The following is a 57,671-nucleotide window of genomic DNA, read 5'->3' as shown; positions in this document are numbered from 1 at the left end:
TTCTAAAAAGCCTTAATTTAGATGAGAAGCAGTATCCTCCGCGTCAAGCTCAGGGTTATATCAATGGTAAGAAAGATCAAGGTCTTCGCCCTAAGCATATCGATGCAGGCGGGTTTCCGATTGAGCAAAACTTACTGAATATTTATAAAATCTACCAAGAATCTTGTGATCGTGCAGGTTTGGTCGATTTTGCTGAAATCCTATTACGTGCGCATGAGTTATGGTTGAATAAACCGCATTTATTGGCACATTATCAAGAGCGTTTTCGTCATATTTTAGTAGACGAGTTTCAAGATACTAACGCGATACAATATGCGTGGATCCGTGTGTTAGCGGGCAAAACGGCTAATGTGATGATTGTCGGTGATGACGATCAATCCATTTATGGCTGGCGTGGTGCGCAAATTGAAAACCTCCATCGTTTCTTAAAAGATTTTGACGGTGCAACAACGATTCGTTTAGAACAAAATTACCGTTCAACGGCGAATATTTTGAATGCCTCTAACGCTGTGATTTCTAATAACCCAGATCGCTTGGGCAAAGAGTTATGGACTGAAGACAAAGATGGCGAGCCCATTTCTGTTTATTGCGCCTTTAATGAGACGGACGAAGCCAAGTTCATTGTGGGTCGCATTAGCGATTGGCAGGAAAAAGGCGGTAGTTTGAGCGAGTGCGCGATTTTATATCGTTCAAATGCGCAATCGCGAGTATTAGAAGAAGCCTTTTTACACAAAGGGTTAGCTTACCGTATTTACGGTGGTCTGCGCTTCTTCGAGCGTCAAGAAATTAAAGATGCAATGGGCTATATGCGTCTTATCAATAATAAAGATGATGATGCCGCATTCGAACGTGTGGTGAATACCCCAGCTCGTGGTATTGGTGATCGCACTTTAGATATTGTGCGCTCAACAGCCAGACAGCAACAGCTAACACTTTGGCAAGCCTGTGTGCATTTAGTTGAAGAAAAAGTACTAGCTGGGCGTGCAGCTAATGCCATCAATGGCTTTATGGAACTGATTATCTCGATGCGTACTGATACTGCAGATATGTTGTTGTATCGGATGGCTGATGATGTGATTGACCGTTCAGGTTTGCGTACCATGTACGAGGCTGAAAAGGGCGAAAAAGCCCAAGCGCGAATTGAAAACTTAAATGAGTTAGTCACTGCAGCGCGCAGTTTCGAAATGCCTGAAGAACTTGAAGACATGGGCGAGCTTAATGCCTTTTTATCTCATGCAGCATTAGAAGCTGGCGAAGGTCAGGCTGATGCCTTTACCGATGCTGTGCAATTGATGACGTTACATTCGGCCAAAGGACTTGAGTTTCCAATGGTGTTTATGGCGGGTGTTGAGGAAGGATTATTCCCGAGCAAGATGGCACTAGATGAAGGCGATCGTTTAGATGAAGAGCGTCGTTTATGTTATGTCGGAATGACCCGTGCAATGCAGAAACTGTACATCAGTTATGCTGAGTCCCGTCGTATTTATGGCCGTGAAGATTATGCTAGCCCATCACGATTTATTAACGAAATTCCTGAAAAATTCGTTGAACAAATTCGCATACGTGCTCAGGTGAAGCCATCGATCAGCAAACGCTTTGCTGCTCGTCCTGCGACGGTCACTACCAAGCCGAATGGTTTTAATGATACTGGTTATAGAGTTGGCTCTAAAGTGAAGCATTTTAAGTTTGGTGAAGGCAAGGTGATTAACTTTGAAGGCTCTGGTGAAAAAGGCCGTGTGCAGGTTGATTTTGTCGATTTTGGCTGCAAATGGTTGTTGGTGTCGTTAGCAAAATTAGAGCACTGTTAATCTGTATAACTTGCTAAATCATGGAGATACGACACCAATGTCATTGCAAGATAAGTTGCGTGCATATGCACGATTAATGCGGATTGACAGACCCATTGGCACCTTACTTCTGTTATGGCCTTGTTTAATGGCATTGGTGTTAGCCGCTCATGGTATGCCTGATATCAAGGTGTTACTCATTTTCATCGTGGGAGTGATTATTATGCGGGCTAATGGCTGCATAATTAATGACTTTGCTGACCGTAAATTAGATGCTCATGTCGAGCGTACGAGTATGCGACCGTTGGTGTCGGGTGAAGTGTCTGTTAAAGAGGCACTGACTCTATTTACTCTTTTAGGGTTGGCTGCTTTTAGTTTAGTGTTATGGCTTAATCCTCTCGTGGTGCAGTTATCTGTAGTCGGGATAGTATTAACTGTGATGTACCCGTTTATGAAACGGGTGACCAACATGCCACAAATGTTTTTGGGTATTGTGTGGAGTTGGTCAATTCCGATGGCCTATGCTGCTCAACTTGGTGAAGTGCCAGTTGAAGCTTGGTGGTTATTTATGGCTAATTGGTGTTGGACGGTAGCGTACGACACCATGTATGCCATAGTCGATCGTGACGATGACTTAAAAGTTGGCATTAAATCAACCGCTATCTTATTTGGCCGCTTTGACCGACAGATTATCGGCCTATTTCAACTTGCTGCGTTAGGGTGTTTTGTGATGGCTGGGCTGCTGGCCGATCGAGGGGTTATTTATGGCTTGGGTATTATCAGCTTTATCGGGTTTGCGATGTATCAGCAACGATTAATTTTCCATCATGAACGTGCCCCATGCTTTAAAGCCTTTTTAAATAATAACTGGGCAGGGATGATACTGTTTATCGCACTCGCACTGGATTATATGATTTAACGTTTGTGGTTTATTACCATAGGGCAGGGATGCATGAAAACAACTTATTGGTTGTGCTGCGCGATAATATGTTGTTGGTTCCCCATAACCAATGTGTCAGCTAACCATGATGCTGTAATAGCTAGTTTACCAAGCAGCACTGTCGATGTGTATTCTACAGCTGCGGTTGTCAACATTCCTCGTACCCGTCAATTTATACTCAAAGATGGCGATCGTGACTATCAAGTGATGATCAAACTCCCCAAAAAATACCAGCAAAGTAGTTCACATCAATATCCAGTGATATACATGACTGATAGCATGTACAGTTTGCAAGTGGTGTCTGGTGCAACGCGATTTCTGATGAACAGCAACATAATGCAACAAGCTATTTTAGTCGCTATTGGCTATCAAAAGCCAAGTAAAGGCTCTGCGAGTCGGATTAGAGATTTCACTCCAAGTCACGATCCGAGTTGGACATTACCGACGGGTGAGGCTAAACGACATGTTAGCTTTATCAGTAATATTGTTATGCCCTTTGTTGAAACGAATTTTCGGGTAAATAAGCAATATGATACTTTTATGGGAAATTCGTTAGGCGGCTTGCTGGGTGCATATATATTGTTAGAACGACCAAGGCTATTTGATTATTATGTATTGGGTAGCCCATCTCTGTGGTTCGATAATAAGCAATTGTTGCAGCAGTTTTCTCAGCGTTTTAGTCACACACCAGCAATATCTGCCAAGGTTTTTATTGGTATTGGCGAATTAGAAAAGCCACCTCATACTAATGATAATCATCATATGGTGGCAGACGCTCAAGCTTTTTATCAAATACTTCAATCTCATCCATCTGCTAAAACCGGCGCTTTACAACTCAAGCTGCTGGTGATCCCAGAGGCCGATCATTCGATGGCTTTCCCAACTACTGCAATTCATGGTTTAACTTGGTTGTTTAAACGCAGTATTTAACTCAAATCACCTATTAGCCCTATAAAGTCGCTTAATTATAGTGCAACTCTTTGTCGTGTTGCGTGATAAAGCTATATCAATCATTTCCTGTAACAACTTTTGAGCTAATCAATTTCCATAAGACGTATTTTTGCTGATATGTTAATAACTTGTTTTATTTTTATCTGCCCCCACATCCATTTCTACAGCGCGTCAATAATTGAATAGAGATTACCCAAGGAAGAGTATTGAATGAGAGCAACAGTTAAATATCGGTTAGTCTTTTTAGTCTTAATGATATTCAGTTTTGTTATCGGTGTTCAGTGTACGCCTGAGTCGTTAACGAGCGATGCTGATAAGTGGTCGTTATACCTTATTTGTGTAGTGTATTTTTTGTTACTGCCTCTGAGCTACTGGTATTGTATTATCAAAATGGGCGCCCAGAAACTGTGGAAATTGATTATCGTTTTCAGTTTAAGCAGCCTGGTTGCTCGGTTAAGTTTCCCTGCCGAAGTCGCGCACTATTTTGAGTTTGTTGCATGGTTACGATATCCGATTATTGCAGTGTTGCTGGTTATTGAATTGTACTTGGTGGTGAGTGTTGTTCGTGGCTTGATTAAGGTGCGAAAGCTTAAGGGCGATCCTAGAGTTGGTGCGGTAGAAACGTATCGGGATGGCGATGAAAAAAGTTTAACTATCGCACTTATTCTGGCCAGTGAAGCGACCAACTGGTTTTATTCAATCCCTTGGTTTTCACGTCATCATCCGGCGGCCATCGCTAATATCAATCTCAATAGTGCAACGCGCTGGCATGTATGGCTAATGCTAATAGGTTGTATCACCGCATCTTGTAGCAGTTATTTATTATTGGTCTCATGGAGCGAGTGGTTGGCAATTATTGTCTCGAGCATTATTGCCTATACCTTGATGTCTATTGTGGCTAATCATCGGTTATCACGTTATTACTCTTTGTATTTAATCAGAGATAACTTAGTGATCAATAATTCATTGTGGGGATTTATGGTCGTGAACATTGCGGATATTGCCAGTGTTGATAATCAAGAATCAGCTGAATTAAATAAAGATGAACCAGAAACCATTATTATTGGTCGTGGGCAGAGTAATGTCACTATTACGCTAAATCGTCCGGTCATTTATCATGGTGGTATGGGCCAGTTACCGGAACCCATGAAAGTGATTCATTTGAGTGTGGATGAACCGCAGCGGTTAATTCAGGCGCTGAACAATAGCAAAATTTCGGTGGTTGAATAACTGAAAGCAGTCATAAAAAAATGCGCTAATGAAAGCGCATTTTTTTATGAGTAAACCAGTACTACTAAGTAAAAATCGAGTAGCTGATTTACTGATTAATCTCGCACTAACGTGGTTAAGTCTGCAGGGCGATAGTAAACGGATTTTAAGACTTTGCCTTGGCGTACCACTTTACCTGCCATATCAACATCTTTAGCGCACTTGGCAATAATAAACTCACCTTTAGTGCTACCGACTATTTCAACACCTTGTTTAGCGTAAAAGGCGATGGTTTCATCTAACTCTTGTTGATTTCGGCACACTTTACTCATGTTGCTTGAGTGCACCTCATCCCAGCATTGGATAAAGTCTATTTCGCGGTTTTTAGCCACGTTTAGCAATAAATCGATAAGGTAGCTGATCTCTAGACTATCACTTATCTGGGCTGCACCTAAGTGCACTAAGCGGCCCATTAACACATAAACTGAGTCAACAATGGCATCAGCTTGTTCAATACGCGAGTCGGCTTCTGCAAGCTCGGTCATTTCTTCAATAATTAATGATGTATGCAAAGTGTCTGCTTTATCGTCTAGGCTAGCACTATCGTTAACGGGCAGGTCAAAGGTGTTGCGAAACTCAAAAATGTCGCGGTATAAATGATCGTAAATGGATTGGGTTAATTGACTGAGTTTCATTGGAATACCTTAATAATAAATGTGGGTTAATTTTAAAGAAATGAGCCATGGAATACAAAGCAATCAATCGATTTACCTATAAAAAAACCGGCAAGATAGCCGGTTTTAATCGTTTTTATTGAGAGAGCTTATTTAATAAATGCGAAGGCATCACCATATAGGTGGTCCTCTTCTACTCCAAGTTCACGGAACAACTCTCGTGCAGCTCCAACCATGTCAAAACGACCAGCTATATAGATGTCGTAACCATTTAAGCTGACAAAATCCTGCTTAATTTGCTCTAGTAAATTAGCTTGTTTACCTTTCCAAGTGCTATCTGCAAGTTCAACGACAGGAATAAACTCTAACCACGAATGATCGTTATGCCATTGCTTGGCGATGTCTTGGTAGTACATTGCGTCTTCATTGCGACAACCCCAATACAGTTTAGTGTGGATGGTTTCACCATTAGCAATTTGTGCTTCAACGATACTTTTTATGTATGAGAAACCTGTGCCACCCGCAATCAAAATACGGGGTCTGTGGCTATCGCTACGCAAAAAGGCATCACCTGCGGGCGCTTCTATATCGATATGCTTTGAGGTTTGTAGACGTTCCACAACCTGCATAGGGTAGCTTTCGCTGACCGCTGCACCAATGTGTAACTCAATCAATGCTGCATTAGGAGCTGAAGCGATAGAGAAAGGACGTTTGTCTTTTTCACCCATGACCACAGATAAGTATTGGCCGGCTTTAAAATCGAAAGCTGCTTCGGGTTTAAGAAACACTTGATACACAGCGTCATTAAACGGGGTGATTTTTTCAATCTGGCAACGAATGGTTTTCATCTAACGTCCTTTAAGGCCTTTTTATTTTTATCAATGAGCTAATTATAGTGACTTGCGTCCTAATTTGATCATCGTGGTTATAATGTTGGAATATCGTCTATGCCGAGATCATCCCAAATTTGATCAATTTTTTGTTTAACTTCGGGATCCATCACAATAGGTGTTCCCCATTCGCGAGTGGTTTCGCCTGGCCATTTGTTAGTGGCATCTAAACCCATCTTAGAGCCTAAACCGGCAACAGGTGAGGCAAAATCAAGATAATCAATCGGAGTATTATCTACCATCATGGTATCGCGAATAGGATCCATGCGGGTGGTAATTGCCCAAATAACATCTTGCCAATCACGGCAATTAACATCGTCATCAACAACAACGATAAATTTGGTATACATAAATTGGCGTAAGAATGACCATGCTCCCATCATTACGCGCTTAGCATGACCGGGATATTGCTTACGAATTGAAATCACTGCCATGCGATAAGAACAACCTTCAGGCGGCAGATAAAAATCAATAATTTCTGGATACTGCTTACGTAAAATGGGAACAAATACTTCGTTTAACGCCACGCCTAACATAGCTGGCTCATCGGGTGGACGGCCTGTGTAGGTGCTATGATAAATGGCATCTTTACGGTGAGTAATATGAGTCACAGTGAAAACTGGAAATGAGTCGGTTTCGTTATAGTAACCAGTATGATCGCCGTATGGGCCTTCTACTGCTGTTTCATCAGGGTCTATATAGCCTTCAAGAATAATTTCGCTGGTAGCTGGTACTTCAAGATCGCAGCTAATTGCTTTGCAGACTTCAGTGCGCTCACCACGCAATAAGCCAGCAAAAGCGTATTCACTCATTGAATCAGGTACGGGGGTCACAGCACCTAAAATGGTCACTGGATCGCTACCTAATGCTACCACGACTGGATAACGCTCACCTGGGTGAAGCTGTTTAAAATCTTTAAAATCTAAGGCTCCACCGCGATGATCAAGCCAGCGCATAATAAGCTTATTTTTGCCTAATAATTGTTGGCGATAAATGCCTAAGTTTTGTCTTTTCTGGCGAGGTCCTTTGGTGATGGTGAGTCCCCAAGTGACTAAAGGAGCAATATCTCCAGGCCAACAATGTTGGATAGGCAATGATGTTAAGTCAACTTCATCGCCCGTTTTAACCACTTGCTGACAAGGTGGATTACGCACTGTCTTTGGTGGCATATTTAATGCCTGCTTAAACATGGGTATTTTAGCAATGGCATCTTTAAAGCCACTCGGCGGCTCAGGTTCTTTCAAGAATGCCAACAACTCACCAACCTCACGCAGCGCTAGTGGGTCGTCTTTACCCAAGGCCATTGCCACACGCTTAGGTGTGCCAAACAGGTTAACCAGTACTGGCATAGTATTATTAGTAGGATTTTCAAATAGCAGAGCAGGGCCACCCGATCGTAAAACACGATCAGCGATCTCCGTCATTTCTAAGTGAGGATCAACAGGGTGCTTAATGCGCTTTAATTCGCCATTTACTTCTAAATGATCGATGAAGCTGCGTAAATCTTTAAAACTCATGCTTACCGCCTGTAAATCAAATCCAAACCCTTATGAGGCGCACTATAGCATTTTTCTAATATAGGGTTAAGCCATTTGATAGACCTATATTGTTGATATCGACTTTGACCTTGCTTAGCGTAAACTGATGGTTGAATACCATGTTGTGGAGGTAACTTATGCGAATAAATAAACACTGTGCTTTATTGCCAATTCTAGGGCTTAGCGGGGTTGTGGGTTTAACAATGGCGAGTTTTGTCAATGCTCAGCCGCCATTATCTAATGAGTATTCACATCGTGACTCACACTCTGTTGGCTCTCAACATAATAATCATCGTCAACATAATACTCATTATCGAAATATAGATCCTTGGCGTTGGGGGTTTGGCTGGGATCAAGGTTGGGGAGTTAATCAGCGTTGGGGGCCAAGCATTGGGTTTAGTTGGAGCAATAGTAACAACTGGCGATATGGCTTGGCATGGGGAAATAATGATTATAATAGAAGTCGTTATGGTTTTTATCCTTATCAAAATCAGTTGAGTACAGAATACCGGTCACGACAAGTTGAGCGTGTTGACACTGTTGTAGTTACACCGCCACAGCGTACTACAACCAGTATTCAATATGCTTCGGGTTTACGTCATTTACCTGAAAATGCCAAAGTTATTCAACGCGACAACGGTACTGTTTATGAATGGCAAGGTGTCGAATATTATTTTGATTGGAACACTCAAACCTATAAAGTGGTTAAAGCAGATTAGCCATGATAATAGCAAAACTCAATGCTATTATTGGCTTTAGCTTGATACATTGCTGTATCTGCAGCGCTGATAAGCTCCCGGCTAGTTAGACCATTTTTAGGTAATATACTAATGCCGATACTCGCTCCAACGTGCAAGGTGTGTTGATCGATAATAATGGGGTGTTTAATTGTTGCTAATAGTTGATGTATTTTTTGTTCAATATCGATTGGCTCACTGAGCATATCAAGCCAAATAATAAACTCATCTCCACCCAATCGACCTACAATATCGGTCGATCGTAAATTTTTCACCAAACGCTTCGCTATGACAATTATCACTTCATCACCAATGCTGTGACCTAAGGTATCGTTAATATCTTTAAATTTATTAAGGTCAATGAATAATAATGCGGCTTGATTGGTTCCGCGTAAATCCCTGGCAATGGCAGAATCAATTTGTTTTATAAATGCTCGACGATTGTAAATACCTGTTAGATCGTCATGTTCGGCTAGGAAGATAAGCTTGTCTTGTTGTTCAAATAGCTTACGGGTTTGGCTATCGACTTCTTGTTTTAGTTGTTCTTTTTTAATGGTTATTTGAGCTAGTGACTGTTTCATCTTATTAAAATTTTCAGCCAGTGCCGATAATTCATCAGTGTCTTGGATATTAATTTGACTGATTAAATCTCCTGCAGCCAAAGCCTTCATCCCCTGATTCAGTGAGGTAAGTCCTTTCTTAAAGCGAATGAGTGTCATAAAAGACCAAACTGTTACCAGAGTTGCTAACAGTAGTAACACCAAGCCTATCATGGCTAATAATCGTTGTTGTGTTTGGTTTGCTTGCTTAATTGATAATTGATGAAGATGAAACATTTCTTCGGTCATTTCTTCAATAATCATACTATATTTGGCTTTAAATAATCGTTCTGCAGTGAGTGTTGATGAAATATTGACTTGCTTATTGTGGAAATTATTTTGGGTATTAATTAATGTTCTAACATTAGTATTAAGCCTATTTAGGTTTTCAATAACCAATTTTTGCTGTGCGTCCCAGTTGATTTGTTGAGAAAGATCTTTGGCCAGTTCTGCTTGGCGATTATTGAGTTCAGATAACCCTTGGTCGTCGGTATATTCCTGATAGAGCCACAGCTGACTTCGTAAGCTATCGATGCTAATTTGCAATTTCATTGAATAATTAAGTTGGTGATATATTTTTTGTTGATAATAGTGAGCTTGTATTAAGGAGAAACCAACAATGAGCGTAAGCAGTGAACAAAGTGTAGCAGTGAGTTTAAGGCGCTTTGATAACATCATAAATTACCATCCAGCCTCTAAATTCATGAATTTTTCAAGTAATTGTCTATCGAAAACCTGTCGAAAATCTAAGCTATTTTGTTCAGCAACTAATTGGTTGTCGATAGCCCACTGACTCTGGGTTTGAATGTTAGAAAAGAGTGCATTACTGAGTGATAACCGAAAAGTATAATCATCCCAAGAATAATGCAGCTGAGAAGGCTCGATAAGTAAAGTGTTACTGATGATCCCTTGAGCAAGTTTTGAGTGGCTGTGAATATAATCTGTCGCATCGTTAATGGCTTTTAGTATCGCTAATTTTTCAGTTGTTGTTAAAGATGTGTCTTTTAGTTCGAGTAAATTAAAGGATAAATGATGTAAGCCTCGGCTATTAATCACTTGTGGATTTGAGGATATTTGTTGTGTTAATAAATAACCGAAAGGTTCCCATGCCGAAATCATATCCACTTGATGATTTAATAGTGCTGGAATGAGTTGTTCTGCAGGTAAATATACTCGTTCAATAGGTTGCTGAGTTTTATTATACATAATCAATAAACTATCAAAAAAGAACTCACTGGCGCTACTTTTGACTATACCTACGCGGGCGTGGGCTAGATTATCCAGTTGATGATATTTTTGCGGGGTTAAGCTTAGTAATTTGAGATCATTATCTGATTCGACAAAACTGGCTAATACGGTAAAATTTGCTTGTTTAAAGCTATTAAACATCACAACTGTTTCTGATGCAGTAGCCAAATCGACTTGTTTATTCTTAAGAGCGTCAAAGCATTTTACCCCGCTGTCAAATCTCACTAGTTCAACATTTAAACCATTTTTTTCAAAGTAACCTTGCTGCTGAGCAATAAAAAAGGGTGATGAAAGCGGGGTGCCAGATACCGCTATTTTTATGAGATCCTTTTGAGCGGAAGTGGTAAATGATTGGCTTGCGCCAAGATCACAACTGGTAACCCCAATTAACATAAAAGCCAAGAGAAAAATGTTCAACACTTTGATCATAAAATACTTCAATAAAGATATTTAGTAATATCAATTGTAGTGAATGTATATTTTTTTGGATAAAAATTTAGAAAAAAACGCATGTTTTAATCGTATTAATTAATGAAATCAGTACTAAGGTATGACATTAGAGTGTAATTAACCTATTAAAGTGATGAACGTTAACCGAAACCAAACGTGATTTAATAGGCTCTTATTGATTTAGATGGTTTTCTGACTCTAGCGATTGTAACTGAATTAATAAGGGCAATCTCTGTCAATAATTTTTCTTCTTATGGGAGTTTTCATTGGTTTAATTAAAGTGATAATAACGTTATATGAAGTGGGGCAATGAGGTCGAAATTTTTGACTGTTTTCATAAAGATTTTGTGGCATTCATATTGTTTTTATTACTACGCAGAGTGTGTTTGTTAGTTATACCCGTACCCAGATAATACTAGCGGATCATCGTGGCCCATATTCTGATACATTGTAATGTTTTGGGGATCCTCGCTGCAGCTAGGGCATCACCTATTATCTAGAGAGTTCTCTTTCTTCTATAGAGATATTGCTAAATGACTATGGCGATGAATAATTATCATAGTGAGTTAGTTGTCTGGATTGTTATTTTTTTAAGAGTAATTTCGTTGATCTATTAACATAATTATTCATATTTATAGCAACTAATTTGGTATAAAGTCTTTATATTAGGTATTATTTTATTTAATAGCATCGCGAATGTCGATGATGCGCCTCGTTATCCAGACATGTAAATATTAACAAAGCGATTATAAAACGGATATCAGTTACATAAGCTCAAATTAAATGGATGTTATGTATTTAAAAGTAAAGGAGTTATTTTGCTATGTTGTTATCAGGCTTAACCAATACCGTTTATAAAATTCTCATTATTGATGATAATATCCAAAATATTTTTGTACTAGAAGATATTTTGTCTCCTCTTGGCAATGTTTATTTTTCCGAGTCTGGCAGTAATGCATTAGCGTTAATCGATAAAATTAAGCCGGACGTGATTTTACTCGATATTGAAATGCCTGATATGGATGGTTGGGAGGTGTGTCGTACACTTAAGGCTAATCCGTTATTTAGTGATATTCCTATTATTTTTATTACTGGTCACACTGACCCAGAATTTGAAAAGCTTGCTCTCGAAAGTGGCGGGGTTGATTTTATTACCAAGCCTTTTAATGCCTCTATTTGCTGCTTACGAGTTCATACGCAGCTAAAATTTAGACAGCAAAATCAATTAATTATTAAAGCCAAGGAAGAGCTACAACAATTAGTCAATCAAGTTCCTATGCTAGTGACTTATTGGGATGATCAAGGTCAAAACTTATTCAGTAATGATAACTCTGGTTTGTGGTTTGATAGTTTACTCGGGGATGTTAAAGGCAAACATATTTCTACTATTTTCCCCAATGAACTCAGTAATGCAATTTTAAATCATCACCGTCATATTACTTCTGATGCATTGAAATATATTGTCACCGTACCTCAAGGTATTGGTGCGAGCTTCTATGAAGTCTTTCAATCTAAAATGAAATCAAGCGCTGGAGTCGATGGGTACTTGGTTACTGTCGTTGACGTTTCTGAGGTAAAACATGCAAGACAAGCGTTGTACTCCGAGAAAGAACGTTTGCGGGTGACGCTTAATTCAATTGGTGATGCTGTTATTGCAACCGATACTAAAGGAATGATTACCTTTATGAATCCGATTGCTGAGCGTATGACTGGCTGGCGTTTGAAAGAGGCATTACATCAGAAAATTGAAAATGTGATGTTTTTGACAGATTCAAATACCCAGCAGAAATTATTAAATCCGTTATATTTAGCATTACGAGAGCATCGAATCGTCGCGATGGCACTTAATAGTCAGTTAACATCACGTGGCGGCCATGTTTTTTTTGTTGAAGATTCTGCTGCCCCGATCCGTAATGAAAATGGTGAAGTCATTGGTGCCATTATGGTGTTTCATGATGTGAGTGAAGCGATGGCAATGGCGATGAAAATGAGTCATTTAGCCAACCATGATCAGTTGACTGATTTACCTAATCGAATTTTACTTCAAGATAGACTTACCGTAGCGTGTTCGGCAGCCAAGGCCTACGACACTAAAGCGGCGGCGTTGTTAATTGATATTGACCACTTTAAATACCTTAATGATTCATTAGGCCATCAATATGGTGATGAATTGATTTGTTTGATGGCGAAACGAATACGTTCATTAATACCCACATCGTATACATTAGCCCGACTAGGCGGTGATGAATTTGTCATTTTAATGAGCGAGACTCGCTCTGTTGAAGCTTCGTCAAAATTAGCCTCTAAATTAGTTGATGCAATGCACGAACCTTTTGCTCTAGATGGTCAAAAGTATAATGTATCCGTTAGCATTGGCATTAGTGTGTTCCCCAACGATGCCACAGATGCTGAAGAGTTAATGAGACATGCCGATGTAGCTATGTATCGTGCCAAGCAGGAAGGTCGTAATCGTTTTTGCTTTTTTTCGCATGATTTAGAACATTCTATTATGGAGCGCCATCATTTAGAAACACGCTTAAGAAAAGCGTTAATCAATGATGAGCTATTTGTTCATTACCAACCTAAATTTGATTTACGGACTAACGAGATTGTGGGTGCTGAAGCACTTGTTAGACTCGTTAATGATGAGGGCGAGTTTATTTCTCCAGCAGAATTTATCCCATTATCGGAAGAGTCCGGTTTGATTATTATGTTGGGTAAGCAAGTGCTAAACAAAGCCTGCGCAGAAGCTAAACGTTGGTTGGATAAAGGACATATTATTCCTATTTCTGTAAATGTCGCCGCGGCACAGTTTGCTGACCCTGATTTAGCCTGTGTGATCAAAGAAGCATTATTGAATAACGACTTTCCTGCTCATTTACTTGAACTCGAAATTACTGAAACAGCATTAATGATTGATGCTGCTGATATGCAAAACAAATTGAGCGAATTAACCTCATTAGGTATTAAGATTGCGATTGACGATTTTGGTACTGGCTATTCCAGTTTGGCCTATTTAAAGAAATTTAATGTTGATGTAATGAAGATTGATATGTCTTTTGTAAAAGATATGCTCAATAATAAACACGATTATGAAATAGTTAAAACTATAATTTCATTGGGTAAATCGATGGGATTAGTATTAATTGCTGAGGGTGTTGAAACGGAAGCGCAACGCCACGCATTAATCGAACTGGAATGTTTTATGGGCCAAGGTTATTTATTTAGTCGTCCTTTAAATACTAGTGATTTTGAAACATTTGTCATACAAAAAAAATTACAAGGCTAAGGGCTGTCGAGCAACAATAGTTTATTGAATTATATTTTTACCAATTCATCTTGATAAAAAAGCCCCATTGCATCCTTTGCGTTGGGGCTTTTTGTTTATATTATTTATTGTTATTTTGAGTTTTTCAGCCAAAGGCTTTAATAAAAATGACGTTATTAGATAATAGATTTGGGGATCCAATAACGCCTTAACTTTGATGTTAGCGGCCTTCCTAATTGCTAACGGTGGAGCAATAAAGCAGCAAGGATGCAAGATATTTTGCGCTTATTATTAGAATGTTTGTTGCTGTGTGTTATCAATTTGCTGGGGAACGAGTCGATAACACGGTCAAACATCCTTGCCAAAACGGTTTTGATATTTAGCTCTGTAAATGGTGACAGTAGCGCCGTCAATGGCAAAAACTATAATACCTTAATAAAAATGACGGTATTGGATAATAGATCCTGGGGATCCAATAACGCCTTAACTGTAATGTTAGCGGCCTTCTTAACGGCTAACGGTGGAGCAATAAAGTGGCAAGGATGAAGATATTTTGCGCTTATTATTAGTATGTTTTGTTGTTTGCTGGTATTTATCTCATCACTGGGGAATGAATTAATAAAACGATCAAACATCCTTGCCAAAACGGTTTTGATACTTAGCTCTGCTAAGGGCGACAATCGCGCCGTCATTGTGAAGCTAAAATACCTTAATAAAAATGACGGTATTGGATAATAGATCCTGGGGATCCAATAACGCCTTAACTGTAATGTTAGCTGTCTTCCTTACGGCTAACGGTGGAGCAATAAAGTGGCAAGGATGAAGATATTTTGCGCTTATTATTAGTATGTTTTGTTGTTTGCTGGTGTTTATCTCATCACTGGGGAATGAATTAATAAAACGATCAAACATCCTTGCCAAAACGGTTTTGATATTTAGCTCTGCTAAGGGCGACAATCGCGCCGTCATTGTGAAGCTAAAATACCTTAATAAAAATGACGGTATTGGATAATAGAGCCTGGGGATCCAATAACGCCTTAACTGTAATGTTAGCTGTCTTCCTTACGGCTAACGGTGGAGCAATAAAGTGGCAAGGATGAAGATATTTTGCGCTTATTATTAGTATGTTTTGTTGTTTGCTGGTGTTTATCTCATCACTGGGGAATGAATTAATAAAACGATCAAACATCCTTGCCAAAACGGTTTTGATATTTAGCTCTGTTAAGGACGACAATAGCGCCGTCATTGCGAAGTTAAAATACCTTAATAAAAATGACGGTATTGGATAATAGATCCTGGGGATCCAATAACGCCTTAACTGTAATGTTAGCGGTCTTCTTAACAGCTAACGGTGGAGCAATAAAGCGGCAAGGATGCAAGATATTTTGCGCTTATTATTAGAATGTTTGTTGCTGTGTATTATCAACTTGCTGGGGGACGAGTTGTTAACACGGTCAAACATCCTTGCCAAAACGGTTTGATTCCCTAACTTGCCATTGTGTGTAACTGTTGGCTGAGTTGGGTGATTTTTTGTTGTAAATGCTCTATTTCTGACACGATAGCGCTTTTACTTTCAGTTTTGTGAGCATCATTATGTCTTACCCATTTGTAAACGGTTTTAGCTGATACACCGTATTGCTTTGCTACGTCAGACAACAGTCTATTATGATTTTTGACTTCATTAATCACTTGTTTTTGTAAGTCTATTGGATACTGTTTCGCATTTGATATATTCATTAGAAACACTCCCTATTGGTTATTGATGCTTACCTGAACGAGTTTCTACTTCATCCCATTGACTACAACCAAGATGTGCTAAGAAAAAAATATTTTGACGACACTGTTTAATGACATTTTTCGCCATGAAATGTATCGACTTAATGTTACTATTTAAGTTTATCTTATTCATCGCCATCTCCTACAACTACTCTGATTGCTCAAAAATTAAACTACTACTTAGTGGGTATATATTCTTATATGGAAAGCTTGTGCCAACTTTATGAATTAATTTTACTTGTTGTTTATCAGTGCTTTATAAAATCCTATGAATTCATGATTTTATTTTGTTTATCTTGTTTGGTGCAATTGCACTAATTTGGTGAAAAATATTATTTTAAGCATTACGATGTCAACACAATTATTGGCTTGGAGTATGGATGAGAAATATGGCAAAAATAGGTCATGTTAATGACAATATGGGGACAAGGGTTATTAGGTTAATAGGGTACCAATTATTAACGGTTCAAAAACAAGATTTACACTGGTTTATGCATGACATTAAGTGTTTAAGCTCAACTCAGCCTAATAAAAATGAGTTCAATAGCTGTTTACTTTGCTAACAGTTCAGGGGCTGTTGTTCTTTCAAGGTTGTTTTTGCGAGAATTGTTGGACTATGACTGAAACTGTGAATGACAAGGCAGAGGCTTTGTTGTGTGGTTATTCTACATAAAAAGTCGATAACACTGTCGAAATAGTCAGAAAATACTGCCCGATAGCCTCAACTAAAAGTGTTTTACTCTTTGTTGAGCGAGTATTTGTTAAGCGAGTGGTGCTTAGATTACTAGGGTGCAATGCACTAGCCTCGACTAAAACACTTTTATCTCGAACAAAATATAACCGGCTAAGATCAACAGATCCTAGTATCGGCTGACAATAGTCTCGTTATTAATGCGGCTTTTAATCGCTGAAGTAGCATTGTTAGCAAAATAAATGACAATCTTTACCCTGCTTACTTTCAAGGTTTTGTATTTATTTATCCTATCTCTTACCTCTAATTGAGCTTGATTCAGACTTCAATAGCAGCGATTGAAGTCTGAAATACCGCGACAGAGCATTTCATATATTGGACTATAAGCTCTAGTGTATTAAAAACAGTGTGGCTAGACCTAAAAATGCAAATAAGCCAACTACATCTGTTACCGTGGTGAGTACCATGCCACCCGCCAGTGCAGGATCGATGTTTAACTTTTTCAACATTATTGGGATCGTGGCACCAGCAAAGCCGGCTACCGTCATATTAATCAGCATTGCACTGCCGATTAACCCGCCTAACACTATGTCATCTTTCCACAACCATACCGCAATAAATACCAATATAGACCACATTAAGCCGTTTAATAATCCAATACTTAATTCTTTACCTATCAACCAACGGGAGTTACTTTGACCAATATGTCCCAGTGCAATACCACGGATCACCAGTGCTAAGGTTTGATTACCGGCAACCCCACCCATACTTGGTACTATGGTCATTAAAATCGCAATGGTGGCAAATTGCTCTAAGGTACCTTCAAACATGTTGCTAACTGATGAGGCAAGCAGTGCAGCGAATAAGTTAATCATTAACCATAGAGAGCGTCTCAGGGTACTTTTAAGCACTGGGCCAAAGGTATCTTCATCATCATCCATCCCCGCCATGCCCATCATTGAATGTTCGGCATCTTCACGGATTACATCAATAATGTCATCGATAGTGATCCGTCCAAGCAATTTTGCTTGTTTGTCGACCACAGGAGCAGATATCCAATCGAGTCGTTCAAATTTCTGCGCTACGTCTTTATCAGACATTTCAACGGGAATGCTTTCTAGTTCGGTATCCATAATACTGCGGACAGTTACACTGGGGTTACATGTTAATAAATCGACCAACCTTACTCCGCCTAATACATGATCTTGGCGGTCGACCACATATAAAGTATCGGTAGAGTCGGGGAGATTTCCTCGTTGACGTAAATAGCGTAATACCACTTCGATATTGACATCTGGTCGTAACGTGACGGTATCGGTATTCATGATACTGCCAGCGGTATCTTCAGGGTAACGCAGTGCTTGTTCAACTCGATCTCGGTCTTGGCTTTTCATCGACTTGAGTACTTTTTTGTAAACCGTGTCAGGTAAGCTACGAAGAATATAGGCGAGATCGTCGGTGTCCATGCCGATTGTGGCTTGAGCAAGCTTTTCTGGAGTCATGTTGCTAATAAGTGAATCTTTTAGCTCTTCACCTAATTCGTCAAGAATTTCGCCTGTATGTTGCTGGTCAATTAATTGCCATAGCACTTGTCTATTTTTTGGCGGAGATGATTCAAGAATAAGGGCGACATCATTAGGCGACATGGTATGTAACATGTTGCGAGCGTGGACAAACATACCGCTGTCGAGTGCTTGGGCAAGTTGATTGAGGCGTTGTTCGGTAATTTCATTGTCTAGGTACTCTTTACCCATATATCTACTTCCTATTCATCACACAGCAATCATTTATTTCTCAGATTTTTCTGGCTCAAGTTTATTAGTTACAAAGTTGAAACCTATGCAACGAAAAATGGAATGCCTGAAGGTTTCTGTTGGGCGGGTTTCTATATCGCCGTATTATTTAATTAAACAATAGAGGTGTGCTTTCCGGATATCAAGCAACACCGGAGGTTACTAAAACGGGTATATTTTCGTCATCTTAAGCGCTAAACATTCACAGAGTAAAACAATACTTAATGTGATGGTATTGACTACCTGAGGTAAACATAAAGGCTATTCTTGTGAGGTGAATATGTAAATAATATTGTTGTGGCTACTGCGTTAGTATGAGGCTGAGGAGTTCAGGGCGCAACATCTAATATAGGCATATGGTTTGTGAGCATTAGAGAATAGAAGCTAGTGTTACTGACATATTTAGCGCTAATCTTACATTTTGCGACTCTCTATTGCCGAGCTGCTAAGCGTACAAATTTAGCAACATTCATCAAATTTGGCATTAATGAGATCGCACACTGCGCTTAGGGCCGCTTCTGCATCTGGTCCTTCAGCTGTCACTGTGATCATTTTTCCAATTCCACTTTCGAGCATTAACAACCCTAGGACACTTGCTGCACTGGCACTTTTTTCATCTTGAATTAAGGTTATATTGGCATCAAAATCAGCGACTAGAATGGCTAACTTTGTCGCTGCGCGGGCGTGTAAACCTAATTTGTTTGAAATACTAACTTGGCGTTCAAGTTTGATCATTGATTCGATCCTATGTTCACTTAGCTGTTACTGCCATTTAAATCTAATTCTCTGTGGCGAACATTCACTGTATGTTTACTGCCTTGTCTAAATCGTTTTGCCAATTGATCGACAATATACACTGAGCGATGTTGACCACCAGTACAGCCAATGGCGATAGTAAGGTAGCTGCGATTGTTACGTTCTAGGTGAGGCATCCAAGTTTCGAATAGGTTTTCAATTTGCCAGATAAACTTATTAACTAATGGCTGGCGCCCTAAAAACTCTTGTACAGGTTCGTCTAAACCAGTAAATGGACGCAGCTCTATTTCCCAGTGTGGGTTGGGCAAAAAGCGTACATCAAACATAAAGTCCGCTTCTGTCGGCATTCCGTGTTTAAAGCCAAAAGATTCAAAGTTAATCACTAACTCTTTATCAACACTGCCTAGTAATATTTGCCTAACCTGGTCACTTAATTCGTAAATATTCAGTGCTGATGTATCAATATAATGGTCAACAATTTTTGCGATCGGTTCAAGTAAGCGTCCTTCTAGTTTGATCGCTTCTTGCAGTGAAATATGATTTTTAGATAGCGGATGTAATCGACGAGTTTCACTATAGCGTTTGAGTAGAACTTTATCATTGGAGTTTAAAAAGAAGCTGATAATTTCAGTGTCGTGCTCAAGCAGGGCTAATTGATTTTGAAGCACTTTACTTTGTTCATCAATGTTGCGTACATCAACACTGATTGCCACTAAATCATTACTACCTTTGAGCTGGGCTAATAATGTGCCAATAAGAGCTAAAGGCAAATTATCAACACAATAATATCCTAGGTCTTCCAATACTCTTAAGGCTACTGATTTTCCTGAGCCTGAACGTCCTGATACTATGACAAGTTTCATGCAGTGATAACCTGATAAAGTTCTGTTGAGTCGTGAGTTTTACGAAGCTGTTTCAATATTTGCTTGTCACTTAGTTTTTGGGCCATGTTCGATAACGTGCTTAAGTGTTCTTGGCACTGATCTGCCGGCACTAATAAAGCAAATAACAGATCAACTGGTTGGTTATCGATTGCATCAAAGGCAATGGGTTCTTCACACTTAATAAATATGGCAATGGGCTGATCGATAGACGTCAATCGACCATGAGGTATCGCGATGCCATTTCCTATACCTGTGCTACCCACTTTCTCTCTCGCTAAAAGGCTTTCAAAAACCTCTTGCGAAGATAGGGGTGGGTACTGGGCAGCGACTAAGTTGCTGATGAGTTCCAGTACTTTTTTCTTACTGCCCGGGGTGGCACAGGTAGTGCACTCCGGTCGCAGAATGGTACAAAGTTCCATCGTTAGTGTTGTGTATACTTCTGTTGGTGTTTAATTACCTGACGGTTGAGCTTATCGATCAGGGCGTCTATTGCAGTATACATATCAGTACATTCTGACATGGCAAACATCACTATGCCATCTGTGATTTTACTGGCTTTTGATCTTTGTTGTAACTTTTATACATTGAGCGCAACGTTTGCATTATGGCTCTGATCGGAGTGTCGTTCAAGCTTTGAAAATTTATCATGAATATATTCCGTTGCCTTGTAGGTTATAAACTCTTACGTTGGTTAGACGGTGGAATCATCATTGCTTCACGATATTTTGCAATGGTACGACGAGCAACGTTTATGCCCTGTTCAGCCAGAAGTTGGGCCATTTTACTGTCACTCAGCGGTTTTTGCTGGTTTTCTGCAGCAACTAATTTTTTGATAAAAGCACGAATTGCAGTAGATGAACATTCACCGCCATCGTCAGTGCTGACATGGCTAGAGAAGAAGTATTTTAGTTCAAACAGTCCTCGTGGGGTGTGCATGTATTTTTGGGTAGTCACCCGTGAAATGGTTGATTCATGCATTTCTACAGCTTCAGCGATATCATTTAATACCATTGGTTTCATGGCTTCTTCGCCATATTCAAAGAAACCTTGTTGAAATTGTACAATGCAATTGGCCACTTTGAGTAATGTGTCGTTACGGCTTTCAATACTTTTAATAAACCATTTAGCTTCTTGCAAGTGGCCTCGAATAAATTGACTATCCGACGGATTTTTACTGCTTCGCGCCATGGCGGCGTATTGTTGATTAACGCCAATTTTTGGCATGTTGTCAGGATTTAACTCTACAACCCATCGGCCATTTTTCTTTAGTACCGTAACATCGGGTATGACGTATTCGTCATCTACGGCAGTAATTAATAAACCTGGACGAGGATTAAGTGACTGGATTAGGGTGATAGCGTCACGCAACTCGTTTTCTTTTAGCTTTGTTTTACGCATTAACAATCTAAAATCACGCCCGGCAATTAAATCTAAATAGTCTTTAATCAGCAGACGAGCATTATCAATATGGGGGGTTGTGTTGGCATATTGCGCTAATTGGATGAATAAGCACTCGCTTAAATCTCTAGCCGCTACACCAACAGGATCAAAGTGTTGAATGCGCTTTAATACGGCTTCAACTTCATCTAGTTCAACGGTTTCATCGCCCATTGCTTCGAGAATATCTTCGGTACTTTGGGTTAAATAACCTTGTTCATCAATAGCATCAATGATAGCGGTGGCAATTGCTAAATCGGTCTCAGAAAAGGGAGTAAGATTTTTTTGCCATTCTAAATGCTCATACAGACCTTCAGTGGTTTCACCTTGGAATGGCATGTCATCGTCGCGCATGCTCGCACTGCCTGAACCTGACATTGGGGAGGCGGTATACACTTCGTCCCATGTCGTATCCATGGCTAGATCATCCATGGTTTCTTTGGTTATAGACTCTGCAGTGTCAACTGTAGAGGTGTCTTTTTCTTTATTAACGCTGCTGTTGTCACTAAAGTCGGTATCAGCTTGGTCTCGATTTTCTTTTGCGGAGTTTTTTGCTTCTGAAAACTCATCTTCTATTTCAAGCAATGGGTTTGAATCCAATGCTTGTTGGATTTCTTGCTGTAGCTCCAATGACGATAATTGCAGTAAGCGAATAGCCTGCTGCAATTGTGGGGTCATGGTTAAGTGTTGACCCATTTTGAGTTGGAGTGACGCTTTCATTTACCGCTTATCCCTAGATGATTTCCATAAAAATGACAATCTAAAATACTGTATTGATTGTTACATACATCAATGACATTTAACGTTATTTAGTTAACGTTCAACAAAACGAGTTAGATAGTTTAAAAGACCCGTAACTTAACTATAGCTTGAATTGTTCACCTAAGTACACAGCTCGAACTTGTTGATTGCTCAATACTTCATCAGGTGTACCTTCAGCAATTAAATTACCTTGGCTAACAATATAGGCCCGCTCGCAAACATCTAACGTTTCACGAACATTATGGTCGGTAATTAATACCCCTAAACCGCGACTTTTCAGTTGTTGGATAATTTTTTTAATATCAATAACTGAAATAGGATCAACACCAGCAAAGGGTTCATCGAGTAAAATAAATTTTGGATTAGCAGCTAATGCGCGTGCAATCTCAACGCGACGACGTTCTCCACCCGACAACGACATGCCTTGATTATCGCGAATGTGGGTAATGTGGAATTCTTCTAGCAAATGCTCAAGTTGTTCAATTCGTTGGTCGTTGTTGAGCTCTTTGCGAGTTTGCAACACGGCCATAATATTGTCGTGTACAGTGAGCTTACGAAAAATGCTGGCTTCTTGCGGTAAATAACCAATACCTTTACGGGCTCGAAGATGCATTGGATCGGCGGTGAGATCGTCATTATCAATTAAGATCCGACCTTTATCGCTTTTTACTAAGCCGACAACCATATAAAATGTGGTTGTTTTACCCGCCCCATTAGGGCCTAAAAGACCCACTATCTGGCCAGTTTTAACCGTTAAACTAACATCTTTAACAACTTGACGAGCTTTATAGCTTTTAGCTAAATTTTCAGCGGTTAAGGTTATTTGGGTCATTGTTTGTTCTGCTTGTTAACAGGGATTTCAGGGAGTTTTTGCTTCGGCGCGGTTTCATCTTGGAAGTTTTCAGGTTGAATAATCGTGATGACCCGATCTTGTCCCTTACCTGTACTTTCAGCTATCAACTCTTGTGCATTGATATTGTACTTAATTTTGTTACCAGTAACTTGGCTTCCTGATTGCTCAAGCTTGGCATTGCCTATTAATGTGAGCGTGGTGCTGGCAAGATCATAAGTAATTTCGTCGGCACTGGCGGTACCTATTTGGCCGTCATCTAATTCTTGTGAAAACGTTGCCGGCGAACCAGTGGCGATAAGTCTTTTACTGGTGCTGTTTTCGGGGGTAAATGCCCGCAGCTGATCAGCATTGATATTAATCGAGCCTTGAACAATGGTAACCGGGCCATTAAAGACAATTTGATTGTTTTTAATGTCGGCAGACTGGCTTACTGCGGCAATTTTTAACTCCTGCATAAGATCACCTTGTTTAGCCATGGCAGGCAAACTCAGTAGGCAAAGTATGCTACTTAATAACATAACATTGGCGCGAGTGTGGAGACGATTAATGTGGCTCATATTTCCCTTCTACCTGGCTGAGTAGCGATAATTTTTGCGAATTCAAGTCTGCATGTAGGCCTAAGCCTTGAATAATAAACCCTTTTCCTTTGATATACACCATCTCCTGCGAGGTACCTATCATAGTGGTTAAATCCACAGTAATGGCTTGGGTGCTCAGTGATTGTAGGGGTTCTTCTATATCAATAGCATCAATAATAACATTATTTTCTAATATGACTTTGCTGGTATTTTTATTTAATCGTCCTCGGTCTGCACTTAATTGCCACTGTGCTTTACCATTTTCAGGATAAATGAGGTAGATAGGTTTGGTAAAGTGAGTGACGTCAGTAGAAGCATAATGTTCCATGTGCTCGGCACTGACTCGACTTTCTACAAAACCGAGTTGATTAAATTCAGTGGTTTGAAGGTTATTTGCAATAAAATCTGGACGCTCAATTCCGCGAACTTTCACGGCCTCCATTTCACTGCGCTTTATTTGTGCTTGCCAGTATAGTATTAAAGCAAGGCCAAAAAAAACTACAATACCTAGCGTGACTCTATTCATATACTCATACCATGAGCAGTGGCAAATTTATCTTGGCTTAATAGTAATAAGTCGGTCAGTTCACGTAGTGCACCGTGTCCGCCATTTAGGGTCGTTGTCATATGGCATTGTTGTTTTACAAACGGATGGCCATCACCGACACATACTGCTAGTCCTACGGCTTTCATCACGGGAAGATCAACCATGTCATCACCAATGTAAGCGACTTCGTCGGCGCTCACATTATACAAAGACATAAGTTGCTCAAAAGGTTCGGATTTATTGTCAATCCCCTGGTAAATATGCGTAATACCTAATGCCGTCATGCGGTTTTCTACTATTTTGGATTTACGCCCAGTGATCACAGCTACATGAAATCCACTTGTGATGATAGAACGCACTCCGTAGCCATCGCGAGTATGAAAGGCTTTCAGTTCTTCGCCAGCATTACTGAGGTAAATACGGCCATCGGAAAATACACCGTCGACGTCACAGATTAATAGTTTAATTTTTTGAGCGCGTAACCACACATCATTACTGATGGGACCGTATAATCCTTGGCGAAACGAGGTTGATTCTGACATGATTAAATGACTCCAGCTTTAACCATATCGAGCATATTTAATGCCCCGATCGGTTGGTGTTTTTCATTGACGACAATCAATCCGTTGATGCTTTTTTCATCCATAATTTGCAGTGCTTGTGCAGCTAAAATACCAGCAGGACTGGTCACACAGTTTTTGGTCATTACGTGTGCTATCGGAGTGGTTCTCAGGTTCACTTCTGCATCGATGACACGACGTAAATCTCCATCGGTAAATATACCCACTAGCTTATTATCATTATCGACGACTGCGGTCATGCCAAGACCTTTTTTGGATATTTCGTAAAGTGCTTCAGTAATACAAATATCATTATGGACTATGGGTAAATCATCACCTTTATGCATGACATCATCTACTTTCAACAATAATTTTCTTCCCAAAGAACCGCCAGGATGTGACAAGGCAAAATCATCACGAGTAAATCCTTTTGCTTGCAATAATGCAATGGCTAATGCATCACCCATTGCTAACGTTGCAGTGGTACTTGAGGTTGGTGCTAATCCAAGTGGACAAGCTTCTTCTTGAACCTGAATACATAAATGGATTTTGGATAAACGTGCCATGTTGGAGTCTGGCTTGCCCGTTACCGCAATAACCGGAACCCCCATGCGCTGTATCACAGGCATCAAGGTGAGTATTTCACTTGATTCACCAGAATTGGAAATGGCGAGCACAATGTCATTTTTTGCTAATGCGCCCAAATCACCATGACTGGCTTCTCCTGGGTGTACAAAAAATGCCGGTGTACCAGTACTGGCAAAAGTTGCTGATATTTTATTACCGATATGACCCGATTTCCCCATCCCCATAACAATGACTTTGCCATTGCACTGTAGGATGAGTTCACACGCTTGGCCAAACTCAACTGAGTCCACGTATTGATATAAATTATCTAAGGCAGCTTTTTCAATATCAATGACTTTACGGCCCCATTGACGAAATTGAGTTTGATTTACCATGTGAATCTCTCTTTTAACTTAATACTTTACCTTAATGCTCCAATCTAATGAGATTGAAATACAACAATTTGGTACGCAATAAAGGTGATTAATAATAGTGCACCATGCCAACGGGTTAGTTGTTGTTTGGCACCACTAGATAATACTAAAACGGCTAATGCAGTACTGGTACCTAAGACCATATAGAAGTCTCTTCCACTGGCTGAGGCATCTATTTCACCAGGGGAAATTAACCCTGGCAGTGCCAACACTGCAAGAATATTAAATAAGTTGGATCCAACAATATTACCAATGACGAGGTCGTCTTCTTTTTTTAGCACCCCAGCAATACAGGCTGCTAATTCTGGAAGGCTTGTTCCCACTGCAATAATGGTTAGGCCGATGACCAGATCAGATAACCCATAAAACGTTGCAATACCCACAGCGCCATCTACCATCCAACTGGCTGAAACCGGAAGTAATATAATACCGACAGTTAGCCAAATGATAGCATGAAAGGTTGGAACATTTTTAGGGATCTCAGATTCAAGTTCTGTATCTAAGTTATCGGGTGTTTTATCTTTAATCGCTTGCCATATGAAATATCCCATTAGCAGAAAAAGTAACACGATGAGCATGCTACCTTCTGTACGCGTGAGCACGCCATCATGTAAGGTGTAACCAGCGAAAACTGTGGCCGCTAGCATAAGTGGTATTTCACGTTTTAAGGTTTTTGATCCTACGCCAATAGCCCCAAATAAGGCCGTTAATCCTAGAATTAAAGTAATGTTTGCAATGTTGGAGCCCAACACGTTACCAATAGCGGTATCACGCATGCCATCCATTGATGCGGTTGCGGCGACAAACATTTCGGGGGCAGAGCTGCCCATTGCAACAATAGTCAGTCCAATTAACATAGGCGGCAAGCCTAAATTGCGTGCAAAAGCGGCTGCGCCGTAAACAAATCTATCTGCACTCCAAACTAAAATAGCAAGGCCAACAATTAACATTAGGATATTAACTAGCATGTGATTCCGATTGTGGTCATTAATTGCTGAGTATTTTCGCTGGATTTTTATCAAATTGAAAGCATTGAGCAGTAATTGTTCTTGTAATGATATGTCGTTACATGGATATAGTTGTCGCTTAATCGACAATTACAGTACAATTTGCGCTTCAACTTAATTCAAGGAAGGCTGTTATCTCCTCAACGCCAATGTCTGATATGAGTAAATCAAATGAAAAACCTTTGGTAGAGGTTAACCATATGGCCTTTAGCCATGGTTCCCGTGTGATATTTAAAGATATTTCTTTATCGATCCCTAAAGGCAAAGTAACAGCAATCATGGGGCCAAGCGGTATAGGCAAAACTACGCTATTAAAATTGATTGGCGGACAGTTAACGCCTAGCAGTGGACAAGTATTGTTTGATGGTCATGATGTGCATAAGCTTAAGCGCAAAGACCTTTTTCAATTGCGTAAACGTATGAGTATGTTATTTCAAAGTGGTGCAATGTTTACCGACCTTAATGTATTCGACAATGTCGCATTTGCGTTGAGAGAACATTCTGGATTACCAGAAGAGATAATCCGCACCATTGTATTGATGAAGTTACAAGCCGTAGGACTTCGAGGTGCGGCGTATATGATGCCGAGTGAGTTATCTGGTGGAATGCAGCGCAGAGCTGCATTGGCAAGAGCCATTGCGTTAGAGCCTGAAATGGTGATGTATGATGAGCCATTTGCGGGACAAGATCCTATTTCTATGGGAATGTTGGTAAAACTCATTCGTAAATTGTCCGATTCGCTAAAGCTCACTTCTGTAGTGGTTTCTCACGATGTAGATGAAGTATTGGGTATTGCAGATTATGTTTATGTGATAGCAGATAAACAGGTCATTGCGCATGGAACACCAGATCAATTACGCCAGTCTGACAATCCACAACTGATCCAGTTTATTCAAGGCGCACCAGATGGCCCTGTGCCATTTCATTATCCTGCTGAGGATTATCAAGAGGAGCTACTTCGTGGGTGTAATTGATTATGTTGCCGATATTGGGAGTTATGTGCTGAAATTAGTGTCGGGTTATGGTCGAGCTGGCATTATGTTATGGCGTGCAATTGTTCGTGTTCCAAACATCAAAAAAGGTACACCATTAATTATTAAGCAGGTTTATGTGCTTGGTGTGCGTTCTATGGTTATCATTTTAGTATCGGGTTTGTTTATTGGCATGGTATTAGCCCTACAGGGATATAATATTTTAGTCGATTTTGGTACTGAAGAAAGTTTAGGCCCAATGGTGGCCTTAAGTTTATTACGTGAACTTGGTCCTGTTGTTGCTGCATTATTATTTGCTGGTCGAGCGGGCTCTGCATTAACGGCCGAAATTGGTTTAATGAAATCAACAGAGCAATTGTCGAGTCTAGAAATGATGGCGATAGATCCGTTAAGACAAATTATTGCACCGCGTTTTTGGGCTGGTGTTATCAGCATGCCATTACTGGCGATAATGTTTAGTTTAGTGGGTATTTGGGGCGGCTACTTAGTGGGTGTTGAATGGAAAGGTATTGATAGTGGTGCGTTTTGGTCTATTCTGGAAGCATCTGTTGAGTGGCGAAAAGATATTGTTAACAGTTTGATAAAAAGTGTTGTTTTTGGTGTGGTGGTGACATGGATAGCCTTGTATAGAGGTTATGAAGTTCAACCAAACCCAGAAGGCATTAGTCGTGCGACAACCTCAACGGTTGTGCAGGCAAGCTTAGCTGTTTTAGCGTTGGACTTTTTGCTTACGGCAATCATGTTCGGAAATTAAGATTTTTTCATTGTTTAGATTAACTAAAGTGGTTTAAGAGTATGTTGACACGGAAAGTAGAATTATTGGTGGGCGTGTTTTTATTGTCAGGTTTATTGGCATTTTGCGTATTAGTATTCAACGTAGCTAATATTGAAGTGAAATCTAATGACCAGACTTATGCATTAGTGGCTGAGTTTAATAATATTGGCGGCTTAAAAGTACGTTCACCCGTCAAAGTCGGTGGTGTAGTGATTGGTCGTGTGACTGATATTACCCTTGATAGTAAGAAACTAGAGCCGATTGTAACCTTAACAATAGACAAACGTTACAATCAATTCCCCGAAACAAGCAGTTTAGCTATTTTGACTTCTGGGTTGCTTGGGGAACAATTTATTGGCTTAACACCTGGGTTTATGGACGATGACATTTCGATGCTTGCCGATGGGGATAAAGTAGAAGACACACACGGAGCATTGGTTTTAGAAGATTTAATTGGTCAGCTTTTATTTAGTATGTCGTCTAAAGGTAAATAGGAACGCTATTATGAAAACGTTTTTTTGTCGTGTTATTGCTTTAGGTCTATTTGGCAGTGCTGTTATCAGTCAAGCTGCGGTAGCGGCTAATGATGAGGTGAACACTCATGATCCTTATGTCATGATCCAGCAAGTCGCGAATATGACTTTTGATCGATTTAAAACAGATAAAGAATTAATCAATAATGATTTAGGTTACCTAAAAGTCATTGTTCGTGAAGAGCTTATGCCTTACGTTGATTATAAATATGCCGCTTATAAAGTGATGGGGCAGTATTTAAAAGATACTACTGTTGATCAGCGTAATCGTTTTGTTGATGCATTTGAAGGATATTTAGTAGCAACCTATGCGCAGGCATTAACAGAATACACAAATCAAACTGTCGCCTTTGATCCGTCAAGTGACTTTAGTAATGAAAAAATTGTGGAGGTTAACGTTCAGGTTATTGAGCAAGGGCGTCCACCGATTAAAATTCAATTTAAAACGCGTCGTTTGAAAGACGATTCTTGGAAAGCATTTGATTTAATCGCAGAAGGTGTGAGCTTATTAGCCACTAAACAATCTGAGATATCTAATTTAATTCGCCAACAAGGTATTGAAGCTGTGATTACCATGCTGAATGATAAAACCCAGCAGAAAATTGATCGCGAACCAAAAAAAGAAGCTGTGGCGGCGTGATTACCTTTAATCAACAAGAGCAACGTTGCATCGTCAGCGGCCGTTTAACGCAAGATGAGGTGAAACAATTGTGGCCTAAACGTCATGAATTGTTTACTGCATCAACTCAAGTGATAGACTTATCATCCTTAGAATATGCTGACAGTGCAGGTGTTGCATTGTTAGTCGCGTTTATCACACTACATGTTTCAGATGGTCATGAAACAAATGTGTTACGTCAATTGGTAAACCCAAGTGATCAGCTCAAAAAAATAATTGAGCTTTATGATTTAAGCGCTTTTTTTAACTAAATTTTGTATCGAATAGTAAAGGTAATTGATTTCATGGAATGTAACGTTATTGAACAAATTTTAACAGAAGCATTATCGCTTACTGAAGCGCATGTGACCACAGATGGCAGCCATTATAAAGTGGTTGCCGTTGGCGAATGTTTTGACGGCATGAGCCGCGTAAAGCAGCAACAGGCGATTTATGCCCCTTTAGCTGAACAAATTGCCAACGGCGAATTGCACGCATTAACGATTAAAACTTTTACGCCGACTCAGTGGAAGCGTGAAAAACTTTTCAATATGTAACAACAGAGACTCACTGTGGATAAATTAACTATAAAAGCCAGTAAGCCTTTAACTGGTGAAGTCGTGATCTCTGGTGCAAAAAACGCAGCATTGCCTATTTTAATGGCTGGCGTACTCGCGGAAACAGATTTTATTGTATCAAATGTACCTAACCTTCGTGACGTGATCACCAGTTGCGAATTACTACGTTGTTTAGGTGCTGAGGTTGAAGATTTAGGTGGGAGCCGTATTCGCATTTCAACCACTAATTTAAATGAATACTGTGCACCTTATGATTTAGTTAAAACAATGCGTGCTTCTATTCTTATTTTAGGGCCTTTGCTTGCTCGTTATGGCACGGCAGATGTTTCATTACCTGGCGGTTGTGCTATTGGTGCACGTCCCGTTAATCTACATTTGCACGGTTTAGAGTTAATGGGCGCTAAGATTGAAGTCAAAGAAGGCTACATTAAAGCCCGTGTTGATGGCCGCCTAAAAGGCGCACATATCTTTATGGATATGGTTAGCGTAGGTGCCACTGAAAACTTGCTTATGGCAGCAGCATTAGCAGACGGCACTACGGTTATTGAAAATGCTGCTCGCGAGCCAGAAGTCACAGATTTAGTCCACTGCCTAATTGCTATGGGGGCAAAAATCACTGGTGTAGGTACAGCAACATTAAAGATTGAAGGTGTAGAGCGTTTAACGGGGTGTGAATATCGTGTGATGCCTGATCGCATCGAAACGGGTTCATTTCTTGTTGCTGCTGCAGTCACTCGTGGCAAAATTCGCTGTGTATCTGCAGATCCAAGTGCATTAGAAGCGGTTTTATCTAAGCTTGAAGATGCCGGCGCGGAGATAACAACGGGTGACGATTGGATTGAACTTGATATGAAAGGTCAACGTCCAAAATCCGTTAACATTAAAACTGCCCCTTACCCAGCATTTCCGACAGATATGCAAGCGCAATTTTGTGTGTTAAATGCACTTGCTGAAGGTACGGGTCGTGTTACTGAAACGATTTTTGAGAATCGTTTTATGCATGTACCTGAGTTAAGCCGTATGGGAGCTAACATAGAACTGGAAGGGAATACTTGCATTATTCATGGGATTGAACGCTTAAATGGCGCACAAGTGATGGCGACAGATTTACGTGCTTCTGCCAGCTTAGTTATTGCTGGCTTAGTAGCGGATGGTATTACAACTGTTGATCGTATTTATCATCTTGATCGTGGTTACGAGCATATAGAAGCTAAGTTCCAAGGCTTGGGTGCTGAAGTCGTTCGAGTCAAATAGTTGTATTAAATTGTTCGAGTGAAATAATCATCACTATTGATTATGACTAAAAAAAGCCATTCAAATGAATGGCTTTTTTGCTATTTTTGAGGAGGCATCTACTCTGGCATAGTGACTTTTTCAGTAATAATCACTGGCAGTATTTGTTGTTTACCTTCACGTATAATGGTCATATTCACCTTGGTGCCAGGTGTTGTTTCTGCAATTCTGTCCATTAACATTTCAACACCAGGAACATCTTCATCATTATATTGAGTTATAACATCTCTAGGCATCAAACGTGCGCGAGCAGCCGGTCCGTCAGGATCAATACCTGTTACTAATACCCCTTTCAAATCCGGAAGGTTGAGTATCTGCGCCATTACAGGATTTAATGGCTCGCCTGAAATACCTAACGCACCACGGATAACCCGGCCATGCTTAATCAATTTATCCATAATACTGTGGGCTAGCTTTATTGGGATCGCAAAGCTAATTCCATTACCGCCATTATCTCCACCTACCTGAAATGCCGCAGTGTTGATACCAATTAATTCACCACCGGTATCGATTAATGCACCACCTGAATTGCCTGCATTAATGGCAGCATCTGTCTGTAAGAAGTCTAAATAGCCTGAACTTAAGCCGCTACGTCCTGTTGCACTGATAATTCCTTGGGTAATAGTTTGGCCAATATTATACGGATTACCAATTGCTAATACGACATCACCTACTTGAGCTGGTTTATCTAGGTTAACGGGTACGATAGGTAAATTGTCACCTTCAATTTTTAATACGGCTAAATCAGTTTCAGGATCGGAACCAACGACTTCAGCAGTAAATTTACGTCCATCTTGCAGCGCAATAACAATTTCATCGGCTTTTTTGATCACATGGTAATTCGTCAGCACATAGCCTTCTTTACTCATAAGTACTCCAGAGCCTAGACCTTGGAGTGAACTGGTATTAAGTGGGTTACGCTGATCAATACTAAGGCTATAAATGTTTGCTACAGCTGGGGCTGCGCGGCGAACCGCCTTTGCAAAAGATAATTCTGAGCCACTATTGCCCACATTTGCTAGGTTATGATTGAACGACGAGTTTTGTGTCAGAGTGGTGATGACGAGAAAAACAGCAGCCATGATGAGACCAAATACCACAGCTTTAATTATATAGATGGACGTGTCTTTTAGGTTCATGGCTTGAATAATTGTTAAAAAAAATGGACGCTATATTAACATAGCTCAAATAAATAAGCACCGACCAAAGGTTGATCGATGCTTGATTCTATAACTGATATCACATTCAATAATATGATGATTATCGTAATGCATACCCTAGTAGATTGACAATATTAGCGTAAAACAAGGTAGAGCAAATTGTTGTCACGCAATATCTTAAGTGCTACTGAGTTTTTATTTTCTTTCAGTAATTCTTTTAATGCTTTAAGGCTCGAGACCTTGGTACGGTTTAGTCCCACAATTAAATCACCTTTTTCTAAGCCGCTCATTGCAGCTGGTGAACCTTGAGCAATTTCAGTAATCTCAATCCCTTTTTTGCTGTCTTCTAATGTGGCACCTTGTAACATAGGATGCACGCTACCCGCTTCAGCTTCGACTTTATCAGCTTCCCCTAAGGTCGCTTTAATGGTCTTTTTATCACCGTCACGAATAATACCAAACTCCACTTCTGCTCCAGCACCCATAGTGGCAACTTTGGCACGTAATTCTTGGAAGGTTTTAATATTACGGCCGTTAAGACTGACAATAATATCACCTGCTTTGAGTCCAGCTTTGTCGGCTGCACTTTTCGGCATAACTTCATTTACAAAGCCACCATGTTGAGTATCTAAACCAAAGGCTTTGGCTAGTTCATTATCAAGATCGCGTCCAGATACTCCTAGTACTCCTCGTCTCACTTCACCATGTTCAATAATTTGCTCAACAAGGTTATGCACCATATTGGCTGGGATAGCGAAACCAATACCAACGTTACCACCATTAGGGGCGACAATTGCGGTGTTTATTCCGATTAGCTCACCTTTTAAATTGACTAATGCACCACCTGAGTTGCCGCTATTTATAGCAGCATCTGTTTGGATAAAGTTTTCCAGCATTTCAATGCCTAAGCCGCTGCGGCCTAATGCACTAACAATCCCCGAGGTCACTGTTTGACCAAGTCCAAATGGGTTACCAATGGCTACTGCAAAATCACCAACACGTATTTCATCTGAATCGGTTTGTTTAATAGCGACTAAATTTTTGGCTTCTATTTGCAGTAATGCGATATCAGATTCTTTATCCGTCCCAATCAGCTTAGCTTTTACTTCGCGGCCGTCATGTAAACCAATTTGAATATCGTCGGCACCATTAATGACATGGTTATTCGTAATGATGTAGCCTTTATCTGCATCAATAATAACGCCTGAGCCTAAACCTCTAAAAGGGCGTTCTTGAACTTGTTCTTGCGGTGCATTGGGGCCAAAGAAATAACGAAATACATCAGGTACTCGTTGCTTTGATACTTGAGTGCCTGATACTGCTACAGACACTACCGCTGGTGTTGTCTGTTCTAACATGGGGGCTAAACTCGGAATTGCTTGACCGTCAACTGCTTGAGGGATTGCCGCCAGCGAGATGGTGGGGGTCATGACTAATGATGCCGTTAATAGTGCAGCAGAAAGTAAGCTTAATTTGGTTTTCATCTATGGATAGCTCCTGTATACATTCAAGCGAGTTAACATAAAATATGTGGCTTGATGGCATGATTTCAAAGTTAAATATCGTTAATCAATTTTACGAATGCACTGTCGAGAGTTCTTTAATGTCGTCTCTATTGGCAAGCAAGTCGATACAAATATAAGTAAATAATAAGCAAGTTAACGTTAACCAATCAGAGTAATGGGGCTTATGTTAGTTCCATTTTTATTAACAAAGGTTAATTTGCTCCTTTGAAGCCATTACTCGTATTAGGGTCTGTTGATCTTTGCAGGTTAAATTTTGTTCGAGATAAAAACGTTTTAATCGAGGCGAGCGGATTGCTGCCTAGCAATCTAAGCTAAATTCGCTCAACAAAGAGTAAAACGTTTTTAGCCGAACCCTTCGGGCAGCGTTTGTTGGTCATTTTTACTGCGTTATCGACTTTTTATGTAGAATAACTACACCACAAAGTCTCTGCCTTGTACAAATGACCAATAATTCGCTGCAAAAACAACCTTGAAAGATCAACAGGCCCTAGTTATTTAATGTTATTATTAACAGCAATTATTTTATGTAAGAGAGTCGTAATCGTGTCGCAGTTAACCCCTTGGCAGCATTATCAGCAAGACCTTACCCGAGATGATTTTTCACATGATGCCGCACAAGAACAGGCTGTTAAGTCACTACAGCGTGTCTATGATGAATTAATTATCGCCGCGAAACCTGTATCAGGTATGAGTAAATTGTTTGCTTCCTTTGGCGTGAAGTCAACATCAGAACCTGTAAAAGGTTTGTATTTATGGGGTGGGGTCGGGCGCGGGAAAACCTACCTGATGGATATTTTTTTTGATGCTCTACCTGGTGATCGTAAGTTACGGGCTCACTTTCACCGTTTTATGCATCAAATTCATCATGACTTAGGTGAGCTTAAAGGCGTGCAAGATCCACTTTTGACGATGGCAAAAAAAATGGCATCACAATATCAAGTGATCTGCTTTGATGAGTTCTTTGTTTCTGACATTACCGATGCCATGTTGTTGGGTACCTTATTCCAAGCATTATTCAAAGAAGGGGTGACACTGGTCGCGACCTCAAACATCATTCCTGATGAATTGTATAAAAATGGCTTACAACGAGTACGTTTTTTACCTGCAATTGCATTAATTAATCAACATTGTGAAATCTTAAATGTCGATTCAGGGATTGATTATCGCCTACGCACCCTAGAGCAGGCTGAAATTTATCATTACCCACTCGATAAACAAGCTGACATCAATTTATTGCATTACTTTGACCAACTCGCGACAGAATCTGAAAGGCTGGTAGCGCCGATAGAGGTCGATGGCCGTGCAATTACCATTCGCCAACAATCACAAGGTATATTGCTAATAAACTTTAGAGACTTGTGTGATGGGCCTCGTTCACAACGAGATTATATGGAGCTGGCCTGTCTTTATCATACTGTACTGGTGAGTGGTTTAGAGCAAATGGGATCACAGCAAACAGGTGATGATATCGCCAGGCGCTTTTTGGCCATGGTCGATGAATTCTATGAAAGAAATGTCAAACTAATTATTTCAGCCCAAGTGGAATTGGAACAAATTTATACCGATGGTCTGCTAAGTTTTGAATTCAGACGCTGTCGTTCAAGGCTAATTGAAATGCAATCGAAAGAATATCTTGCGCTAGAGCATTTAGCATAGACTGTTAGTGGTATTTTTTAACTGTATTTTTTAACTGTATTTTTTTAAAAAAGTTAGGCAGATTTTGTTAAACAGATAAAGAGTAGTTTATTTCAAATATTATTAAAAATCAGGTGATCTTTGCTGTGGCTTTGCGTATAATCTGCGACCTGCCCGCGTTAATCCGCCAATTTGGGCGGAAGTTGTAAGCCAATATTCGTGTTCGAAGGGGCAAGAATCGGTAATTTTGTGTTGATTGCAACCTGCAGTCAGCATGTGAGACAGAAAATTAACTTTGGGTTTTTGTAATAATGAAGACTTTTACTGCTACACCAGAAACTGTAACTCGTGACTGGTTTGTTGTTGACGCTGAAGGCAAAACTTTAGGTCGTATCGCAACTGAAATCGCAACTCGCTTACGTGGCAAGCATAAGCCAGAATACACTCCACACGTTGACACTGGTGATTATATCATCGTTATCAATGCTGAAAAAGTGACTGTAACTGGTAATAAAGCAGCCGGTAAGATCTACTACTCTCATTCAGGCTTCATTGGTGGCATTAAGCAAATCAGCTTTGAGAAGCTTCAAGCTCATAAGCCTGAAATGATCATCGAGAAAGCAGTTAAGGGTATGTTACCAAAAGGTCCTTTGGGCCGTGCCATGTTCCGTAAACTTAAAGTTTACGCTGGCACAGAACATAACCACGCTGCACAACAACCACAAGTTCTTGATATCTAAACGGGAGGAGTAAGCAAATGTCTGCAACTCAGTACTACGGCACTGGCCGTCGCAAAACATCTACAGCTCGCGTTTTCGCTAAAGCAGGTAGTGGCAATATCGTTGTAAACCAACGTCCTTTGGATGTATATTTTGGTCGTGAAACTGCTCGTATGGTTGTTCGTCAACCATTAGAATTAGTTGAAATGACTGATAAGTTAGACATCTATGTAACTGTTAAGGGCGGTGGTACTACTGGCCAAGCTGGTGCAATTCGTCACGGTATTACCCGTGCATTATTGCAACTAGATGAAGCTTTACGTCCTGCTCTACGTACCGCTGGTTTTGTTACCCGTGATGCACGTAAAGTTGAACGTAAGAAAGTTGGTCTACGTAAAGCACGTCGTAAGCCACAATTCTCTAAGCGTTAATTCGTTTTTTGGATTCAAAAAACCCAGCGTATGCTGGGTTTTTTATTGCCTAAAATTTATGGTTTATACCAATTTCATTAATGATGTGATCAATCCAAGCCACTGAGATTTTTCAGTTTGAGGCGGATTGTTGAAAGAATGGTTGTTCCTTAATACAACAAGGCAATAAAAAAATGGACAACATTGTTCTATATCTAGAACTATGGTGTTCTATAAAACAACAGATTGTAGTGAAACATCGGCTTAACGTGACAATTTAAGAGAAGCTAAAACATGAATATACAACTATTAATGACCGCATTTGGCTTGGTTTTAATACTTGAAGGGCTTGGTCCATTACTTTTCCCTAACAAGTGGCAAAAATATTTATTAGAGCTTTCTGCACAAAAGCAAAATGTTCTCAGACGCTTAGGTGGCAGCTTAGTGACTGCTGGAGTGATTTTATTGATAATTTTTCAATAAAAAACTTGCCTATAACCCCCTAAAATCTGTTAAAATTCCATTTTATACCACAAGATGTTGCAGCTAATAATGGGTAAAAATGTAGTCGTACTCGGCACTCAATGGGGTGACGAAGGTAAAGGTAAAATTGTCGACCTTTTAACAGAACAGGCAAAATACGTAGTTCGTTACCAAGGCGGCCATAATGCTGGTCATACTTTGGTCATTGATGGTGACAAAACCGTTCTTCATCTTATTCCGTCAGGCATTTTACGTGATAACGTAAAATGTATTATCGGTAATGGTGTGGTCGTCGCTCCTGACGCGTTGTTGAAAGAAATCAACATGCTTAAAGAACGCGGTGTACCTGTAGAAGAGCGTTTGCTCATTTCTGAAGCATGTCCACTTATCCTTCCGTTCCATTGTGCATTAGATGTTGCTCGTGAGAAAGCTCGCGGTAATCAAGCCATCGGTACAACTGGACGTGGTATTGGTCCTGCATATGAAGACAAAGTCTCTCGTCGCGGTTTACGCATTGGTGATTTGTTTAATGCAGAACTTTTTGCAATTAAGTTAAAAGAAGTCATGAAATATCATAACTTCATGCTAACTGAGTACTACCATGTAGAAGCTGTTGATTATCAACAAACACTTGATGATGCATTAGCCATTGCTGATTATCTGAAGAGCATGTGTACTGATGTCAGCGAATTGCTTGATGTTGCGCGTAAAGCGGGTGAGCCAATTCTATTTGAAGGTGCTCAAGGTACATTATTGGATATCGACCACGGTACATATCCATTTGTAACTTCATCAAATACTACTGCTGGTGGTGTTGCGACGGGTTCAGGTTTTGGGCCTCGTCATCTAGATTATGTCCTAGGCATCATGAAAGCGTACACAACTCGTGTCGGTGCGGGTCCATTCCCAACAGAACTTGCCAATGAAATTGGTGATTATCTGGGTGAGAAAGGCCAAGAATTTGGTGCTACAACAGGTCGCAAACGTCGTCCTGGTTGGTTAGATGCTGTGGCAATGCGCCGTGCAGTTCAAATCAATAGTGTTAGTGGTTTTTGCTTAACCAAATTAGATGTTTTAGACGGTCTAAAAGAAGTTAAGATTTGTGTTGGCTATCAATCTCCTGATGGAACGGTTTCAAAGGTGACTCCTTTGGCTGCAGAAGGTTATGATTTAGTTACCCCAATTTATGAAACCATGCCTGGTTGGAGTGAAAATACCTTTGGTGCTACAAGCATCGATCAATTGCCTCCCGCCGCAATTAACTATATCAAACGTCTCGAAGCGCTATTAGAAACGCCTATTGATATTATCTCTACCGGTCCGGACCGAAATGAAACCATGATTTTGGTTAATCCGTTCAAGTAAGATTAAAAGGCCGCAATAAGCGGCCTTTTTAATGAGTGTAATTAACTGCTGTAACTGCTTATCCTCAAGAAATACGCTATACTGCCGATGGATAAGACATCTAAGTGTCATAGAGAATCCTTATGTTGCGTATCAGTTTATTGTTGTTGAGTGTTGTTTCTGCCAATGTGTTTGCTGTTACAGAAGCTGTCGATATTTATAGCGATCAACAATTGATTTCGCTCATCCGCTCAAATCAATATCTACAACGTGTAAAGGCTGACGATTGCCAGTTGGTTCAAGACATTGAGGCCCGCGCTGAAGTATTACAGCAACCCATGTATCAGTTTTTATGGGGAGAAATGCTCAACCATGGCGTGTGTGTTAAAGCGCATCCTTCTCGCGGTATGGCGCTATTGCAAACCTCCGCAGAACAAGGTAGTGCTGCAGCGATGGTAAAATTGGCAGATTATTATTATCGCGGTAAACTAGTGGTTAAAGACCCCAACCGAGCAGTGCAATATATATTGCCTGCGGCAGCTAATGGGGATTTAACTGCACAAATGATGTTGGTTCGTTTATTTGGTGAAGGCTATGGAAGTCCTGCTGATTATGAACTTGGCTATCATTGGTTATATAACAGTATATTTAACGACGACGCCCAACAGAAAAAGGCTTCGTCTTTATTGCAGATGCTTGCTGCAAAAATGCCTGCCAGCATAGTGGCAAGAGCACAGCGGCCGTAACTGTACCCGTTAAAGGCTCCACGATATGGAGCGAATTATTTGGAAATTGAATGATCAACGATCCTCATTTTGATAGAGAACAAGACAAGTACGACAATCCAATCCCTAGTCGTGAGTATATTTTAGAATACTTGCGAGCGCAAAAGTCACCAGTTAGCCGCGATAAAATTGCCGAAGCATTAAAAATTACTGAAGAAGAGCCATTAGAGGCGCTTCGTCGTCGCTTGCGCGCAATGGAGCGAGATGGCCAATTAGTATTCACTCGTGGCCAAAGCTATGGCTTGCCTGAGCGCATGGATTTATTGTCTGGCACCGTTATTGGTCATCGTGATGGCTTTGGCTTTTTTAAGCCAGATGAAGGTGGTGACGACTTATTTATTAACAATCGCGACATGTTGATGTATTTCCATGGCGATAAAGTTTTAGCGCAAAAAGCGGGCACCGATCGTCGTGGCCGTCGTGAAGCACGCATCGTGCGATTAGTTCAACAACGCACTGCAGCTTTAGTCGGACGTTACCATGTCGACGGCGGCATGGGTTTTGTGATTGCTGATGATAGGCGTATTACTCAAGAAATATTAATCGCCAGCGAAGATACACTAGGCGCTCGCGCCGGTGATGTTGTCGTGGTTGAATTAACCCGTCGTCCTGGTCGTTTTGTTAAAGCAGCAGCCAAAGTAACTGAAGTTTTGGGTAAGACGATGGCCCCGGGTATGGAAATTGAAATTGCGTTGCGTAATTACGATTTACCGCACACTTGGTCAGCAATTATAGAGAAAAAACTCAAGCGTATTCCTGATGAAGTCCCTGAAGAAGATAAGCTAGGTCGCGTTGATTTGCGTCATTTACCGCTGGTCACTATTGACGGCGAAGATGCCCGTGACTTTGATGATGCTGTCTATGCCGAAGCAAAACCAACTGGTGGCTGGCGTTTATGGGTAGCGATTGCTGACGTGAGCCATTATGTTCGCACTGATTCTGCATTAGATACAGAAGCGCGCGCTCGTGGTAACTCGGTATATTTCCCGTCGCAAGTTATTCCAATGTTGCCTGAGAAAATATCTAACGGTTTATGTTCTTTAAAACCGCATGTTGATCGTTTATGCATGGTGGCCGAGATGACCATTTCTGCTGCGGGTAAGCTCTCTGGCACTAAGTTTTATCCTGCGGTAATGCACTCTCATGCCCGTTTTACTTATACCCAAGTAGCCGCGATGCTGGAAGGCGGACCTATAGCTCCTGAGCATGAAGCGTTATTCCCACATTTATTATGTTTGCAGTCGTTATATCTTATCTTAGATGAACGACGTGCAGAGCGTGGTGCGATTGCTTTTGAAACATTAGAAACGCAGTTTATATTTAATGAGCAGCGTAAAATTGACAAAATCGTCCCAAGAGGCCGTAACCAAGCACATAAAATCATCGAAGAATGCATGATTTTAGCTAACGTGGCTTCGGCAAAGTTTGTCAAAAAACACAAAGGCGAAGTGTTATACCGTGTTCATGAAGCACCATCAGAGCAAAAACTGGCTAATTTTAAAGAGTTTCTTGCCGAACGTGGCTTAAGCATGGATGGCGGACTAGAACCGACACCGACTGATTATCAAAATTTGATGTTGAAAATTGCCGACCGTCCAGACTTTGAGCTGATTCAAGTGATGTTATTGCGCTCAATGCGCCAAGCAATCTATAGCCCAGATAACGAAGGCCACTTTGGTTTGGCATTAGAAGCTTATTCGCATTTCACCTCGCCAATTCGTCGTTACCCTGATTTAGTGTTACATCGAGTGATTAAATATTTGCTCGCAAAAGAACAAGGTGATGTTCACGATAAGTGGACTCAAGATGGCGGTTATCTCTATCAAATTGAAGAATTAGATGCATTAGGTGAAGAGTGTTCAACCACCGAGCGTCGCGCAGATGAAGCAACTCGCGATGTGAGTGACTGGCTTAAATGTGAATATATGCAAGATCATGTCGGCGATACATTCGATGCGGTTATTGCCTCCGTCACCAGCTTTGGATTGTTTGTCAGACTAAATGAGTTATTTATTGATGGACTGGTACACATTTCAAGTCTAGCAAGTGATTACTATCAATTTGATCCTATGCGTCAGCGATTAATTGGTGAAAATACTCGCCAAGTATATCAAGTAGGTGATGCAGTGACGGTTAAAGTTGCCGCGGTCAATCTTGATGATCGTCAAATTGACCTGTTGATGGTGGGTGACAACAGTAAGAGTGCGGGTAAACCTGCACGCAAAGGCAGCAAGTCTTCAACGGCTCGTGAACGAGTGAATGCTGAAGGGGCTAAATCGGCTCGAGGTAAATCGTCTGCAAAGTCTGATAAACCTAAATCTGATAAAGCTAAGTCTGACAAACCTAAGTCAGATAAGCCTAAGTCAGATAAGCCTAAGCCCAGCAAACGTCGTTCAAGTGGGAAAGCTTCATCTCCAGCGGCCAAACCTGCTGCTGTAGCTCAAAAAACTGATGCTGCAAAACCGGATTCTAGCGTTAAGAAAACCCCTGCCAAGCGCAGCAAGAGAAAGTAATTAAATGAAAAAACAAGATACCATTTTTGGCATTCATGCCGTTCAAGCCTTGTTAGATAACAGCCCTGAACGCGTCATTGAACTTTGGCTATTACAAGGCCGTGATGACGAGCGCTTAACGCCACTGATTAATATAGCATCAAGCTTTGGTACAACATTGCAACGTGCAGCTCGTAAAGTGTTAGATGACAAAGCGGGTAGTTCACAACATCAAGGTATTGTCGCGCGCGTGAAGGCGGTTAAACCTTTGATTGAAAGTGATTTAGATGCATTACTTGATAAAACGGCTGTGCCTTTTTTATTGATTCTAGACGGTGTAACAGATCCACATAACCTCGGCGCATGTTTGCGTAATGCTGATGCTGCAGGGGTGCACGGAGTTATTGTACCAAAAGATAATTCTGTCGGACTTACTTCAACAGTCAGTAAAGTCGCTTGTGGCGCAGCAGAAACGATTCCATTATTTCAAGTTACTAACCTTGCTCGTACTATGCGTCACCTGCAAGACAAAGGTGTTTGGATTGTCGGCACGGCTGGTGAAGCTGATGGCAATGTATATCAGGCCGATCTTAAAGGGCCTTTAGCGATTGCCATGGGTGCCGAAGATAAAGGTTTACGCCGATTATCGCGAGAAGGCTGCGATTCATTGGTGTCAATCCCAATGGCCGGAAGTGTGTCGAGTCTTAACGTGTCGGTTGCGACGGGTGTTTGTTTATTTGAAGCGGTCAGACAGCGTTTAAGTTAACCATTTAACTGTCGGCTAATTGCTATCAATATTAATAAAAAACGGCGATATTTATCGCCGTTTTTTTATGTTCAATATTGAGGAGGGACGGGTTAGCAATCTACTCTATTCATAGTAGAGCTTATTTAAATAAATAATATTAGCGTCCACCAATTTCGTTATCGACATCCTCATCATCCAATATCTTATGCTCAACCTGCTCATTACTTACCGTGTTAGCATTAGCTGGGCTAGCATCAGCAGTATCATCTGTTTGTGTATTGCTACTATCTAACTCTTCATTGTCTGAATCTGGAGTGATATCAAATGCATCTTCAGCGGGGTGGATCATTTGCTCATTAACCATGTCAACATCAACACGTGGATCGAATGATGCTGCCAACGGCGAACTGACCATATCACCACCTGCCATCACGTAATCTGCAGTAATAGTCTGTTCAGCTTTTTGACGTAGATTTATCCACATGAGCCTCGCCAATAAGGTAAACGAGCAGATAGCCATAAATCCATACAGCATCTGGTCACCCATAACTTGCATTAAGCCAGATGCGACCAAAGGACCAATACTTGCACCGATCCCGAAAGTCACTAATATGGTGGCTGATAATCCCACTCGTTCATGTTGATCAACGCGTGAATTAGCTAATGCGGTTGCTAATGGGTACAAGGTGAACGCTAAAATACCAAATAAACCAGTTAATATTAACGAATACACTGAGTGAAAGGGGACGATAGAAATAATTAACACGATAAAGCCTAATAGCGTGCAGTTAATTCGAATCAATAAGCTACGAGAGATAATATCTGACAATTTACCCATTGGCCATTGGGCCAACAATCCTGCAAAAATGGTACAAGACATATAGAGTGCAACGTGTTCAGGATCAATACCTATGGCTGTAGCGTAAGAGGGCGCCAAACCATAAAAACAACCTACAATCATACTGCCTAATGCGATCGTCGTCAGTGCTTGAGGTGCTCGTTTCCAATAATGACCCATTTGTAATGGTGCTGGCGTTAACGGCTCTGGGTGAATTCTACGAGTGATTGCTATAGGCACAATACATAATGAAAAACAGATGGCAATTAACAGTAATGGTTCTAAACCTAAATCAGGATATAAACTAATTGCACCTTGACCCGCCATTAACCCTAAGTAAGATACAATCATATAACTGGCAAACACGGTACCACGTTGATTTGTCTCAGCTTGTTCATTCAGCCAGCTTTCTAATACCATATACTGGCACATCATGCCCATACCAACCGCAAGACGCAGTACTATCCACACAGTTAAGTTGTCTATAAGCGCATGGCCAAGAGCCGACGCAGTGACAACCCCAGCACAAGCCACAAAGGCTCGAATATGACCCACTTGTGCAATGAGTTTATGACCCACTTTAGAGCCAAATACAAGGCCAATATAGTAGGCTGACATCATGCCGCCAATCCATATTTGCGGGACTTCCATTGTGGTAAGTCTTAAGCCTAAATAGGTTGTTAGTAAACCTGCTGCAAGCACCATTAAAAAAGTTGTACTGTATAATGATGCAAAACTGCGTAGGGGGCTGTCCATAACTGTGCCTTTATTGGTTCAATCAGTATTGGTTCAAGAAAGCCATTTGGCCTTATTGATTAAGTGTTTCGTTTCATTTTAGGTTAATCATTATTGAAACGTGTATAACAAGTTAAATGTAGTAATGGTATCTGTGTTTTGGCTTCCATCAGGAACGACTTCGGTATACTTGACGTTCATCCCGATTTTAAATGCCCAATCTTGAATAAAAGTATTTTTATAACTCATGTCTAGGGTTAGCGTGTTGTTATCTTGACCCGTTTCAGCAGTAATATCAGCATTCAGACTGGTGTATTCTTGTAATTTAACCGTATATTTAGCGGCAGTACGAAGAATGACATCACGGTTTGCTTCAGGATAAGGCTCTAACGTGCTCTCTTCGGCTAGGTCATAACGATAACCCGGGCCGACTTCAAGGCTTAACTTAGTTTTATTGTTTTTTATTAAGTCGAAACCATAACCTGTTGAAACGGTATAAATTCGAGTGTATGAACCAAATTCATCCCAAGTAAATTCACCACGGCCAAACACATAGCCTCGCTCTAGTTTATAGTTCGACTGTAAAAATACTTGATATTTTTCTGCAGTTGATTCAGTACCGTCAGCAGCATAATAAGCTTTTAGTGTGGCTTCTTGTCTGGTTTTAATTGAATCATAAGTCATGTAAGTGCGGCCGTTGAAGTTTTTAGTTTCATTATTACCACTATTAAGTTGCAGTCCTGCTTCAACCTCGGCATTAAAATTATTTGACGGTTCTTGGTAATCTGGTGGAACCAAAGCCCATGCTGGCGAAGATAGAATAAAGAGGAAGCATGTGGAGACTATTTTTTTCATGATTATCATTAGAGTTTTTTATTCTTTGACGGCGTAAACGCGCTATTTTTGACTGCCGCCATCATACCTGTAATCAAGATTGCTGAAAAGAGTGAGTTAGTGCTTGAGTTTATGACGTGCTTTATGTATCATCGCGCGCTCAAATCAGTCACTTTAATTCGTTCCTTGCCTCTAATTGGTCTGACTGAGCCAAAACGAGGCTACCTAACCGTAAGGAGCAATAAATGCGTCATTATGAAATCGTATTTATGGTTCACCCAGATCAAAGTGAACAAGTCCCAGGTATGATTGAGCGTTGCACCGGTGTTATCACTGCTGCTAATGGTACAGTCCACCGTTTAGAAGATTGGGGCCGCCGTCAATTGGCATATCCAATTCAAGACCTACATAAAGCTCACTATGTTCTTATGAACGTAGAAGCAACTGCAGAGTCTATTGAAGCACTAGAAACAGCTTTCCGTTTCAACGACGCTGTTCTGCGTAATATGGTAATGCGCACTAAAGCTGCCGTTACTGAAGCTTCTCCTATGGCAAAAGCAAGAGACGAACGTGAAACACGTCGTCCATCTTCTGATGACCGTACTGTTGAAGCAAGCGCTGAAGAAAACGCTGAATAATTTTTTGTGAATAACCACTTAACGTTGTCAGGAACGATAATTCGTTCAAGACGATTAGATAGCCCAAGCGGTATTGCCCATGTGGTAATAACGGTAGAGCATAAATCGCAACGACAAGAAGTAGAAATGTTGAGAAACGTCTACTGTTTGATTCAAGTGATATTAAGTGGCCCGCGCTTTAATAGCGTTGCAAATAAATTACAAGCAGGTGTGCAAGTTGATGTGGAAGGGTTTCTTTCATTACAACAAGGGCGAAATGGCCAAAACCGTTTAGTCTTGCATGCTGAAAATGTCGAATTGAAAACTTAGGAGACTGTCAAAATGGCACGTTATTTCCGTCGTCGCAAGTTCTGCCGCTTCACCGCTGAAGGTGTTGTAGAGATTGATTACAAAGATATCGTTACTTTAAAAAACTATATCACTGAAAGCGGCAAGATTGTTCCTAGCCGTATCACTGGTACTAGTGCTAAATACCAACGCCAACTAGCTCGCGCTATCAAGCGTGCTCGTTATCTTTCTCTACTGCCATATACTGATTTACATCAGTAATATTGCGGTATTAATTCCTAACCGAATATAGAGGATTTGATAATGAACGTTATTCTGCTAGATAAAGTTGCAAACTTAGGTGGCTTAGGCGACCAAGTTTCTGTTAAAGCTGGTTATGCTCGTAACTTCCTTTTACCTTATGGTAAAGCAGTTGTAGCAAATGCAGCAAACACTGAAGTATTTGAAGCTCGTCGTGCTGAATTAGAAGCTAAATTAGCTGCTGAATTAGCAACTGCGACAGCTCGTGCTGATACATTAACTGCATTAGAAGCTGTTGTTATTGCTTCTAAAGCGGGTGATGAAGGTAAATTATTCGGATCAATTGGCAACCGTGATATCGCTGATGCAGTTACTGCAGCTGGCGTAGCACTTGCTAAATCTGAAGTTCGTTTACCTTTAGGTGCTTTACGCACTACTGGTGACTTCGAAGTTGAAGTACAAGTACACACTGAAGTTAAAGCTATAGTTAAAATTTCTGTTGTTGCAGAAGCTTAGTTATCTTTAGCTCCATAGAAAACACCGCCCTCGGGCGGTGTTTTTTTATGTCTGCTGTTTAGTAAATCATACATGCTTGAGGTAAGAAGCCTTGCCTAGAGTGATGTATCGAACACACTTATATTGTGATGCAACTTGTGGTCAATAGATAAAAAAATACCCAGCCAACAGAGCTAGGTATTATTCATTAAGGTGTTAATTAGTTTCTAACTAAATCTAACTCTTTGATTAAGTTGTCGGCATGATCAACTTGATCCATCATCCACAAAATATAACGAATATCAACATGCACTGCTCGGGTAATGGTTGGGTTAAAGAACCAATCTTTAGTGATGGCTTCGTAAGTAGAGTCGAAGTTAAGACCCACTAACTCGCCTTTGCCATTAAACACAGGTGAACCTGAGTTACCGCCCGTTGTATCCGCACTTGATAGAAAGTTAACGGGTACAGAGTTAAAGTCGGCAGGCTTGTCTAAGCATGACATCAACTTACACACCCAAGTGCTAGGTTGTTGATATACCGTCGCGACTCTGTGCTTTCCGTAATCATTTGCTTTAATTGCGGCTAATAACTTAGCTGGAGCATTGTATGGTTCTTCACCAGTATTTTTAGCTAAAATGCCTTCTAAGCGCGTAAATGGTTGCTTATATAGAGCATCTTTTGATTGATAGCCATCAACCATGCCATAGGTAATACGCAGAGTGCGGTTTGCATCTGGGTATACTGGCCAATTGTTAGACTTGTAATAGTTAATAATGGCTTTCATGTATTCAGGGCGAACTGATGACAACTTGCCTTCGAGTAACTTTTCACTTTTCTCTAGTGTCATGTTGGTGTCATGAATAGCAACAGCTAAACGAATGAATGGGTCTTCACTGGTTTCAAACTCTTGCGCTGTTTTGTTCATCCAGTCAAGGCGTTTTGCTTGATCGGTTAGCTCTGTTAACGCATACAGACCTTCCACCTTAGCTTCTAACTCTTCAAAACTATTTGCGCTACTTAATGCATTATCAAACACTTCTGTTTTAAGTGGCTGGCTAGCATAGGCTTGTAGGTCTTGTAACCAAAGGATTTTATCAACTGCAGGATCAAAACTTCTATCAATGCGTTTTAATGCTGATTTAAACATCTTCATGTCGCGTTGCTGAAAACCTGTTTCTCGTTGTTCATCAGGCTTTTGCTTTTCTTTAGCTAAGCGATATAACTTACTGGCAGCTGTTAATAACACGCTCGATTGTGCATTTTTAAAATAATAATTAGTTTGCACTTGAGTGTGCTGCTCTGCTAATAAGGCCTCTAAGTTATTAATTAATTTAAGATTGGCGTTAGGATCTTTTTTTAACCAAGCCAGAAAGTCATTTTCTCGCTGTTGTTTAATCCCAACGATATCAGTTGCTTTAAAACCATCGAGTAAGCCATTGATCTTTTTCATCCGATTAGCCATTGATGCCATAGTACCGGCATACTTAATCGCGATATCTTTATCCATTTCACCCATTAAGGTTATCGTATCAATTTGTAATTGATACCGTTTAGCATAAGTTGGATAAAGCCAATCGTTGGCAAACTGTAGTTCACTGGTTAAGTTATAACGACTGGTTGAACCAGGAAAACCCGCTACAAAAATACCGTCGCCAGCTTTAACGCCATCGGCATTAATTTTTAGATAGCTTTTTGGGGTATAAGGGACGTTGTCTTCAGAATAGGTGGCGGGTTTACCATCTTTACCAACATAAGCGCGTAAAAAAGTAAAATCACCTGAATGACGTGGGTATTCGTAATTATCAATATCACCACCAAATCCACCAACACTTTCAGGTGGTGCGTAAACTAAGCGAACATCACGAATAATGAGCTGTTTAGTGAGGTAATATTCTAAGCCATGATGAAAACTGTTAACCGAACAACGGTAGTTGTCATCGGCTTCGCAGATTTTTATTAATGCTTTGCTGTTGGTTTCAATGCCTTCAAAGCGCGCCAAGGGGTCATTGCTTAAGTTTGCCATAACTTGATTGGTCACATTAGTAACTTTTTCCGTAATGTATAAGCGTTCGTTTGGCCCTGCCGAAGGTTCTTCTGCTTGGGTGTTTGCTAAAAAGCCATTTTCGAGGTAATTATGCTCTTTTTTGCTGTTATATTGTATGCCGCGATAAGCACAATGATGGTTTGTGACAACTAGGCCTTGGGGGGATACAAAACTGGCGGTACAATAGCCCAAACTGACAACGGCATTCATTGGATATTGTCCTAAATCTGCCAGTTGTGATGCGGGAATATCGATACCTCGTTGGGTGAGTTTGTCGGCAATAGATGGCATTTGATACGGTTGCCATTGGCCTTCATCGGCAAAGGCGAAACCAGAGGTCAGCACAAGTGCTGCAACAAGTGCGATACGCATGTATTTTCCTTAAATTATTATTTTATTTCTGTTTAACGAAATCGTTATCTCTTTTCGTTATAACAGTAAATTAAGCTTGACCACCGTGTTATACCATATTTTATAAAGTCGTTGGAAATTGGGAGTGTTAATGTCACAGCAAGGTGCTTTTAAATCAAGAAACAGGCAAAAAGATGTAGAAGTAAATGCATTAAAATTGCCACCTCATTCTATTGAAGCAGAACAATCCGTGTTAGGTGGATTAATGTTAGATGCTGAAGCGTGGGATCGTGTTTCTGAAGCGGTTGTGTCAGAAGACTTTTATTCTCGTTCTCATCGAATGATTTTCGCCGCAATGCAGCGTTTAATGGAATCGGGTCAACCGCTGGATTTAATCACGGTATCTGAACAACTCGAAATTGAAGATCAACTAGACGATGCTGGCGGCTTTGCTTACCTTGGCGAAATTGCTAAAAACACCCCAAGTGCCGGTAATATTTTATCTTACGCAGATATTGTACGTGAACGTGCCGTAGTGCGTGACATGATTGCCGTTGCCCATGAAATTGCCGATGCGGGTTATAACCCTGAAGGTCGAGATTCAAGTTCTTTATTAGATTTAGCCGAAACCAAAGTATTTAAAATTGCAGAAATGCGCACCAATGCCAATGAAGGCCCTGAAAACATTAAAAGCATTCTTGAAAAAACCGTTGATAGGATTGAACAGCTCTACAATAATCCTCATAACGGGGTTACTGGTGTCTCAAGTGGTTTTAATGATTTAGATAAAATGACCGCCGGTTTTCAGTCTGGCGATTTAATTATTGTTGCTGCTCGTCCTTCTATGGGTAAAACCACCTTCGCGATGAACTTGTGTGAACAAGCCGCGATGAATGAAGATAAGCCAGTGCTTATTTTTAGCCTCGAGATGCCCTCTGAACAGATCATGATGCGTATGTTGGCGTCGCTGGGTCGGGTTGACCAAACCAGAATTCGTACTGGTCAGCTAGATGATGAAGATTGGGCGCGCGTGTCATCGACCATGGGCATTATGCTTGAACAAGGTAAAATGTATATTGATGATGGCTCAGGTTTAACCCCAACAGACGTACGTAGTCGAGCCAGACGTATTGCCCGCGAGCATGGCGGGTTATCAATGATCATGATTGATTACTTACAATTAATGCAAGTGCCAGCATTAAAAGACAATCGTACTTTAGAAATTTCAGAAATCTCTCGCTCATTAAAAGCCTTAGCCAAAGAATTAGAAGTGCCTGTTATTGCGTTGTCGCAGCTTAACCGCTCGCTAGAGCAACGTGCTGATAAACGCCCAATTAACTCTGACTTGCGTGAATCTGGTGCGATTGAGCAAGATGCCGATTTGATCATGTTTATTTATCGTGACGAAGTGTATAACGACACCTCAGAAGATAAAGGCACCGCTGAAATCATTATTGGTAAGCAACGTAACGGACCTATTGGGCGTATTCGTCTGGTATTCCAAGGTCAATTTTCTCGCTTTGACAATTATGCTGGACCGCAGTTTGAAGAAGATTAACGATTGATTCGGCTGCATTTATTAATGAAAATCATTTACGATAATCGTATTTTTTGCTGATTTGATTGTGTTTGTCAAATTAACAAACCGATAATAAAATTTATTATATTGTTTAATTAAGGTCATCCATTGAAACCTTTTCCTCGCGCAGAAATTAGTCGTTCTGCTTTGCAAAGTAACCTAGTGCAATTACGCCTTATTGCTCCTAATAGCAAAGTGATGGCCGTTGTAAAAGCTAATGGTTATGGCCATGGATTATTGAATGTTGCTGAAAGTGTTGGGTTATTAAATGCAGCAGAAACTGTCGGTATGTACAGTGGCAGCGCGGATGGATTTGGTTTAGCAAGGCTTGAAGAAGCGCTACAACTTAGAGACGGCGGGGTAAAAGGTAAGCTTTTACTATTAGAAGGTTTCTTCCGTCAGTCGGACTTACCAACACTGGTTACCCATAATATTGATACTGTGGTTCATCATGAGTCGCAATTGCAGATGCTTGAAACCATAAAGCTTGAGAAGCCAGTAACCGTATGGATAAAAATCGATACGGGTATGCATCGTATCGGCTTTACCTTGGATCAGTTTGACAGTATTTATCAGCGCTTGCTGGCTTGTCCGCAAGTGGCTAAGCCGATTCATTTAATGACCCATTTTGCCTGTGCTGACGAACCCGATAACACCCTCACTCAAACGCAAATGGATGCCTTTGAGCAACGGATTAAAGGCTTAGAAGGGGATCGCACCTTAGCTAATTCTGCCGGGACATTATTTTGGCCATCAAGCCAAGCTGATTGGATAAGACCCGGTATTGCGCTTTATGGTGTATCTCCGGTTGTAGGTGATAGAGGTGTTAATCACCGATTAATTCCAGCAATGGAGTTAGTGTCTAATTTAATTGCTGTACGTGAGCACAAAGCCGGTGATAGTGTCGGCTACGGCGCTTTCTGGACCGCGAAACAAGACACTCGGTTAGGCGTCGTGGCCATTGGTTATGGTGATGGTTATCCACGCAATGCACCAGAAGGCACCCCCGTGTGGATTAACGGTCGCCGTGTGCCAATAGTGGGTCGAATATCGATGGATATGTTAACGGTCGACTTAGGTGCCAATGCAGCAGACAAAGTAGGGGATAATGTTCAGTTATGGGGTAAAGCTCTCGCAGTAGAAGAAGTAGCCGAATATATTGGCACTATTGCTTATGAGTTAGTGACTAAATTAACCCCTCGTGTGGTGGTTGAGCTGCTTGAGTAACCACCCCACTATTTTTAGTGCTTAATGCCTATTGGGCATTTTAGTTTTGGCTATTTTATATCCTCAAAGCAAATTTCAATAAAGGCATTGCCGTATTCATGAGTAAACGGCATCATGATTTTCTTACCTTGTGCCTTATGAGAAATAGTATGATTTTTCCCCGACACCACAGCTGGTGTCGCCATATCAAAATCATAACCTTTTTCGCTTAATAAATTTTTAGCGCCGCCAGTGACCATGTTGGTTATTTCCCCAACTAAATCAGTCACTTCATCGTTGATAAATCCAGGTTCTTCACCCAGCATCTTATTCATAATTTCGAGAATCAATTTTTTTTCAAAGGTAATTGAAAGCGATCCGCGGGTTGTTGGGCCAACCATACCAATTAAACCGGATACGTCACCTTTAGCAAGGTCATGGTTTTTCAACTGTGGTTTACCGGGTTTTAAATCCATTGTTGCCATGGTCGAAATAACATTGATTAAAGAAACAAGGAATGGATTAATGAATTCAACTTTCATAGGTTAAGCGATCCTCTTACATTCAAAAAAGTGGCGATAATTCAACTAGAGCATAAGCTTGCCATCATTCTAGCTAATAAGTGTAAATTGCTACTATATCAGCAATGTCAAATAGAGGTTTAAGCTTAGAACACAAAAATGAAATTGAAACTACTAACAAGGATAAAAATGTTTTTATCCAGTGGTTTAGTATAAACAATATAAAATTAGCCGTCAGTTTACTTTAGTCTATTTAAGCTTAAAAACATGAGTATCAGTCGCTTACATTGTAAATTTATGATGCCAAATATTGTCTTGAACCAATGGGTTACACCTTCAAATAAGCACTCGATGTGAGTGGACATCAACATAGTTGAACATAAAGTCGTCAATATTGATTGTCGTTTTCTTATGCAACACATAGCATATTGAATTGTGGCTCGACGGAAAGTTAAGTCCGTGGGGGGGTAGGCTTTAATGGCTGATTTAAAGATACTGACTACACAAGTCTGAAAAGTCCCCTCTTGGGTTGAGAAGAAAATCATTGCCCACGATCGTCGTCATGTCTGATTCTGAAATAAATGGGTTATCGATTTTAAAAATGAGTCTTTGATTCAACTTACTTTTTATCAAATAAGTACAGTGATATTGATAAAATAACTGATCAAACTGACCACTCTCGATAATTCTCTGAAGACCAACTTGTATTCTCTGGGCTAACCTAGGCTTGTCCGGTGACACATAATAATATGTCGCCAACGGAATATTGAGCATAAGATGTTCATCAACAACTAACTCGGGATAATGCTGTTTAAATAGTTCAATTTCTTGAAAAACCTCATTAACACCACGTCCAAAGGTGATAAAACGTTCCTTGGATAACATATTAAATAAACTATTATATTCAGTACTTTCTACAACCTTAAATCCCGCTTTTTGCATGGCAACTTTAGTAGACCATTGTCTACCAGAGCCGGTATTAAGAGAGGTTAACTGCGCTAATGTGGTGATATTGGCTAATGTCGCTGCATTTTCCTGTTTAATAATAAAAATCCTAAACCCCTGAATGCCTTTTCGAATGGGGATTTTTATTGGTATAAGCTGTTCATCCCACTCTAACTTTGAGGCTTCAGCGATAACATTGATAGTGTGGCCATCTTTTAATGCCCTGAATGTACGATTGCGGCTCATTATCATACTGGACACTGTTAAAGATGCTTCGCCAAAATCAACTTTTGTTGCTTCAATCACTAATGCTAAAAGGTCATAGGGGTATTGATACCGATTATCCAATTCGGATTCTGAGTTATTAATAATAAATTGATCATTTGCGTAAGCGGCGGGGACGTTAGTTAATACTCCAAATAATAGTAGGTTGAATAACAAAAAAAAGTGCTTTAAATCATCCATAAATCAGCTCATTACAATATAAAAATGTATTTGGAGTGCGCTTATTTTGGCCTGAGGATTTCTGACCAATACTAAAAAAAACACCTGTGTGAAAATATTTACAATAGTTTGGCTTTATATGAGTATCAACCTTTTAATAGAAGTTCTCTGATCAATGTAACAAAAGGCATACTAAAGCTAGACTCACGAATAGATACACTTGAACGCACTTTTTCATTGTGCCGATGCAGGGGGAGTTTAGTTTATTTAAGTTATTGATTTTAAATTAAATGACTGAGATAAGGATTCTAGCTGACAATTTCACTTTTTGGCTGTGGTTTTGGATAACAGTAAATTGAGAGTAATTGAGCTTAATCGCCATTGTTTGATCTTTCCTTAAATCAGTAGACACTTGTTTCTCAATGACGGGTTAATGATATAATTACTCACTATTTAGGACTGTCCAGTCGTATTAAGCTGATTTATGACTTCTTTACTGGCTCCTTGTGCAACAACGATTACCCAAAATGCACCTAATACGGTGCATCAATACCGCAAATGATGAGTATAAATAATTCAGTGAATACAACGCCAAAGCTAGCTACACCAATAGATACGGTAGATCGCACCTTTTCCATTGCGCCCATGCTGGATTGGACCGACCGTCATTATCGTTACTTTGCTCGCTTAATGTCGAGTAAGGCATTGCTGTATACCGAGATGGTGACAACGGGCGCCATATTGCAAGGTAAGGGTGACTATTTAGCTTATAACGAACAAGAGCATCCAGTGGCGTTACAGTTGGGAGGCTCTAATGTTGTTGATTTAGCGGCGTGTGCCAAGTTGGCTGCTGAACGTGGTTATGATGAAGTGAACCTCAATGTCGGATGTCCATCTGATAGAGTGCAAAATGGTCGTTTTGGTGCATGTTTAATGGCTGAGCCTGCGCTTGTGGCGCAATGTGTTGATGCGATGAAACAGGTCACTGATATTCCCATTACAGTTAAAACCCGTATTGGAATTGACGAGCAAGACAGTTATCTATTTTTAACTGATTTTATTGAAACCGTGAGCGCTCAAGGTTGTAGTGCATTTACTATTCATGCGCGTAAAGCTTGGTTACAAGGGTTAAGTCCGAAAGAGAATCGTGAAATTCCGCCGCTAGATTATGATCGAGTTTATCAGTTAAAGCGTGATTATCTGCACTTGAATATTAGCATTAACGGTGGCATTAAAACCCTTGAAGAATCTAAGTTGCATTTAGCCCAGCTAGATGGGGTGATGGTGGGGCGTGAAGCTTACCAAAACCCATATATGTTGGCACAAGTTGATCAACAGTTGTGTGGACTCGATACAGTGGTTATCACTCGTCAGCAAGTGATTGAACAAATGTTGCCATATATTGAAGCTCATTTAGCCCAAGGTGGTCGTTTAAATCACATTACCCGCCATATGATTGGTTTATTCCAAGGATTACCGGGTTCGCGTGGTTGGCGTCGTCATTTAAGTGAAAATGCCCATAAACCCAATGCTGATATTAGGGTTGTACTAAAAGCCGCTGAGTTTGTCGATGCAGAAGCACTGGCCAATGATGAATGCCATTAAGTCGCTATCTTAATATATCTCGATAGCGGCAGATCTACAGTTAAGCCTCGCTGTGTTGAACACTCAGATACCATATAAAAGCACTTAATAATAAGTGCTTTTTATTTGGCGTTTTTTGAGTTTATGCCCTGCATTACTCTCTTTGAAAATACTTAACGGGTTAAATAGTCGCTATTTAAGTATTCGCTTATGTAATGAGTGAATATGATATTCATTCAATCATCCTCCCCAAGCTCGGTGATATTTCACTGTATATTTCTATTTTTTGTCATTTCTATCATAGATAACAAAAACGGCTGGTCATTTTCACCAATGATATGGTGAATTTTACTATCTGTTGGTTTTTTGCTCGACTAATAAGTTCAATTACATAAACTAAAATTAATAAATTTATCATGTTAATTATATGGTTATAGTTGATTGTTAAAGTTGGCACGTAGCTTGTAATACCTATTGTGTAATCAACTAGACGGGTGTTTAGTTGCCAATAACCAACACAAGAAAGGATGCTATTATGTCTACATTAACTTCAACCAACGTGATTCGCCGTAGTGTTCAATTATCAATTGCAGCTGCATTATTGGTTACCGCCAGTGTTTCGGCACAAGCAGATGAAATTTCAATCTCTAATACGGTCGCTGCACTAGAGCAGAATATGACGCAAGCGAGCCAAGAGATGATTTCAAATGTGAAGCAAGAGTTAATGCTGTCGTTGCAAACCCAAATAGCTGAACAAGTTTTTGAAATTAATTCGGCACTAGAGTTTGCTAGCTTTGAACAACCACAAATAAGTACCACAGTAGCTGCTGAAAATAAGTAATGGATTGGGCGATGAATATAGGCTTGGTGCTGCCATTAATGTCGTTATTGTTATTGCCAGTTATCAGTTTTGGATTGTGTGCGATGTTAGTCAGCTGGCTGTTATGGCCAAGCATTAATGACCAAGCTTAATCTTAAATCATTGCTTTTTTAGAATAAATTTTATTAAATATTAGAGGGTAATATGAACTGTTTAATCAATAGATTACAAGATGAAACTCGAATCGTGTGTGGCGTATCGGCTAAATTAGCGAAACAATACGGTTGGTCATTACTTTGGACTCGTGTGGTAACGGTTGGGCTAGTGCTAACCAATCCAAGTATTAGTTTACTTGCATACTTTGTGATTGCCGTGGTGATGAGCCAAAAAACATTTCGATTTTAAGGCTTGCCCAGTAATGGATAAGCGGGGGATCATTGATTACCCCGTAGACAGGTTACATTGATGTATGTCACTATTTTTTTAAGAAAGCTTGGAAGCGTTGTTTTGCTTCATCACTTTGTAAGCGTTTAGAAAATTCAACTATTTCTAATTTCATCTGAGCTTTAACTTCTGCTAGGTTATGACGTAAAAGCCGTTTTGATGCTTGCATAGATAACGGTGGTAGAGCTGCCAATTTTTTTGCTTGCGCTAGACTGAAGCTAATGAGCTCGTCTTGGGCAACCACGCGGTTAATAATGGTTAATTTTTCAGCCATCTCTGCATCAAAGGCTTCGCCAAGTAAAATAAGTTCAGCCGCTTTTTGTTGACCCACGATTAATGGTAACAATATGCTTGAAGCGGCTTCTGGTACCAGAGCTAAATTCACAAAAGGCATTTGGAATTTTGCCCTATTGTCGGCGTATACTAAGTCACAGTGCAACAGCAATGTTGTCCCTATTCCCACCGCGGCTCCGGTTACTGCAGCCACTACAGGCTTTTTAAGATCTAATAAACAAAACAAGAATTTAACGGTTGGATGATTATCATCTAACGCACCACTTTGTAGAAAATCGACGATATCATTGCCAGAGCTAAA

The 57,671-nt window shown here is 40.3% G+C and carries 56 protein-coding genes and 1 pseudogene (2 of these 57 only partly in view); 30 read left to right on the top strand and 27 right to left on the bottom strand.

The annotated features are described in order from the left end of the window. From uvrD to FH971_RS17595, 4 genes are all read left to right on the top strand, one after another. Positions 1-1,808, top strand: partial view of a DNA helicase II gene (gene uvrD, locus FH971_RS17610; protein ID WP_137225212.1) — the 3' portion only. 376 nt of this gene lie to the left of the window's left edge; the window shows 1,808 of its 2,184 coding nt (coding positions 377-2,184); the start codon falls outside the window, past its left edge; its stop codon occupies positions 1,806-1,808. Between the two features lie 37 nt (positions 1,809-1,845). Continuing rightward, positions 1,846-2,706 carry a 4-hydroxybenzoate octaprenyltransferase gene (gene ubiA / locus FH971_RS17605; protein ID WP_140235162.1) on the top strand — a complete coding sequence of 287 codons (861 nt, stop codon included), beginning with the start codon at positions 1,846-1,848 and terminating at the stop codon, positions 2,704-2,706. 33 nt (positions 2,707-2,739) lie between these two features. Beyond that, positions 2,740-3,657, top strand: coding sequence for an alpha/beta hydrolase (locus FH971_RS17600; RefSeq protein WP_140235161.1), 918 nt, complete (start codon positions 2,740-2,742; stop codon positions 3,655-3,657). Between the two features lie 231 nt (positions 3,658-3,888). Beyond that, positions 3,889-4,908 carry a hypothetical protein gene (locus tag FH971_RS17595; RefSeq protein WP_140235160.1) on the top strand — a complete coding sequence of 340 codons (1,020 nt, stop codon included), beginning with the start codon at positions 3,889-3,891 and terminating at the stop codon, positions 4,906-4,908. 95 nt (positions 4,909-5,003) lie between these two features. Here FH971_RS17595 and FH971_RS17590 read toward each other — a convergent pair whose 3' ends face one another. The 3 genes from FH971_RS17590 to ubiD form a co-directional block, all read right to left on the bottom strand. Then, on the bottom strand, positions 5,004-5,582 hold the full coding sequence (locus FH971_RS17590; protein ID WP_137225220.1) for a nucleoside triphosphate pyrophosphohydrolase family protein: 579 nt from the start codon (positions 5,580-5,582) through the stop codon (positions 5,004-5,006). Positions 5,583-5,710: 128 nt separating this feature from the next. Then, complete coding sequence (gene fre, locus FH971_RS17585) at positions 5,711-6,409, bottom strand: NAD(P)H-flavin reductase (RefSeq protein WP_140235159.1); 699 nt, start codon at positions 6,407-6,409, stop codon at positions 5,711-5,713. 77 nt (positions 6,410-6,486) lie between these two features. Next, positions 6,487-7,968 carry a 4-hydroxy-3-polyprenylbenzoate decarboxylase gene (ubiD, locus tag FH971_RS17580; RefSeq protein ID WP_140235158.1) on the bottom strand — a complete coding sequence of 494 codons (1,482 nt, stop codon included), beginning with the start codon at positions 7,966-7,968 and terminating at the stop codon, positions 6,487-6,489. A 158-nt stretch (positions 7,969-8,126) separates the two neighbouring features. On the opposite strand from ubiD, the gene FH971_RS17575 reads away from it, so the two are divergent. Beyond that, complete coding sequence (locus FH971_RS17575) at positions 8,127-8,708, top strand: hypothetical protein (RefSeq protein WP_140235157.1); 582 nt, start codon at positions 8,127-8,129, stop codon at positions 8,706-8,708. On the opposite strand, the gene FH971_RS17570 is transcribed toward FH971_RS17575, so the two are convergent. Both FH971_RS17570 and FH971_RS17565 read right to left on the bottom strand, forming a co-directional pair. After that, entirely contained in the window at positions 8,705-10,003 is a 1,299-nt protein-coding gene (locus FH971_RS17570; protein ID WP_140235156.1) for a diguanylate cyclase domain-containing protein, read from the bottom strand. The genes FH971_RS17575 and FH971_RS17570 overlap by 4 nt on opposite strands. A gap of 3 nt (positions 10,004-10,006) precedes the next feature. Then, positions 10,007-11,002 carry an ABC transporter substrate-binding protein gene (locus FH971_RS17565; protein ID WP_137225230.1) on the bottom strand — a complete coding sequence of 332 codons (996 nt, stop codon included), beginning with the start codon at positions 11,000-11,002 and terminating at the stop codon, positions 10,007-10,009. An 844-nt stretch (positions 11,003-11,846) separates the two neighbouring features. Between FH971_RS17565 and FH971_RS17560 the strand changes: the two genes are divergently transcribed. Then, complete coding sequence (locus tag FH971_RS17560; protein WP_140235155.1) at positions 11,847-14,312, top strand: EAL domain-containing protein; 2,466 nt, start codon at positions 11,847-11,849, stop codon at positions 14,310-14,312. Between the two features lie 1,464 nt (positions 14,313-15,776). Here the strand turns inward: FH971_RS17560 and FH971_RS17555 are convergent. The 14 genes and pseudogenes from FH971_RS17555 to FH971_RS17490 all read right to left on the bottom strand — a co-directional run bounded on the left by FH971_RS17555 (position 15,777) and on the right by FH971_RS17490 (position 26,897). After that, complete coding sequence (locus tag FH971_RS17555) at positions 15,777-16,028, bottom strand: transposase (protein ID WP_137225234.1); 252 nt, start codon at positions 16,026-16,028, stop codon at positions 15,777-15,779. Between the two features lie 19 nt (positions 16,029-16,047). Beyond that, complete coding sequence (locus FH971_RS20425) at positions 16,048-16,200, bottom strand: hypothetical protein (protein WP_167496051.1); 153 nt, start codon at positions 16,198-16,200, stop codon at positions 16,048-16,050. Between the two features lie 947 nt (positions 16,201-17,147). Next, positions 17,148-18,512, bottom strand: coding sequence for a magnesium transporter (gene mgtE, locus FH971_RS17545; protein WP_137225236.1), 1,365 nt, complete (start codon positions 18,510-18,512; stop codon positions 17,148-17,150). A 498-nt stretch (positions 18,513-19,010) separates the two neighbouring features. Then, the gene (locus FH971_RS17540; RefSeq protein WP_137225238.1) at positions 19,011-19,286 is read right to left on the bottom strand and encodes an HPr family phosphocarrier protein; all 276 of its coding nucleotides are present in this window, start codon (positions 19,284-19,286) and stop codon (positions 19,011-19,013) included. Between the two features lie 20 nt (positions 19,287-19,306). Continuing rightward, positions 19,307-20,170, bottom strand: a complete 864-nt coding sequence (gene rapZ / locus FH971_RS17535) for an RNase adapter RapZ (RefSeq protein WP_137225241.1) — start codon at positions 20,168-20,170, stop codon at positions 19,307-19,309. Further along, on the bottom strand, positions 20,167-20,610 hold the full coding sequence (ptsN, locus tag FH971_RS17530; RefSeq protein ID WP_137225243.1) for a PTS IIA-like nitrogen regulatory protein PtsN: 444 nt from the start codon (positions 20,608-20,610) through the stop codon (positions 20,167-20,169). Before ptsN ends, rapZ begins: the two co-directional genes overlap by 4 nt. A gap of 2 nt (positions 20,611-20,612) precedes the next feature. Beyond that, positions 20,613-20,867 (bottom strand): annotated as a pseudogene (gene hpf / locus FH971_RS17525) (ribosome hibernation-promoting factor, HPF/YfiA family). Next, positions 20,864-22,348 carry an RNA polymerase factor sigma-54 gene (locus FH971_RS17520; protein WP_140235154.1) on the bottom strand — a complete coding sequence of 495 codons (1,485 nt, stop codon included), beginning with the start codon at positions 22,346-22,348 and terminating at the stop codon, positions 20,864-20,866. Before FH971_RS17520 ends, hpf begins: the two are co-directional and overlap by 4 nt. A 142-nt stretch (positions 22,349-22,490) precedes the next feature. Continuing rightward, entirely contained in the window at positions 22,491-23,222 is a 732-nt protein-coding gene (gene lptB / locus FH971_RS17515) for an LPS export ABC transporter ATP-binding protein (protein WP_137225247.1), read from the bottom strand. Beyond that, entirely contained in the window at positions 23,219-23,800 is a 582-nt protein-coding gene (lptA, locus tag FH971_RS17510) for a lipopolysaccharide transport periplasmic protein LptA (RefSeq protein WP_137225249.1), read from the bottom strand. The genes lptB and lptA overlap by 4 nt, the downstream gene beginning before the upstream one ends. After that, entirely contained in the window at positions 23,787-24,347 is a 561-nt protein-coding gene (gene lptC, locus FH971_RS17505) for an LPS export ABC transporter periplasmic protein LptC (protein WP_137225251.1), read from the bottom strand. Before lptC ends, lptA begins: the two co-directional genes overlap by 14 nt. Beyond that, a complete protein-coding gene (gene kdsC, locus FH971_RS17500) occupies positions 24,344-24,910 on the bottom strand; it encodes a 3-deoxy-manno-octulosonate-8-phosphatase KdsC (RefSeq protein WP_137225253.1) in 567 nt (188 codons plus the stop codon). The genes lptC and kdsC overlap by 4 nt, the downstream gene beginning before the upstream one ends. A 2-nt stretch (positions 24,911-24,912) precedes the next feature. Next, positions 24,913-25,890: a KpsF/GutQ family sugar-phosphate isomerase gene (locus FH971_RS17495; RefSeq protein ID WP_140235153.1), complete on the bottom strand. Its 978-nt coding sequence runs from the start codon at positions 25,888-25,890 to the stop codon at positions 24,913-24,915. 44 nt (positions 25,891-25,934) lie between these two features. Then, a complete protein-coding gene (locus FH971_RS17490) occupies positions 25,935-26,897 on the bottom strand; it encodes a calcium/sodium antiporter (RefSeq protein WP_137225257.1) in 963 nt (320 codons plus the stop codon). A 188-nt stretch (positions 26,898-27,085) separates the two neighbouring features. Between FH971_RS17490 and FH971_RS17485 the strand changes: the two genes are divergently transcribed. Genes FH971_RS17485 through murA form a run of 7 tightly spaced genes read left to right on the top strand, consistent with a single transcriptional unit; the run spans position 27,086 to position 31,726 of the window. Further along, a complete protein-coding gene (locus FH971_RS17485; RefSeq protein WP_137225259.1) occupies positions 27,086-27,910 on the top strand; it encodes an ATP-binding cassette domain-containing protein in 825 nt (274 codons plus the stop codon). Continuing rightward, complete coding sequence (gene mlaE, locus FH971_RS17480; RefSeq protein WP_137225261.1) at positions 27,897-28,682, top strand: lipid asymmetry maintenance ABC transporter permease subunit MlaE; 786 nt, start codon at positions 27,897-27,899, stop codon at positions 28,680-28,682. Before FH971_RS17485 ends, mlaE begins: the two co-directional genes overlap by 14 nt. Positions 28,683-28,723: 41 nt before the next feature. Beyond that, entirely contained in the window at positions 28,724-29,197 is a 474-nt protein-coding gene (gene mlaD / locus FH971_RS17475) for an outer membrane lipid asymmetry maintenance protein MlaD (protein ID WP_137225263.1), read from the top strand. A gap of 10 nt (positions 29,198-29,207) precedes the next feature. Next, complete coding sequence (locus tag FH971_RS17470) at positions 29,208-29,876, top strand: MlaC/ttg2D family ABC transporter substrate-binding protein (protein WP_137225265.1); 669 nt, start codon at positions 29,208-29,210, stop codon at positions 29,874-29,876. Then, entirely contained in the window at positions 29,873-30,166 is a 294-nt protein-coding gene (locus FH971_RS17465; protein ID WP_140235152.1) for an STAS domain-containing protein, read from the top strand. The genes FH971_RS17470 and FH971_RS17465 overlap by 4 nt, the downstream gene beginning before the upstream one ends. A gap of 33 nt (positions 30,167-30,199) precedes the next feature. Continuing rightward, positions 30,200-30,451 carry a BolA family protein gene (locus FH971_RS17460; protein WP_140235151.1) on the top strand — a complete coding sequence of 84 codons (252 nt, stop codon included), beginning with the start codon at positions 30,200-30,202 and terminating at the stop codon, positions 30,449-30,451. 15 nt (positions 30,452-30,466) lie between these two features. Further along, positions 30,467-31,726, top strand: coding sequence for a UDP-N-acetylglucosamine 1-carboxyvinyltransferase (murA, locus tag FH971_RS17455; protein WP_137225271.1), 1,260 nt, complete (start codon positions 30,467-30,469; stop codon positions 31,724-31,726). Positions 31,727-31,824: 98 nt separating this feature from the next. On the opposite strand, the gene degS is transcribed toward murA, so the two are convergent. Continuing rightward, positions 31,825-32,904, bottom strand: coding sequence for an outer membrane-stress sensor serine endopeptidase DegS (degS, locus tag FH971_RS17450; RefSeq protein ID WP_137225273.1), 1,080 nt, complete (start codon positions 32,902-32,904; stop codon positions 31,825-31,827). A 155-nt stretch (positions 32,905-33,059) separates the two neighbouring features. After that, a complete protein-coding gene (degQ, locus tag FH971_RS17445) occupies positions 33,060-34,409 on the bottom strand; it encodes a Do family serine endopeptidase DegQ (protein WP_140235150.1) in 1,350 nt (449 codons plus the stop codon). A gap of 585 nt (positions 34,410-34,994) precedes the next feature. Here degQ and zapE point away from each other — a divergent pair. From zapE to rlmB, 8 genes are all read left to right on the top strand, one after another. Further along, a complete protein-coding gene (gene zapE, locus FH971_RS17435; protein WP_140235149.1) occupies positions 34,995-36,107 on the top strand; it encodes a cell division protein ZapE in 1,113 nt (370 codons plus the stop codon). Between the two features lie 290 nt (positions 36,108-36,397). Then, positions 36,398-36,826 carry a 50S ribosomal protein L13 gene (gene rplM, locus FH971_RS17430; protein WP_011638797.1) on the top strand — a complete coding sequence of 143 codons (429 nt, stop codon included), beginning with the start codon at positions 36,398-36,400 and terminating at the stop codon, positions 36,824-36,826. A gap of 17 nt (positions 36,827-36,843) precedes the next feature. Further along, positions 36,844-37,236 carry a 30S ribosomal protein S9 gene (rpsI, locus tag FH971_RS17425; protein WP_137225279.1) on the top strand — a complete coding sequence of 131 codons (393 nt, stop codon included), beginning with the start codon at positions 36,844-36,846 and terminating at the stop codon, positions 37,234-37,236. A 273-nt stretch (positions 37,237-37,509) separates the two neighbouring features. Then, positions 37,510-37,698, top strand: a complete 189-nt coding sequence (locus FH971_RS17420) for a DUF2065 domain-containing protein (protein WP_137225281.1) — start codon at positions 37,510-37,512, stop codon at positions 37,696-37,698. Between the two features lie 69 nt (positions 37,699-37,767). Next, the gene (locus tag FH971_RS17415) at positions 37,768-39,063 is read left to right on the top strand and encodes an adenylosuccinate synthase (RefSeq protein ID WP_137225283.1); all 1,296 of its coding nucleotides are present in this window, start codon (positions 37,768-37,770) and stop codon (positions 39,061-39,063) included. A 122-nt stretch (positions 39,064-39,185) separates the two neighbouring features. Further along, positions 39,186-39,788: a tetratricopeptide repeat protein gene (locus FH971_RS17410; protein ID WP_137225286.1), complete on the top strand. Its 603-nt coding sequence runs from the start codon at positions 39,186-39,188 to the stop codon at positions 39,786-39,788. Positions 39,789-39,838: 50 nt separating this feature from the next. Next, a complete protein-coding gene (gene rnr / locus FH971_RS17405) occupies positions 39,839-42,340 on the top strand; it encodes a ribonuclease R (RefSeq protein WP_140235148.1) in 2,502 nt (833 codons plus the stop codon). 4 nt (positions 42,341-42,344) lie between these two features. Then, positions 42,345-43,085 (top strand): 23S rRNA (guanosine(2251)-2'-O)-methyltransferase RlmB, encoded by a 741-nt coding sequence (rlmB, locus tag FH971_RS17400; RefSeq protein ID WP_137225290.1) that lies wholly within the window; start codon positions 42,345-42,347, stop codon positions 43,083-43,085. A gap of 139 nt (positions 43,086-43,224) precedes the next feature. Here the strand turns inward: rlmB and FH971_RS17395 are convergent, their stop codons facing one another. Together FH971_RS17395 and FH971_RS17390 are read right to left on the bottom strand one after the other, a co-directional pair. Then, positions 43,225-44,661 (bottom strand): MFS transporter, encoded by a 1,437-nt coding sequence (locus tag FH971_RS17395; protein ID WP_137225292.1) that lies wholly within the window; start codon positions 44,659-44,661, stop codon positions 43,225-43,227. A gap of 90 nt (positions 44,662-44,751) precedes the next feature. Next, positions 44,752-45,495: a DUF481 domain-containing protein gene (locus FH971_RS17390; RefSeq protein WP_167496050.1), complete on the bottom strand. Its 744-nt coding sequence runs from the start codon at positions 45,493-45,495 to the stop codon at positions 44,752-44,754. Between the two features lie 224 nt (positions 45,496-45,719). Between FH971_RS17390 and rpsF the strand changes: the two genes are divergently transcribed. Genes rpsF through rplI form a run of 4 tightly spaced genes read left to right on the top strand, consistent with a single transcriptional unit; the run spans position 45,720 to position 47,156 of the window. Next, entirely contained in the window at positions 45,720-46,112 is a 393-nt protein-coding gene (gene rpsF, locus FH971_RS17385; RefSeq protein WP_137225296.1) for a 30S ribosomal protein S6, read from the top strand. Between the two features lie 6 nt (positions 46,113-46,118). After that, positions 46,119-46,421 carry a primosomal replication protein N gene (priB, locus tag FH971_RS17380; protein WP_137225298.1) on the top strand — a complete coding sequence of 101 codons (303 nt, stop codon included), beginning with the start codon at positions 46,119-46,121 and terminating at the stop codon, positions 46,419-46,421. Between the two features lie 12 nt (positions 46,422-46,433). Beyond that, positions 46,434-46,661 carry a 30S ribosomal protein S18 gene (rpsR, locus tag FH971_RS17375; RefSeq protein ID WP_137225300.1) on the top strand — a complete coding sequence of 76 codons (228 nt, stop codon included), beginning with the start codon at positions 46,434-46,436 and terminating at the stop codon, positions 46,659-46,661. A gap of 42 nt (positions 46,662-46,703) precedes the next feature. After that, entirely contained in the window at positions 46,704-47,156 is a 453-nt protein-coding gene (gene rplI, locus FH971_RS17370) for a 50S ribosomal protein L9 (protein ID WP_137225302.1), read from the top strand. Positions 47,157-47,355: 199 nt separating this feature from the next. Here the strand turns inward: rplI and FH971_RS17365 are convergent, their stop codons facing one another. Next, positions 47,356-49,554, bottom strand: a complete 2,199-nt coding sequence (locus FH971_RS17365; RefSeq protein ID WP_140235147.1) for a S46 family peptidase — start codon at positions 49,552-49,554, stop codon at positions 47,356-47,358. 130 nt (positions 49,555-49,684) lie between these two features. Here FH971_RS17365 and dnaB point away from each other — a divergent pair, with 130 nt between their 5' ends. Both dnaB and alr read left to right on the top strand, forming a co-directional pair. Further along, positions 49,685-51,091, top strand: a complete 1,407-nt coding sequence (gene dnaB, locus FH971_RS17360) for a replicative DNA helicase (protein ID WP_137225306.1) — start codon at positions 49,685-49,687, stop codon at positions 51,089-51,091. Positions 51,092-51,220: 129 nt separating this feature from the next. Then, positions 51,221-52,339: an alanine racemase gene (alr, locus tag FH971_RS17355; RefSeq protein ID WP_140235146.1), complete on the top strand. Its 1,119-nt coding sequence runs from the start codon at positions 51,221-51,223 to the stop codon at positions 52,337-52,339. A gap of 50 nt (positions 52,340-52,389) precedes the next feature. Here alr and FH971_RS17350 read toward each other — a convergent pair whose 3' ends face one another. Together FH971_RS17350 and FH971_RS17345 are read right to left on the bottom strand one after the other, a co-directional pair. After that, entirely contained in the window at positions 52,390-52,860 is a 471-nt protein-coding gene (locus FH971_RS17350; protein ID WP_137225310.1) for a chemotaxis protein CheX, read from the bottom strand. A gap of 465 nt (positions 52,861-53,325) precedes the next feature. After that, positions 53,326-54,249 carry a hypothetical protein gene (locus FH971_RS17345; protein ID WP_140235145.1) on the bottom strand — a complete coding sequence of 308 codons (924 nt, stop codon included), beginning with the start codon at positions 54,247-54,249 and terminating at the stop codon, positions 53,326-53,328. A gap of 540 nt (positions 54,250-54,789) precedes the next feature. On the opposite strand from FH971_RS17345, the gene dusA reads away from it, so the two are divergent. The 3 genes from dusA to FH971_RS17330 all read left to right on the top strand — a co-directional run bounded on the left by dusA (position 54,790) and on the right by FH971_RS17330 (position 57,037). After that, the gene (gene dusA, locus FH971_RS17340; protein WP_140235639.1) at positions 54,790-55,833 is read left to right on the top strand and encodes a tRNA dihydrouridine(20/20a) synthase DusA; all 1,044 of its coding nucleotides are present in this window, start codon (positions 54,790-54,792) and stop codon (positions 55,831-55,833) included. Positions 55,834-56,347: 514 nt separating this feature from the next. After that, on the top strand, positions 56,348-56,653 hold the full coding sequence (locus tag FH971_RS17335) for a hypothetical protein (RefSeq protein WP_140235144.1): 306 nt from the start codon (positions 56,348-56,350) through the stop codon (positions 56,651-56,653). Positions 56,654-56,836: 183 nt separating this feature from the next. After that, a complete protein-coding gene (locus tag FH971_RS17330) occupies positions 56,837-57,037 on the top strand; it encodes a PspC domain-containing protein (protein WP_140235143.1) in 201 nt (66 codons plus the stop codon). A gap of 70 nt (positions 57,038-57,107) precedes the next feature. On the opposite strand, the gene FH971_RS17325 is transcribed toward FH971_RS17330, so the two are convergent. After that, positions 57,108-57,671: the 3' portion of an enoyl-CoA hydratase-related protein gene (locus FH971_RS17325; protein WP_137225421.1), read on the bottom strand. It continues 174 nt past the right edge of the window; only the last 564 of its 738 coding nucleotides appear in the window; its start codon lies beyond the right edge, outside the window; it ends in the stop codon at positions 57,108-57,110.

Origin of the sequence: Shewanella polaris (genome assembly GCF_006385555.1) — a bacterium.
Taxonomy (GTDB): Bacteria; Pseudomonadota; Gammaproteobacteria; order Enterobacterales; family Shewanellaceae; genus Shewanella; species Shewanella polaris.
Note: the sequence above shows the minus strand (reverse complement) of the source record. Positions and strands in the feature narration are given on the sequence as shown.

Coding starts and splice junctions, on each gene's coding strand:
- ubiA (WP_140235162.1), top strand. CDS start 1,846: ATGTCATTGCAAGATAAGTTGCGTGCATATGCACGATTAATGCGGATT.
- FH971_RS17600 (WP_140235161.1), top strand. CDS start 2,740: ATGAAAACAACTTATTGGTTGTGCTGCGCGATAATATGTTGTTGGTTC.
- FH971_RS17595 (WP_140235160.1), top strand. CDS start 3,889: ATGAGAGCAACAGTTAAATATCGGTTAGTCTTTTTAGTCTTAATGATA.
- FH971_RS17590 (WP_137225220.1), bottom strand. CDS start 5,582: ATGAAACTCAGTCAATTAACCCAATCCATTTACGATCATTTATACCGC.
- fre (WP_140235159.1), bottom strand. CDS start 6,409: ATGAAAACCATTCGTTGCCAGATTGAAAAAATCACCCCGTTTAATGAC.
- ubiD (WP_140235158.1), bottom strand. CDS start 7,968: ATGAGTTTTAAAGATTTACGCAGCTTCATCGATCATTTAGAAGTAAAT.
- FH971_RS17575 (WP_140235157.1), top strand. CDS start 8,127: ATGCGAATAAATAAACACTGTGCTTTATTGCCAATTCTAGGGCTTAGC.
- FH971_RS17570 (WP_140235156.1), bottom strand. CDS start 10,003: ATGATGTTATCAAAGCGCCTTAAACTCACTGCTACACTTTGTTCACTG.
- FH971_RS17565 (WP_137225230.1), bottom strand. CDS start 11,002: ATGATCAAAGTGTTGAACATTTTTCTCTTGGCTTTTATGTTAATTGGG.
- FH971_RS17560 (WP_140235155.1), top strand. CDS start 11,847: ATGTTGTTATCAGGCTTAACCAATACCGTTTATAAAATTCTCATTATT.
- FH971_RS17555 (WP_137225234.1), bottom strand. CDS start 16,028: ATGAATATATCAAATGCGAAACAGTATCCAATAGACTTACAAAAACAA.
- FH971_RS20425 (WP_167496051.1), bottom strand. CDS start 16,200: ATGAATAAGATAAACTTAAATAGTAACATTAAGTCGATACATTTCATG.
- mgtE (WP_137225236.1), bottom strand. CDS start 18,512: ATGGGTAAAGAGTACCTAGACAATGAAATTACCGAACAACGCCTCAAT.
- FH971_RS17540 (WP_137225238.1), bottom strand. CDS start 19,286: ATGATCAAACTTGAACGCCAAGTTAGTATTTCAAACAAATTAGGTTTA.
- rapZ (WP_137225241.1), bottom strand. CDS start 20,170: ATGAAACTTGTCATAGTATCAGGACGTTCAGGCTCAGGAAAATCAGTA.
- ptsN (WP_137225243.1), bottom strand. CDS start 20,610: ATGGAACTTTGTACCATTCTGCGACCGGAGTGCACTACCTGTGCCACC.
- FH971_RS17520 (WP_140235154.1), bottom strand. CDS start 22,348: ATGAAAGCGTCACTCCAACTCAAAATGGGTCAACACTTAACCATGACC.
- lptB (WP_137225247.1), bottom strand. CDS start 23,222: ATGACCCAAATAACCTTAACCGCTGAAAATTTAGCTAAAAGCTATAAA.
- lptA (WP_137225249.1), bottom strand. CDS start 23,800: ATGAGCCACATTAATCGTCTCCACACTCGCGCCAATGTTATGTTATTA.
- lptC (WP_137225251.1), bottom strand. CDS start 24,347: ATGAATAGAGTCACGCTAGGTATTGTAGTTTTTTTTGGCCTTGCTTTA.
- kdsC (WP_137225253.1), bottom strand. CDS start 24,910: ATGTCAGAATCAACCTCGTTTCGCCAAGGATTATACGGTCCCATCAGT.
- FH971_RS17495 (WP_140235153.1), bottom strand. CDS start 25,890: ATGGTAAATCAAACTCAATTTCGTCAATGGGGCCGTAAAGTCATTGAT.
- FH971_RS17490 (WP_137225257.1), bottom strand. CDS start 26,897: ATGCTAGTTAATATCCTAATGTTAATTGTTGGCCTTGCTATTTTAGTT.
- FH971_RS17485 (WP_137225259.1), top strand. CDS start 27,086: ATGTCTGATATGAGTAAATCAAATGAAAAACCTTTGGTAGAGGTTAAC.
- mlaD (WP_137225263.1), top strand. CDS start 28,724: ATGTTGACACGGAAAGTAGAATTATTGGTGGGCGTGTTTTTATTGTCA.
- FH971_RS17470 (WP_137225265.1), top strand. CDS start 29,208: ATGAAAACGTTTTTTTGTCGTGTTATTGCTTTAGGTCTATTTGGCAGT.
- FH971_RS17460 (WP_140235151.1), top strand. CDS start 30,200: ATGGAATGTAACGTTATTGAACAAATTTTAACAGAAGCATTATCGCTT.
- degS (WP_137225273.1), bottom strand. CDS start 32,904: ATGAACCTAAAAGACACGTCCATCTATATAATTAAAGCTGTGGTATTT.
- degQ (WP_140235150.1), bottom strand. CDS start 34,409: ATGAAAACCAAATTAAGCTTACTTTCTGCTGCACTATTAACGGCATCA.
- rplM (WP_011638797.1), top strand. CDS start 36,398: ATGAAGACTTTTACTGCTACACCAGAAACTGTAACTCGTGACTGGTTT.
- rpsI (WP_137225279.1), top strand. CDS start 36,844: ATGTCTGCAACTCAGTACTACGGCACTGGCCGTCGCAAAACATCTACA.
- FH971_RS17420 (WP_137225281.1), top strand. CDS start 37,510: ATGAATATACAACTATTAATGACCGCATTTGGCTTGGTTTTAATACTT.
- FH971_RS17415 (WP_137225283.1), top strand. CDS start 37,768: ATGGGTAAAAATGTAGTCGTACTCGGCACTCAATGGGGTGACGAAGGT.
- FH971_RS17410 (WP_137225286.1), top strand. CDS start 39,186: ATGTTGCGTATCAGTTTATTGTTGTTGAGTGTTGTTTCTGCCAATGTG.
- rnr (WP_140235148.1), top strand. CDS start 39,839: ATGATCAACGATCCTCATTTTGATAGAGAACAAGACAAGTACGACAAT.
- rlmB (WP_137225290.1), top strand. CDS start 42,345: ATGAAAAAACAAGATACCATTTTTGGCATTCATGCCGTTCAAGCCTTG.
- FH971_RS17395 (WP_137225292.1), bottom strand. CDS start 44,661: ATGGACAGCCCCCTACGCAGTTTTGCATCATTATACAGTACAACTTTT.
- FH971_RS17390 (WP_167496050.1), bottom strand. CDS start 45,495: ATGAAAAAAATAGTCTCCACATGCTTCCTCTTTATTCTATCTTCGCCA.
- rpsF (WP_137225296.1), top strand. CDS start 45,720: ATGCGTCATTATGAAATCGTATTTATGGTTCACCCAGATCAAAGTGAA.
- rpsR (WP_137225300.1), top strand. CDS start 46,434: ATGGCACGTTATTTCCGTCGTCGCAAGTTCTGCCGCTTCACCGCTGAA.
- rplI (WP_137225302.1), top strand. CDS start 46,704: ATGAACGTTATTCTGCTAGATAAAGTTGCAAACTTAGGTGGCTTAGGC.
- FH971_RS17365 (WP_140235147.1), bottom strand. CDS start 49,554: ATGCGTATCGCACTTGTTGCAGCACTTGTGCTGACCTCTGGTTTCGCC.
- dnaB (WP_137225306.1), top strand. CDS start 49,685: ATGTCACAGCAAGGTGCTTTTAAATCAAGAAACAGGCAAAAAGATGTA.
- FH971_RS17350 (WP_137225310.1), bottom strand. CDS start 52,860: ATGAAAGTTGAATTCATTAATCCATTCCTTGTTTCTTTAATCAATGTT.
- FH971_RS17345 (WP_140235145.1), bottom strand. CDS start 54,249: ATGGATGATTTAAAGCACTTTTTTTTGTTATTCAACCTACTATTATTT.
- dusA (WP_140235639.1), top strand. CDS start 54,790: ATGAGTATAAATAATTCAGTGAATACAACGCCAAAGCTAGCTACACCA.
- FH971_RS17335 (WP_140235144.1), top strand. CDS start 56,348: ATGTCTACATTAACTTCAACCAACGTGATTCGCCGTAGTGTTCAATTA.
- FH971_RS17330 (WP_140235143.1), top strand. CDS start 56,837: ATGAACTGTTTAATCAATAGATTACAAGATGAAACTCGAATCGTGTGT.